At 51.4% G+C, this 57671-nt stretch carries 55 protein-coding genes and 1 tRNA gene (2 of these 56 running past the window's edge); 20 read left to right on the top strand and 36 right to left on the bottom strand.

The annotated features are described in order from the left end of the window. Together AACH41_RS03020 and AACH41_RS03015 are read left to right on the top strand one after the other, a co-directional pair. Positions 1-2253, top strand: partial view of an efflux RND transporter permease subunit gene (locus AACH41_RS03020; protein WP_338656661.1) — the 3' portion only. Its footprint begins 876 nt before the window's first position; only the last 2253 of its 3129 coding nucleotides appear in the window; its start codon lies beyond the left edge, outside the window; it ends in the stop codon at positions 2251-2253. Then, entirely contained in the window at positions 2250-3656 is a 1407-nt protein-coding gene (locus AACH41_RS03015) for an efflux transporter outer membrane subunit (RefSeq protein ID WP_338656659.1), read from the top strand. The genes AACH41_RS03020 and AACH41_RS03015 overlap by 4 nt, the downstream gene beginning before the upstream one ends. 30 nt (positions 3657-3686) lie before the next feature. Here the strand turns inward: AACH41_RS03015 and AACH41_RS03010 are convergent, their stop codons facing one another. The 9 genes from AACH41_RS03010 to AACH41_RS02970 are packed head-to-tail and all read right to left on the bottom strand — an operon-like array spanning position 3687 to position 10882. After that, on the bottom strand, positions 3687-4082 hold the full coding sequence (locus AACH41_RS03010) for an EamA family transporter (RefSeq protein ID WP_338656657.1): 396 nt from the start codon (positions 4080-4082) through the stop codon (positions 3687-3689). Next, entirely contained in the window at positions 4057-5208 is a 1152-nt protein-coding gene (locus AACH41_RS03005) for a GNAT family N-acetyltransferase (protein ID WP_338656656.1), read from the bottom strand. The genes AACH41_RS03010 and AACH41_RS03005 overlap by 26 nt, the downstream gene beginning before the upstream one ends. A gap of 2 nt (positions 5209-5210) precedes the next feature. Continuing rightward, positions 5211-6449: a beta-ketoacyl-[acyl-carrier-protein] synthase family protein gene (locus AACH41_RS03000; protein ID WP_338656654.1), complete on the bottom strand. Its 1239-nt coding sequence runs from the start codon at positions 6447-6449 to the stop codon at positions 5211-5213. Further along, on the bottom strand, positions 6449-6703 hold the full coding sequence (locus tag AACH41_RS02995) for a phosphopantetheine-binding protein (protein ID WP_338656652.1): 255 nt from the start codon (positions 6701-6703) through the stop codon (positions 6449-6451). Before AACH41_RS02995 ends, AACH41_RS03000 begins: the two co-directional genes overlap by 1 nt. Before the next feature lie 31 nt (positions 6704-6734). Continuing rightward, positions 6735-7574 (bottom strand): alpha/beta fold hydrolase, encoded by an 840-nt coding sequence (locus AACH41_RS02990; RefSeq protein ID WP_194749367.1) that lies wholly within the window; start codon positions 7572-7574, stop codon positions 6735-6737. Next, the gene (locus AACH41_RS02985) at positions 7571-7939 is read right to left on the bottom strand and encodes an EamA family transporter (RefSeq protein ID WP_194749366.1); all 369 of its coding nucleotides are present in this window, start codon (positions 7937-7939) and stop codon (positions 7571-7573) included. The genes AACH41_RS02990 and AACH41_RS02985 overlap by 4 nt, the downstream gene beginning before the upstream one ends. Further along, on the bottom strand, positions 7936-8808 hold the full coding sequence (locus tag AACH41_RS02980) for an arginase family protein (protein ID WP_338657570.1): 873 nt from the start codon (positions 8806-8808) through the stop codon (positions 7936-7938). Before AACH41_RS02980 ends, AACH41_RS02985 begins: the two co-directional genes overlap by 4 nt. Before the next feature lie 10 nt (positions 8809-8818). Further along, positions 8819-10192, bottom strand: coding sequence for an aminotransferase class III-fold pyridoxal phosphate-dependent enzyme (locus AACH41_RS02975; RefSeq protein ID WP_338656648.1), 1374 nt, complete (start codon positions 10190-10192; stop codon positions 8819-8821). Between the two features lie 15 nt (positions 10193-10207). After that, positions 10208-10882 (bottom strand): MtnX-like HAD-IB family phosphatase, encoded by a 675-nt coding sequence (locus AACH41_RS02970; protein ID WP_194749363.1) that lies wholly within the window; start codon positions 10880-10882, stop codon positions 10208-10210. A 208-nt stretch (positions 10883-11090) separates the two neighbouring features. On the opposite strand from AACH41_RS02970, the gene AACH41_RS02965 reads away from it, so the two are divergent. After that, a complete protein-coding gene (locus AACH41_RS02965) occupies positions 11091-11762 on the top strand; it encodes a response regulator transcription factor (protein WP_194749362.1) in 672 nt (223 codons plus the stop codon). Then, entirely contained in the window at positions 11759-13204 is a 1446-nt protein-coding gene (locus AACH41_RS02960; protein ID WP_338656645.1) for an ATP-binding protein, read from the top strand. The genes AACH41_RS02965 and AACH41_RS02960 overlap by 4 nt, the downstream gene beginning before the upstream one ends. 122 nt (positions 13205-13326) lie before the next feature. Here the strand turns inward: AACH41_RS02960 and AACH41_RS02955 are convergent, their stop codons facing one another. Further along, complete coding sequence (locus AACH41_RS02955; protein ID WP_338656643.1) at positions 13327-13833, bottom strand: hypothetical protein; 507 nt, start codon at positions 13831-13833, stop codon at positions 13327-13329. Between the two features lie 252 nt (positions 13834-14085). On the opposite strand from AACH41_RS02955, the gene AACH41_RS02950 reads away from it, so the two are divergent. The 3 genes from AACH41_RS02950 (at position 14086) to AACH41_RS02940 (ending at position 17024) form a co-directional block, all read left to right on the top strand. Beyond that, positions 14086-14259: a DUF1328 domain-containing protein gene (locus AACH41_RS02950; RefSeq protein WP_194749360.1), complete on the top strand. Its 174-nt coding sequence runs from the start codon at positions 14086-14088 to the stop codon at positions 14257-14259. 115 nt (positions 14260-14374) lie between these two features. Continuing rightward, positions 14375-16609 carry a bifunctional (p)ppGpp synthetase/guanosine-3',5'-bis(diphosphate) 3'-pyrophosphohydrolase gene (locus AACH41_RS02945; protein WP_338656641.1) on the top strand — a complete coding sequence of 745 codons (2235 nt, stop codon included), beginning with the start codon at positions 14375-14377 and terminating at the stop codon, positions 16607-16609. Between the two features lie 43 nt (positions 16610-16652). After that, positions 16653-17024, top strand: coding sequence for a DUF202 domain-containing protein (locus tag AACH41_RS02940; protein ID WP_194749358.1), 372 nt, complete (start codon positions 16653-16655; stop codon positions 17022-17024). Between the two features lie 45 nt (positions 17025-17069). Here AACH41_RS02940 and AACH41_RS02935 read toward each other — a convergent pair whose 3' ends face one another. From AACH41_RS02935 to AACH41_RS02895, 9 genes are all read right to left on the bottom strand, one after another. Next, positions 17070-18230: an efflux RND transporter periplasmic adaptor subunit gene (locus AACH41_RS02935; RefSeq protein WP_194749357.1), complete on the bottom strand. Its 1161-nt coding sequence runs from the start codon at positions 18228-18230 to the stop codon at positions 17070-17072. Continuing rightward, a complete protein-coding gene (locus AACH41_RS02930; RefSeq protein WP_338656636.1) occupies positions 18223-21417 on the bottom strand; it encodes an efflux RND transporter permease subunit in 3195 nt (1064 codons plus the stop codon). The genes AACH41_RS02935 and AACH41_RS02930 overlap by 8 nt, the downstream gene beginning before the upstream one ends. After that, complete coding sequence (locus AACH41_RS02925) at positions 21410-22351, bottom strand: DedA family protein/thiosulfate sulfurtransferase GlpE (protein ID WP_338656634.1); 942 nt, start codon at positions 22349-22351, stop codon at positions 21410-21412. Before AACH41_RS02925 ends, AACH41_RS02930 begins: the two co-directional genes overlap by 8 nt. Before the next feature lie 65 nt (positions 22352-22416). Further along, positions 22417-23511 carry a calcium:proton antiporter gene (locus AACH41_RS02920; RefSeq protein WP_194749354.1) on the bottom strand — a complete coding sequence of 365 codons (1095 nt, stop codon included), beginning with the start codon at positions 23509-23511 and terminating at the stop codon, positions 22417-22419. Positions 23512-23583: 72 nt separating this feature from the next. Next, entirely contained in the window at positions 23584-24468 is an 885-nt protein-coding gene (locus tag AACH41_RS02915; RefSeq protein ID WP_338656630.1) for a biotin/lipoyl-binding protein, read from the bottom strand. Positions 24469-24479: 11 nt separating this feature from the next. Beyond that, positions 24480-24692, bottom strand: a complete 213-nt coding sequence (locus AACH41_RS02910; protein WP_275356702.1) for a DUF1656 domain-containing protein — start codon at positions 24690-24692, stop codon at positions 24480-24482. A gap of 12 nt (positions 24693-24704) precedes the next feature. Further along, positions 24705-26876: an FUSC family protein gene (locus tag AACH41_RS02905; RefSeq protein ID WP_338656627.1), complete on the bottom strand. Its 2172-nt coding sequence runs from the start codon at positions 26874-26876 to the stop codon at positions 24705-24707. After that, positions 26854-28341, bottom strand: a complete 1488-nt coding sequence (locus tag AACH41_RS02900) for an efflux transporter outer membrane subunit (RefSeq protein WP_338656626.1) — start codon at positions 28339-28341, stop codon at positions 26854-26856. Before AACH41_RS02900 ends, AACH41_RS02905 begins: the two co-directional genes overlap by 23 nt. Positions 28342-28401: 60 nt before the next feature. Next, a complete protein-coding gene (locus tag AACH41_RS02895) occupies positions 28402-28905 on the bottom strand; it encodes a MarR family transcriptional regulator (protein WP_338656625.1) in 504 nt (167 codons plus the stop codon). A 167-nt stretch (positions 28906-29072) separates the two neighbouring features. Between AACH41_RS02895 and AACH41_RS02890 the strand changes: the two genes are divergently transcribed. Next, positions 29073-29414 carry a FlxA-like family protein gene (locus AACH41_RS02890; protein ID WP_338656623.1) on the top strand — a complete coding sequence of 114 codons (342 nt, stop codon included), beginning with the start codon at positions 29073-29075 and terminating at the stop codon, positions 29412-29414. A gap of 107 nt (positions 29415-29521) precedes the next feature. Here the strand turns inward: AACH41_RS02890 and AACH41_RS02885 are convergent, their stop codons facing one another. Continuing rightward, positions 29522-30565: an NAD(P)-dependent alcohol dehydrogenase gene (locus AACH41_RS02885; RefSeq protein ID WP_338656622.1), complete on the bottom strand. Its 1044-nt coding sequence runs from the start codon at positions 30563-30565 to the stop codon at positions 29522-29524. A 155-nt stretch (positions 30566-30720) separates the two neighbouring features. Then, positions 30721-31686 (bottom strand): AraC family transcriptional regulator, encoded by a 966-nt coding sequence (locus tag AACH41_RS02880; protein ID WP_194749347.1) that lies wholly within the window; start codon positions 31684-31686, stop codon positions 30721-30723. A gap of 184 nt (positions 31687-31870) precedes the next feature. On the opposite strand from AACH41_RS02880, the gene AACH41_RS02875 reads away from it, so the two are divergent. From AACH41_RS02875 to AACH41_RS02855, 5 genes are all read left to right on the top strand, one after another. After that, positions 31871-33808, top strand: coding sequence for an SMP-30/gluconolactonase/LRE family protein (locus tag AACH41_RS02875; RefSeq protein ID WP_338656619.1), 1938 nt, complete (start codon positions 31871-31873; stop codon positions 33806-33808). A 147-nt stretch (positions 33809-33955) separates the two neighbouring features. After that, positions 33956-34243 (top strand): PsiF family protein, encoded by a 288-nt coding sequence (locus tag AACH41_RS02870; RefSeq protein ID WP_194749345.1) that lies wholly within the window; start codon positions 33956-33958, stop codon positions 34241-34243. Positions 34244-34421: 178 nt separating this feature from the next. Next, positions 34422-35294 carry a fatty acid desaturase gene (locus AACH41_RS02865; protein WP_313987010.1) on the top strand — a complete coding sequence of 291 codons (873 nt, stop codon included), beginning with the start codon at positions 34422-34424 and terminating at the stop codon, positions 35292-35294. Next, positions 35295-36158, top strand: a complete 864-nt coding sequence (locus AACH41_RS02860; protein WP_338656614.1) for a fatty acid desaturase — start codon at positions 35295-35297, stop codon at positions 36156-36158. 157 nt (positions 36159-36315) lie between these two features. Continuing rightward, positions 36316-36837: a superoxide dismutase family protein gene (locus tag AACH41_RS02855; RefSeq protein WP_338656612.1), complete on the top strand. Its 522-nt coding sequence runs from the start codon at positions 36316-36318 to the stop codon at positions 36835-36837. 76 nt (positions 36838-36913) lie between these two features. Here the strand turns inward: AACH41_RS02855 and cyoE are convergent, their stop codons facing one another. Genes cyoE through AACH41_RS02835 form a run of 4 tightly spaced genes read right to left on the bottom strand, consistent with a single transcriptional unit; the run spans position 36914 to position 40149 of the window. Continuing rightward, positions 36914-37810 carry a heme o synthase gene (gene cyoE, locus AACH41_RS02850; protein ID WP_194749343.1) on the bottom strand — a complete coding sequence of 299 codons (897 nt, stop codon included), beginning with the start codon at positions 37808-37810 and terminating at the stop codon, positions 36914-36916. A gap of 18 nt (positions 37811-37828) precedes the next feature. Further along, positions 37829-38803: a COX15/CtaA family protein gene (locus AACH41_RS02845; RefSeq protein WP_338656609.1), complete on the bottom strand. Its 975-nt coding sequence runs from the start codon at positions 38801-38803 to the stop codon at positions 37829-37831. Between the two features lie 3 nt (positions 38804-38806). Next, the gene (locus AACH41_RS02840) at positions 38807-39421 is read right to left on the bottom strand and encodes a hypothetical protein (protein ID WP_338656607.1); all 615 of its coding nucleotides are present in this window, start codon (positions 39419-39421) and stop codon (positions 38807-38809) included. 2 nt (positions 39422-39423) lie between these two features. Next, on the bottom strand, positions 39424-40149 hold the full coding sequence (locus AACH41_RS02835) for an SURF1 family protein (protein WP_338656605.1): 726 nt from the start codon (positions 40147-40149) through the stop codon (positions 39424-39426). A 49-nt stretch (positions 40150-40198) separates the two neighbouring features. Between AACH41_RS02835 and AACH41_RS02830 the strand changes: the two genes are divergently transcribed. Further along, on the top strand, positions 40199-40399 hold the full coding sequence (locus tag AACH41_RS02830; protein WP_194749339.1) for a twin transmembrane helix small protein: 201 nt from the start codon (positions 40199-40201) through the stop codon (positions 40397-40399). Between the two features lie 57 nt (positions 40400-40456). Here the strand turns inward: AACH41_RS02830 and AACH41_RS02825 are convergent, their stop codons facing one another. The 5 genes from AACH41_RS02825 to AACH41_RS02805 all read right to left on the bottom strand — a co-directional run bounded on the left by AACH41_RS02825 (position 40457) and on the right by AACH41_RS02805 (position 45427). Next, the gene (locus AACH41_RS02825; RefSeq protein ID WP_338656602.1) at positions 40457-41389 is read right to left on the bottom strand and encodes a cytochrome c oxidase subunit 3; all 933 of its coding nucleotides are present in this window, start codon (positions 41387-41389) and stop codon (positions 40457-40459) included. A gap of 40 nt (positions 41390-41429) precedes the next feature. Beyond that, on the bottom strand, positions 41430-41969 hold the full coding sequence (locus tag AACH41_RS02820; RefSeq protein ID WP_338656600.1) for a cytochrome c oxidase assembly protein: 540 nt from the start codon (positions 41967-41969) through the stop codon (positions 41430-41432). Between the two features lie 186 nt (positions 41970-42155). Beyond that, on the bottom strand, positions 42156-43748 hold the full coding sequence (gene ctaD / locus AACH41_RS02815) for a cytochrome c oxidase subunit I (protein ID WP_194749336.1): 1593 nt from the start codon (positions 43746-43748) through the stop codon (positions 42156-42158). Positions 43749-43778: 30 nt separating this feature from the next. Beyond that, positions 43779-44945, bottom strand: coding sequence for a cytochrome c oxidase subunit II (gene coxB / locus AACH41_RS02810; protein WP_194749335.1), 1167 nt, complete (start codon positions 44943-44945; stop codon positions 43779-43781). A gap of 20 nt (positions 44946-44965) precedes the next feature. Beyond that, a complete protein-coding gene (locus AACH41_RS02805; protein ID WP_338656597.1) occupies positions 44966-45427 on the bottom strand; it encodes a DUF2244 domain-containing protein in 462 nt (153 codons plus the stop codon). A 575-nt stretch (positions 45428-46002) separates the two neighbouring features. On the opposite strand from AACH41_RS02805, the gene AACH41_RS02800 reads away from it, so the two are divergent. Further along, positions 46003-46788, top strand: a complete 786-nt coding sequence (locus AACH41_RS02800; RefSeq protein ID WP_338656596.1) for a DUF2189 domain-containing protein — start codon at positions 46003-46005, stop codon at positions 46786-46788. A 600-nt stretch (positions 46789-47388) separates the two neighbouring features. Here the strand turns inward: AACH41_RS02800 and AACH41_RS02795 are convergent. Next, the gene (locus tag AACH41_RS02795) at positions 47389-47646 is read right to left on the bottom strand and encodes a hypothetical protein (protein ID WP_338656593.1); all 258 of its coding nucleotides are present in this window, start codon (positions 47644-47646) and stop codon (positions 47389-47391) included. Between the two features lie 362 nt (positions 47647-48008). Between AACH41_RS02795 and AACH41_RS02790 the strand changes: the two genes are divergently transcribed. The 3 genes from AACH41_RS02790 to AACH41_RS02780 are packed head-to-tail and all read left to right on the top strand — an operon-like array spanning position 48009 to position 51945. Further along, the gene (locus AACH41_RS02790; protein ID WP_338656591.1) at positions 48009-48668 is read left to right on the top strand and encodes an HIT domain-containing protein; all 660 of its coding nucleotides are present in this window, start codon (positions 48009-48011) and stop codon (positions 48666-48668) included. 21 nt (positions 48669-48689) lie between these two features. Further along, positions 48690-49358 (top strand): hypothetical protein, encoded by a 669-nt coding sequence (locus tag AACH41_RS02785; protein WP_338656589.1) that lies wholly within the window; start codon positions 48690-48692, stop codon positions 49356-49358. Between the two features lie 10 nt (positions 49359-49368). Beyond that, entirely contained in the window at positions 49369-51945 is a 2577-nt protein-coding gene (locus AACH41_RS02780; protein WP_338656587.1) for a nucleoside triphosphate pyrophosphohydrolase, read from the top strand. Between the two features lie 9 nt (positions 51946-51954). Here the strand turns inward: AACH41_RS02780 and AACH41_RS02775 are convergent, their stop codons facing one another. From AACH41_RS02775 to AACH41_RS02765, 3 genes are all read right to left on the bottom strand, one after another. Then, positions 51955-52818 carry a DNA adenine methylase gene (locus AACH41_RS02775; protein WP_338656585.1) on the bottom strand — a complete coding sequence of 288 codons (864 nt, stop codon included), beginning with the start codon at positions 52816-52818 and terminating at the stop codon, positions 51955-51957. Between the two features lie 68 nt (positions 52819-52886). After that, positions 52887-54320: a ParB/Srx family N-terminal domain-containing protein gene (locus AACH41_RS02770; protein ID WP_338656582.1), complete on the bottom strand. Its 1434-nt coding sequence runs from the start codon at positions 54318-54320 to the stop codon at positions 52887-52889. A gap of 152 nt (positions 54321-54472) precedes the next feature. Continuing rightward, a complete protein-coding gene (locus AACH41_RS02765; protein ID WP_338656580.1) occupies positions 54473-55174 on the bottom strand; it encodes a plasmid recombination protein in 702 nt (233 codons plus the stop codon). A gap of 306 nt (positions 55175-55480) precedes the next feature. On the opposite strand from AACH41_RS02765, the gene AACH41_RS02760 reads away from it, so the two are divergent. After that, entirely contained in the window at positions 55481-56041 is a 561-nt protein-coding gene (locus tag AACH41_RS02760; protein WP_338656578.1) for a hypothetical protein, read from the top strand. A 105-nt stretch (positions 56042-56146) separates the two neighbouring features. On the opposite strand, the gene AACH41_RS02755 is transcribed toward AACH41_RS02760, so the two are convergent. Together AACH41_RS02755 and AACH41_RS02750 are read right to left on the bottom strand one after the other, a co-directional pair. Next, positions 56147-57328, bottom strand: a complete 1182-nt coding sequence (locus tag AACH41_RS02755; RefSeq protein ID WP_338656576.1) for an integrase arm-type DNA-binding domain-containing protein — start codon at positions 57326-57328, stop codon at positions 56147-56149. Between the two features lie 165 nt (positions 57329-57493). Then, a tRNA-Leu gene (locus AACH41_RS02750) sits at positions 57494-57578 on the bottom strand. A 54-nt stretch (positions 57579-57632) separates the two neighbouring features. Here AACH41_RS02750 and queA point away from each other — a divergent pair. Further along, positions 57633-57671: the start of a tRNA preQ1(34) S-adenosylmethionine ribosyltransferase-isomerase QueA gene (gene queA, locus AACH41_RS02745; protein ID WP_338656574.1), read on the top strand. 987 nt of this gene lie beyond the right edge of the window; 39 of the gene's 1026 nt are visible here — the first part of the coding sequence; its start codon is at positions 57633-57635; the stop codon falls past the right edge of the window.

The raw sequence follows: 57671 nt of genomic DNA, 5'->3' as shown, positions 1-57671 counted from the left end.
GCCACGGTTGATGGCATCAAGGCCTTGCTGCCCAGGCTGCAGCCCTTGTTGCCCCCTGGCATTGCAATGGAAGTGCTCATAGACCGCAGCACCATCGTCCGCAAATCGTTAGAAGAAGTCGAACACAGCCTGCTGATTTCGATTGGATTGGTGATCGTGGTGACCTTTGTGTTTTTAAAAAGCGGGCGCGCGGCGCTGATTCCCAGCATCGCCATTCCGGTGTCCTTGCTGGGGACGCTGGCCGTGATTTACCTGTGCGGTTTCAGCCTCAATAACCTGACCTTGATGGCGCTTATTATTGCCACCGGCTTTGTGGTGGATGATGCGATTGTCGTGGTCGAAAATACGGCCCGGCACATTGAACATGGCCTGAGCCCCTTGCAGGCGGCGCTGCGGGCAGTGCACGAGGTGTCATTTACCATTATCGCCATGAGTCTGGCACTGATTGCGGCATTTATCCCGCTGCTGTTCATGGACGGTGTGGTCGGGCGCATGTTCCGCGAGTTTTCAATCACGCTGGCCAGTGCGGTCATCATTTCATTGCTGGTGTCGCTGACACTGACACCCGTCCTCTCCTCCAAACTACTGCGGCCGCAGGCATCAAAGCTTGGCGCAAAGGCAGGCGGCGCTGACCATACGAGTCCCGCTCCCGCCACGCAGGACCAGCCCTGGCCTGCGTCGGTGTATCAGCGTGTGCTGCGCTGGAGCCTGGACCACAGGCGCCTGATTCTGCTGCTCTTCACCGTGGCCATCGGCAGCAACCTTTATCTGTATACCCTGGTGCCCAAGGGCTTTTTTCCGCTGCAAGATACCGGCCGCTTGCAAGGCAACTTCGAGGGCGACCAGAATCTGTCGTTTTGGGCCATGCGTGAAAAAGTGGCCCAATTCATGCAGATCATCGCCCGCGACCCCGATATCGATACCTATTATGAATACACGGGTGGCTTTGGCGGCGGGCAATCCAATACCGGCATGCTCAATGCACGGCTGAAACCCCGCGCAGAACGCCAGGCCTCCGCGCAAGAAGTGGTGGATCGCTTGCGTCCGCAACTGGACCGCGTGGCCGGCGCGTCGTTACGGTTGCGACCACAACAGGAATTCAATATCGGCTTGCGTCCGGGCTCGGCAGAATACCAATACACCTTGCTCTCCAGCAGCGTAGACGATTTACGCCAGTTTGCTCCCAAACTCAAAGATGCCATGGCCAAGCTGCCGCAACTGACTGACGTCTCCAGTGATGCACAAGACAAGGGCTTGCAGATTAATCTGGTGGTGGACCGCGATGCGGCCACGCGCCTGGGCATCACCCAGCAGCAGATTGACAGTGCCTTGAATGATGCCTTTGGCCAGCGGCTGGTCTCCACCATTTACGAGCCGCTCAATCAATACTATGTGGTGATGACGGTGGCGGCCCGCTTTGCGCAGGGGCCGGAGTCCTTGCAGAATATCTACCTGACCAGCCTGAAAAACCAGCGCATTCCGCTGGCCAGCTTTGCCCACTGGCAACCGGTGAATACGCCGCTGGCGGTCAATCACCAGGGGCAGTTTGCCGCCGCCACGATCTCGTTTAACCTGGCCCAAGGCTATGCGCTGGATGCCGCCAGCCAGGCCATCGAATCGACCTTTGCCGCGCTGGCGCCGCCAGAGAGCATCCATGGCACCTTTGCCGGTAAAGCCAAAGCGTTTCAGGATTCCATGGATAGCCAGCCGTGGCTGATCCTGACCGCCGTGATCGCGATCTACATCGTGCTGGGCATGCTGTACGAAAGCCTGATCCATCCGCTGACCATCCTCTCCACCCTGCCCTCGGCGGGCATAGGCGCCTTGCTGGCCCTGTTATGGTTTGACAGCGAGTTGACCATTATCGCTATGATAGGCATTGTGCTCCTGGTGGGCATTGTCATGAAAAACGCCATCATCATGATTGATGCGGCGATTCATTTGCGGCGTGAACACGCGCTCTCTGCCGAAGCCGCCGTCACCCAGGCCTGCCTGCAACGCTTGCGGCCCATTTTAATGACCACCCTGGCGGCGGTGCTGGGGGCGGTGCCCTTGTTGCTGGGCGTCGGCGATGGTGCTGAAATCCGTCAGCCGCTGGGCATCTCCATTGTCGGTGGCCTGCTGGTAGGGCAAGTGCTGACGCTGGTCACCACGCCCGTGGTTTATCTGTATCTGGATGATGCGGGGCGTTGGCTCAGCCAGCGTTTCGGCCTCTCGTTAAACTCAAATTCTTTGAAGAATCAAACGGTATGAACATAGTCAAAATGTGGGTGCTGGCCATGGCGGGCCTGATGATACAAGGATGCAGTGTCTGGCAAGACTATGTACGCCCGCGCGTCGAGATACCGGCACAATACAAAGAACCGCCGCCTGCAGGCTGGAAAGTGGCCGAGCCTGGTTCACCAGAACTGTCTGCGGCCTGGTGGGAACGTTACAACGATCCCCAGCTGACTGCCTTACTCACGCAAGCCAATCAAGCCAACTACACCATCCTGATTGCGGAGGCCAATTATCGGCAAGGGCTGGCACTGGCGCGGGCGAGCCACTCGCCGCAATTGCCCGCACTCAACGGGCAGGCAGGCGCCACCCGCGGAGAGACCACCAATACCACTGGCGTGCGCAGTGATTACAGCATTGGCCTCAATGCCAGTTGGGAGATGGACTTGTGGGGCAGGATACGTAACAGCGTGATCGCCGGCGAAACCAATGCCGAAGCCACGGCCGCCGACCTGGCAGCGGCCAAGCTCTCGGTCCAGTCTACGCTGGCACAAACCTATTTTCAGCTCAGGATTCTGGACTCGCAAAAGCTGCTGCTGGATAACACGGCCAAAAGCTTTGATCGCTCACTCAAGCTGACCACCAACCGCTATAACGTGGGCTTGGCCTCGCGCACGGAAATCGCCCAGGCCGAAACGCAATTGCGCAACACCTTGGCGCAGTCGATTGATATCAGCGCCTCGCGCGCGCAACTGGAGCATGCGATTGCAGTACTGATCGGCAAGCCGCCAGCAGAATTGTCCATCCCCGAACAACCATACAAGGACGTGGCCAACTTGTCTCTGCCCGCCGCGAATACAGGCTTGCCAGCCAGCCTGCTGGAACGCAGACCAGATATTGCCGGGGCTGAGCGCAGGGTCGCCTCCGCCAATGCACAGATCGGCGTTGCGCGGGCGGCACTCTTCCCCACGCTGACGCTGGGCGCGACCTTTGGCTATAGTGATAACAGCCTGAGCAATCTGCTTTCGCTGCCTAACCGCCTCTGGTCACTGGGCCCCGCGCTGGCCGGGCCGATTTTTGATAACCAGCTGCGTAGATCGAATACCAATGCCGCCATTGCCCGCTACGATGCCAGTGTCGCCACGTATAAACAAACCGTGATTAATGGCTTGCGCGAAGTTGAGGATAATCTGGCCTTGCTGCGTATTCTGGAGGCGGAGGCAAAAGAACAGGAAACCGCCGTCAAATTTGCACGCGAAGCCGTCACCCAAACCGAGAACCGATACCGTGCCGGCATCAGTGAATACCAATACGTGGTCAACGTGCAGTCCACGCTGTTGAGCGCCGAGCGCAACCTGCTCTCCATCACCGGGCGCAGGCTCAATGCTTCAGTGGCTTTGATGGTGGCCTTAGGCGGAAGCTATATTCAGCCAGACTAACCAATGATTGGGCGCGAGAACAGCCTACTACTAACTCACGCTGGAAATCGTCGCCCCCAGGGTGATCAGGCCAATGCCCATGATTTGCGCCGGGCTCAGATGCTCGGCAAACAAATAAACCGAGACCAGTGGCACGGTGGCATAGGCAATGCCAGAGATCAAATGTGCCTTGGAGAGGTCGGTGCGAGACATGAGCAGCATCCAGCAACAAAATGCCACCAGTAGCAGCATCACCCCACCCACCAGCGCAGGCTGCAGCAACAGTGAGCCGGCAAAGGCAAAAAAACGCTGCCAGCTTTCCAATGAGGCCGCGCCAACCTCCAGCGAGGCCATCTTGAATAACACCTGACTAAACGTATCGCAGAAAATCAGCAGTGAAAATAACCAGACGACACTGGCGTTAGATGTTCTGGTCAAAGTTTTCATAAGCAAGCAATTTGGCCAGACAAGCCAGCGGTTGATTCAGGAAGCGGTTGGTATGTTTAAACAGCAAATAGGTGTCTTCAAGCTCGGCACCCAGTCTTTTCTTCACCTCGTAGGAGGCCTGCCCGCTTTGAAACTGCGTGATGCCATCGCGCAGGCACATCTCGATGTTATAGATCCAGCTTAAGAAGTAAATATTGTGCTCCGCCGCGACAGGCTGGTGCATGCCGATGTATTTGTCCATCAGGGTATGGCCGTTGTGTAGCAGCATGTTAAACGCAATCAGTTTGCCTTCGAGGTAATACAGCACAAAGCGGGTATTTTCTGGCATCAGGCCCGCCACAAACTCAAAAAAGCTGCTGGTCAGTTTTTCAAACTTCAATTCGCTGCGCTCATAGGTTTCGAGATACAGCTGGTAGATTTCGTCCAGATTGGACGGCATGCCCTGCACTTCGCGGATTTCAATTTGCGAGCGTTTTTTGAGCTTTCTGCGCAGGTCTTTGCGCGTGGCATAACTCAGGCTGGCGAAGTAGGCCTCCATCGAGTCAAATGCGATCTGATTGACCGCGACCGGCATGTTTCTGAGCGTGCTGTAGCCCAGCGCATTGAGCGGGGCACCCACTTTTTGCAGGTCACGTGCCAGTACATCTTTAAAGGCAATCACCGAGGCACCGGCTTTGGCGGCAATTTTTTGCAACTGCGCATTGAGGGCCTGCATCATGGCCGGATCAAACGGATAGTCAGGATGCAAGGTCATTTTGCAGGCATCCGTGATTGGCGAACCGACGCAAAGTAATTTGACCCGCATCAGGAAAGGAATACGCTCGCGGACTTTTTGCAGCAAAGGTTTCAGGCGCCCTTGCACCGTGGTATCCAGGTTGTAATCGGTGATAAAAAACGGCGCCAGGCAAACAATGACCTGATTTTTCTTGACCGCCAGGTAACCGGTTTTAAAGCCCTGCACATTGGCGGAGTCAAACGCCAGATGCAAGCGGTAGCCTTCGAGATCATCCTTTAACAGCGTTTTCCAGGTTTCCTCGGGAAACTTGGCGGCACTGTAGCCAATTTCGACGTCAAACACAGGCGTTTCGGCACTGAGGTTGGAATCCATATATAAGGCAGTTTGCATGATTAGATCTTTCTCAAAATAAGGACACCGCTGGTACCACCAAAGGCAAACGAGTTACTCATGACAGTCTCGAGATGCTGAACGGGTTGCGCCTGGTTGGCCACGTAATTCAAATCACATTCCGGGTCCGGGCTGTGCAAATGCATGGTGGGCGGCAAGGTGTTTTGCTGCAAGGCGACAATGCAGGCGACCAACTCGACCGCGGCCGCAGCGCCCATCAAGTGACCATGCATGGATTTGGTGGAGCTGACCGGAATCTGCGCCGCTGCCTCACCGAACACTTGCTTGATCGCACGGGTCTCGGTTACATCGTTGAGCTGGGTGCCGGTACCGTGTGCGTTGATATAGCCAATCTGTGCCGGATTGAGGCCGGCATCTTGCAAGGCTTTTTGCATGGCCAGGGCCTGACCTTCGACCGAAGGCTGGGTCATATGGCTAAAGTCATTCGAGGTGCCAAAACCGACGATTTCCGCCAGAATATGCGCGCCGCGCGCACTGGCATGTTCGTAGGTTTCGAGCACGAACACGGCTGCACCTTCGCCGAGTACCAGGCCCGTTCTATCGGCAGAAAACGGTTTGCAGGAGGCTGCAGCGGCTTGCGGGTCTTCTTTGGCGAGGGTACGCAATGCCTCCCAGGCCTTGATGGTGCCAAAGGTGAGCAAGGCTTCAATGCCGCCGGCCAGCGCCGCTTCACAGCGGCCAAAGGCAATCTGTTTGGCGGCTTCACCAATGGCAATCGCGGCAGAAGAACATGCGGTGGAAATGGTTTGATTAGGGCCAGCGAGCTGGTATTTGGTCGCAATTTGTGAAGCAGCGGCACTGTTCATCGCCATGAGTACTGTAAACGGTTTGAGCCGGTTCAGGCCCTGCTTGAACAAGCGCGCATAGCCTTCTTCCGTGGCGGCGGCGCCGCCCATGCCGGTGCCGATAAAGCAACCAAGCGCGTCTGGACTGAAGGCAGCCAAATCGATACCAGACTGCTGCAAGGCTTGCTCGGCACTGTGCAAGGCAAACTGGCTGACACGGTCGAGCAAGGCCAGTTCCTGGCGGCTGAAATGCTGCTCTGGCTCAAACTGGCACTGGGCAGCAATCCGCGTTTCGAGTTGCTCGGCAAACTCAGCCTTGAGCGCACCAATGCCTGACACCCCATTCAACAGGTTTTTTTGAAAGGTCGTCACATCGTTGCCTAGCGGCGAAACGATGCCCGCCCCCGTGATCACCACCCGGCGCGGCATGCTCATTATGCGCTGGCCTCGGTCTTGAGCAAGTCGTCCAGCATGTGCACCACATCTTCTACGGTGGCAATCTCTTCTGAAGGGTTAGGCACCTTGATGCCATACTGATCTTCAGCCTGGAAGATAATGTCAAAAATATCCAGCGAGTCCAGGCCAAGGTCGACCAGCTTGCTTTGCGGTGTAATCGTCTTCTGGTCTATCTCCAGCTTGCTGGCGATCAGGCCGCTCACGACTTCAAATGTATTCTGTGTATTCTGCATAAGCACTCCTTACTTATCTCACTTCTAGTGATCAGGCGTTAATCACGGACAAACAAAACTCTGCACTGCGTCTGGCGATATCATCCTTGCGCTTGTCCAGTGTCACCACGTGGTAGGTATCGCCGATATAAAAGGTTTCCACATGCTTGCTGGCAATTTCTTTTTCTACCAGATAGGCATTTTTAAGGCTGGCCATGTCATCCTCGGTCGAATGCACAATCAATACCGGGCACGTCACTTGTGGCAACTGCTTGCGCGCTGCGCGGATCAATTTGACACTCTGGTAGATGACGGTCGCCGGGGTCTTGAAATAGCCGATTTTTTCCGAGGTACGGGCATCCTTGTTTTCAAGCACGGCAGCCACCATGGCGCGTGTACGCTCGCACTTGATGCCATAAGGCGCGGTTTCTTCCCACTGCATGACATAGCGCAAGGGCGAATACAGCACCAGGGGCAACAAAAAGCGTTGCTTGAACAGGGGGATATTCCAGCCGTCATATACAAAGGTCGCCGACAACAGCACCACGCCAGCCACTTCTTTGCCGTGTTTGGCAGCCACCAGCAAGGCAATCAGTGCGCCCATGGACAGGCCTGAAACAAACACGCTTTTATAATGTTTGCGCATCTCGAGAAAGACGGTTTCAATCGAGGTAAACCACGCTTGCCAGCGGGTGCGGCTCAGCTCCTGCACCGAGGCGCAATGCCCGGCCAGCACCGGGCACACCACAGACAGGCCTTTGCGGGCGATTTGCTTGCCGTAATGTTTCATTTCTGCAGGCGTGCCGGTCAAACCGTGGACCAGTAATACGGCGTGTTCTGACTGTTGCAGCCAGAAGCCGTTTTCGCCTATCAGTTGTTGCAATGTGTTCATGTGTTGCTCCCTAACAACCCAACGCCGGCCACAATGAGCAAGGCCCCCAGCCAGCGCTTCATGCCAATCTGTTCATTTAACGCCAGTCGTGACACCAGCATGATCAATACAATAGTGATGCTATACATCGGAAAAGCCTGGCTCAGCGAAGAGGCGGACAAATAGGTAATCCAGATCACGTATTCCACCACGTAGACCAGCAAGCCGGCCGGCACATGCCAGCGGGTCAGGCAAGACCGCAACAGTGCCATCGGCGAAGTTTCTACCGTGGTCGCCGGTTGCATGGCACCCAGCTTAAACAAGGTGGTGCCCAGCGTATCCAGCAGGACGGCTGCGACAAATAATGCGCCGGTATGTATCATCATGCGCCCCCCTTCAGGGCATGTACCAAGCGCAGGTTGGCGGCTGCATTGACCCGGGCGGCGGCCAGCACAGCCTCACGCGGATGCACTTTGCGGTCTAAATAAGAGGCGATCCATTTGAGTGGTGAACGGAACCGCACCGGCGAAAAGTCGCCCACCGTATCCGCACCTATCACCTGTTTATGCTGGCTGAGCGCCTGAATCACGGTGGTAACGGTGGTCAGAGGCAGACTCCCCTGCTCCCAGTTGGTCTTGGCGTCTGCCGCTTGCAGGCAGTCTTTATCAATGCTGATATAGACCTGCTCAGTGTCTATGTACGACAGCACCTCTTGAATCCCCGTCGCCAGGTCTTGCGCCAGCTTGCTGTGCAAAAACAGGGGCTGCGGCGCATTCACCTGCACCTTGCGATAGGGCAACAAAATGATTTTTTGCTGCAGAAAGCTTTCTACATCGCCTTTTTTAAACTGATCGTGATCAATATCGCCACTTTCGAGGCCGACGATGATCACGCGCTTGACCTGTGGCAAACGGGCCAGTTGATAGACCCAGGTACCACAGTGATACTGATGCGGTGGCTGCATCCAGTCAGGATGATTGTCAAACAGCACCACCGTCAACGGCGTTTCAAAACGCGCAATCAAGGCCAGTGAGATATGGTGGTAGTCGCCGGAACCAATCAGCGAAAATTGCGGCAGGCTTGTGCGCGGCCGCAACTGGCTGGCCATGGCGGCAAACGCCTTGGCGGAAGCCCACAGGCGCGTCGCCGTTTCATGCTGGCGCATGGCATGCAGCACCGGCTGCACCCCTTGCGCGTTCAGCATGGCCAGCTGCGCCTGAATGCTGCCATCAAAATCGTAAGCGACCACTTCCATCTCAAGCAAGTTACTCTGCTCCGCAACGCTTGAGCAGCATTTCAAACAGCTGGATACCCAGGTCGATTTCTTCCTCGGTAATCATCAGCGAAGGCGCCAGCGTAATCACGTTTTTCTCGTAGCCACCGATATCCAGCACCAAGCCATACTGCTTGTCACCGATCAGCAAATCGCCTTTCAGGCCTTCGTTAAACATGCGGTCAGCCAGGGCACGACTTGCGGTAAAACCGTCGCTCTCGCACAACTCGATTCTGAGCGCCAGGCCCAGACCGCTGACATCGCCCACGCACTTCCAGCGCGACTTCAGCTCATGCAAACGTTTGAGGAAATGCGCACCACGTTGACGTACATGCGGCTCAAAATCTGACTCTTGCGTCATTTTCAACACTTCTAGCGCCACGGCAGTGCCGAGCGGATTCGAGGCAAAAGTAGAGTGGGTTGAGCCTGGTGGGAATTTTTCAGGCGAGATCAATTCTTCGCGCGCCCAGATGCCGGACAGCGGATTCAGGCCGTTGGTGATCGCCTTACCAAACACAAAAATATCCGGCACGATGCCAAAGTTTTCCCAGGACCACAATTTACCCGTCCGGTAAACGCCCATCTGAATTTCGTCGGCCACCAGCAACACATTGCGTTTTTTCAGTGAAGCTTGCAGCTTTTGCATATATCCCTCAGGCGGAATAATGTAGCCGCCGGTCCCCTGCATAGGCTCGATATAAAACGCGCCAAATTCACACTGTTTGGATTTTTCATCCCAGAAAGACTGGTATTCGGTTTCAAACAGTTTTTCAAACTCTTTGTGGCAATAGGTATCGCAAGTTTCCACTTTCATGTCATACGGACAACGGAAGCAGTATGGATATGGCACAAAGTGCGCGCGGTCAGAAAAGTTGCCAAACCGGCGGCGGTAACGGTAGCTGGAAGTAATCGCAGAGGCGCCCAATGTACGGCCGTGGTAACCGCCCATAAATGCAAACTGGTGGGTCTTGCCAGTATGGTTACGCACCACTTTCAAGGAGTCTTCAACCGCTTGTGCCCCGCCGACGTTGAAGTGGACGCGGCCTTTGACCCCATATTTTTCTTCCATGTAGCGGCAGATGATTTCTGCCAGCTCGACTTTTTCCTTGTGCAGGTATTGGCTGGCCAGTTGAGGCAAGGTATCAATCTGCTTCTTCAGTACATTGGCAATGCGCTCGTTTTTGTAGCCGAAATTGACGGCGGAATACCACATTTGCCAATCGAGGTATTTCACCCCTTTTTCGTCATACAAAAAGCTGCCATCACAGCCCTCAAACACTTTGGGAGGATCGGCATAGTTCACCGTGTCACCATGTGAACAGTACTGATTGTTCTTATCGAGAATTTCTATAATTTTTTGGTCCATAATGAAATCGCCTCACTAGGCTGTTTGGTGGGTAAGGGTGGTTGAAATCTGACATTCGGGCCAGTCTTGCAAGACGGCCACCACATCGTCAAAGGTAGAAAACGGAATAAAAGGAATCTGGTTTTTTTCGCAATGCTTGACCAGTGAGCCTTTGGCAAACACCACATCAGCGCGTTTGGCCAGACAGGCGTCTGACTTGCCATCGCCGATCAACACCACTTTTTCGCCAGGATAGGCGCGCTGGGCCGTGGCAATCGCACATTTGCAATTGCCGTTGCCGCCCGCACAATCAGGCTGACGGTTAGGGAAAGTCATGCGGATGCCTTTGGGTTCAAAGTTCAGGCGATTGGCAAACACCGGTAGCTCAGGAAAGGCAGAATGTTGCATGGAAACCTTGATCGCATGATCCAGGCCATCGCTGGCAATCACCACACGCGCAAACTGGCGGGCAAAGCTATGAAACTGGCAAAAGCTACGGTCTAGCTCTATGGTGCGGAAAAAACTTTCGAGGGCAATGTGATCGGCTTCAACCAGCGCCAACTGGTTGCTCATGCAGGTGACGGCATCGATCTCGCCCGCCAGCCACGACTGCTCATACTGCTGCCAACGGTCATCGGCAAACTTCTCCAGCAAGGCATCAATCGTGTCCGACTTTGAAATGGTGCCATCAAAATCCACAATAAATAACATCACCCTCTCCTTATTTTTCGACAACAGCAATCTGGTCAGAACAGCAGGCCCTTGCTGTTGCGCCTACCGGTCAATCTTGGTTACGGCGTCATCATGCAGTCAAATTCTTACGAAACACTTACAGTCATTCAGTGGCCAAATTGATGTAAGCAAGCTGTAAGTAGGCATGAGGCAAGCTAGCAGTCATCTTGAAGCAGGACTCAGATGAATGCGTATTTTGTTGGTTGAGGATGATGTGGTACTCGGTGATGCCGTCGTGCAATCGCTAGTCAATGCAACCTATGCGGTTGACTGGTTCAGAAATGGCAAGGACGGTGTACTGGCGGCACAAGCACAAACCTATGATCTGGTGTTACTGGATTTGGGGTTGCCGTTTTTAACCGGCTTTGAAGTCATTCAGCGCTTGCGCAACAGCAAACAATCCGTCCCTATCATCGTGCTGACAGCGAATGACAACCCGGATGATATCGTCAACGCCTTTGACATGGGCGCGGATGATTACCTGATCAAACCATTCAGACTGCCCGAGCTGGCTGCCAGAATCCGCGCCCAGATCCGGCGCGTGAATGCGCACTACTCCTCCAAGATTACGATAGGTCCGCTGGAACTGGACACCAAGGAGCATAGCGTTCACCTCAAGGGCGAGAAACTCAGTGTGTCGCCACGCGAGTTTTCCTTACTGGAAACCCTGGCCAATAAATGCGGCAAGTTGGTAACCAAAGAGGCGCTGATTGAAAGCCTGTGCAACTGGGAACAGGATATCGGCCAGAATGCGATTGAGGTCTATGTGCACCGCTTGCGCAAAAAACTGGGCGACGGCGAGGTCTGCATTTCCAACGTACGCGGTCTGGGCTATATCATGGAACAAAAAAATCCATGAATCGACTGTTCAAATTGAGCCAGGGCCGCACCCTGCGCAAACAGTTATTTTTGTGGGTGACCATCCCCATGTTTATCCTGGTGCCGCTGGACACCACCATTTTGTACAAGGTGGGGAGCCACTTTATTGAGCAATCGTTTGATGAGATGCTGGAGGATATTGCCAATGACGTGATCGCCATGATCAGCGAATCCGGCAAGAGCCCGGAAAATTTCAGAATGAGCACGGAATCACAAACAGTGCTGTTTTCTGACAAGGATGATAAAACCTATTTTGCGATTTACGACGCGCAAGGCCATTATTTAAGTGGCGACCCGACACTGCCCTTTAACCACAAGGACAGCTTGAATCATCGTCATTTAAGCTATGCCAGAGCGCATGGCGAGGTCGTGCGATTGCTTAATCAGAAAAGCACGATCGTCGATCATCAGAACCAGCCGCTCATGTACTCTGTGTTGATTGCCGAAACCGTGCACAAACGTAATGACTTGCGCAGCCGGATTCTCTTTGCCATCGTCCTGCCACAGTTGCTCCTGCTGCTGGTCTGCAGTGTCATGCTGTTAGCCGGGGTGACCAAGGGTCTACGGCCACTGCACGAGCTCAACGAAGAGATCGCCAAACGCTCCAGCACGCAACTGGACCCGGTCATGCTCAACAACGTACCCGAAGAGGCCATGGTGTTGATCAACTCGATCAACCTGCTCATGGGAAGGCTCAATAACGCCATCCTGGCGCAGAACCAGTTTATTGCCGATGCCGCCCATCAATTGCGTACCCCATTGGCGGGCATACAGGCGCAACTGGAGCTGGCATTGCGCCATGAGCAGGCCAAGGACCAGTCTCAACACCAGCTGGGCATGATTAGCGAAAGCGTGAGCAAGCTCACACATATCGTCAACCAGTTGTTGCGGCTGTCAAATAACCAGCCTGAAGCCGCCAACGTGATTGCGCTCAAACCGGTCAATCTGCTGGCCCTGGCCCAAGATGCCTGCGTGGAAGTGATTCATTTTGCACTGAAAAAAAATATAGACCTGGGGCTGGAATCCAGTGGTGCTGGCCCTTTGCCAGACTTCACTATCCATGCCGACAAGCAACGCCTGAAGATTCTGCTGGTCAACCTGCTGGACAATGCGGTTCGCTACACGCCGGAAGGGGGCAAGGTGACGCTGTCTGTGATTGCCCAGGAAAAATGGACGGAAATCCAGGTGGAAGACAACGGTATCGGCATCCCGGAAGAAGAGCATGCCATGGTGTTTGAACGCTTTCACCGCGTGCTCAACCATTCACAGGAAGGCAGTGGCTTGGGCTTGTCCATCGTCAAGGAGATTGTGGCGCTGCATAGTGCCAGCATCACCGTTAGCGCTGGCGCACAGGGCATAGGCACGTTGATGAGGGTGCGGTTTCAACGGCCAGACGCTGGCGGCCCGACCAAGCTGAGCTAAGGCATTACGTACTTCGCTAGGTCTGATGCACTATGCTGGGAACAGTATGGGCTGAAAGCGAGCGGTTGCTGGCCATCCAACCCACCCTGGCATCATGCTCCATCTTGATAGGGAGAACGATCTTACGATTTGATTTTACGTGCTGGCCGACTCGGCGGATTCAGCGTGGCATATAAATTAATCAGGCTGCGTTGCTGACCATCAGAACACAGCTGAAAATGAATCAGGTACTGCTTGCCGACGCGGATAAACTGGTGGGCGGCCTGAATCTCTTCTAGCGTCAATACCGGGTTTTCACCGACATTGGTGGCCACATCCAGCGCATTGCCTTGCCAGTCAAACTTGATTTTCTCAGGCGTCATGCCACTTTCACTATAGGCCACGGTTTTGATTCTGGCCATGGTGACTTGCTGCTGGCAGTCAGGCGACACTTCATCCAGATTCACCAGCGCAATGACGGCAGGCTTGCTTGTGGATTTGCTACCGTGCTTATCCTCAGTCACCGTCATGGCACTGATCACTTTGGCACTATCGCTGGAAGCCAGTGCAAAAGAGACCGGCCACCAAAGACTAAACAGGCAACTTCCTGTGACCAGCCAGGCTGCTCGACACTGTTTGATCCCGCCCATGACTGCGCCCTCCTGCAGGTTAACTCATTTGCACTCCGCCATTCACACTGGCGGACTTGCCTATTTTTGATTTGAAATAATATACGCGCATTTTGACGCTCGCCAAGCACTTTTATACTTGTCAATCACGCATGATCCGACTGCGCGCTGCGTCAGCCTTTTCTGACTGGCAGTCACGACAGAGGCTGATAGTGCGCATGCCAGGCTTTTTTTATCATGAGCATGTATTTAACCAATTGGGAAAGGTCGAACATGCTTTATTACGCACTCTTGTTTCTGGTCATTTCATTTATCGCCGGGCTCTTGGGGTTTAGAGGCGTTGAGTCGGGCGCGGCCACCATCTCCAAGGTATTTTTCTTTATTTTCCTGCTGCTGGCCATCGGCATTGCGCTGGCAACGGTGCTTGGCATTAGTATGATCGCTTAATGCCCATTCAACCCTGGCAGCGGATACCACCTTCCGCTGCGGGTACGCGTCCTGATCCATGCGTCAGGACGCGTTTTATCTTTACGCTGCCTGGGGATAGCGGCGATAATAGGGCATGGTTTCTGGTCACCGCTCTACTCACACGCCCACTGTACTTGATCCACAGGCACTCAGTTTGTGGATGGATTCCTTAGTGCAACGGTTTACGGCTGATGAATTGACACAAATACGGCAGGCGGCTGAGCTGGCAGCGTCGCTCTATGCGCAACACCATGCCATCAACCGTTACCCCCTATTGCAACATGCCTTAGAAACGGCCTCTACCCTCTCGGATATCAACATGGATGCAGACAGCCTGACTGCCTGCATTCTATATGCCGCGCCAGACTTTCTTGATGACTGGTCCGTCCACTTATCTACCCGCTTCAATCCGTGCGTTGTCAGTCTGATAGAGGGTATTTCGCGCATGTCACAGATCCATGCCTTGAGTGAAATGGATGGCTTGCACCATGCGGACGCCAAAGCGGACCACAAACAGAATGACCGCGCGCAACAGTTGGAAGCGCTGCGCAAAATGCTATTGGCCATGGTGCAAGATATCCGGGTCGTGTTGATCAAGCTGGCAGAGCGTACCCAGTTATTACGGCATTTGTCTGGCGCCAGCCCAGAGCAACAAGTGCAGATTGCCCGCGAGAACCAGAGTATCTTTGCCCCGCTGGCCAACCGCCTTGGCGTGTGGCAACTCAAATGGGAGCTCGAAGACTTATCCTTACGCTACCTCGAACCGCAACTGTATAAAGAAGTCGCGAAAATGCTGGACGAACGGCGCGTGGATCGTGAACAGTATATTGCAGAGGTCGTGCAGCAGCTGCAGCATGAACTGACCCAAGCGGGCATCCAGGGGGAAGTGAGCGGGCGGCCAAAACACATCTACAGCATCGTGAAAAAAATGCGTAGCAAGCATCTGCAATTTAACCAGCTCTATGATGTGCGTGCGGTACGCATCATGGTGCAAGATGTGAAAGACTGCTATACCGCACTTGGCCTGGTGCATCACTTGTGGCAACCGATTCCCGGTGAGTTTGATGACTATATTGCCCGCCCCAAAAGCAACAACTACCGGTCACTGCACACCGCTGTCAGCGGCCCTCGTGGCCTTGCAGTGGAGGTGCAGATCCGCACGTTTGAAATGCACCAGCATTCCGAGCTGGGCGTTGCCGCACATTGGCGCTATAAGGAAGGTGGGAAATCGGACGCGAAATTCGACGAAAAAATTGCCTGGTTGCGCCAGATCCTGTCCTGGAAGGATGAGGTCGCTGATCACGGTGATTTGCTGGAGCAATTCAACAATGCGTTATTGCAGGACAAAGTATACGTGTTGACACCACAAGGCAAAGTCATGGACTTGCCCAAAGGCGCCACCCCCATAGACTTTGCTTACGCTTTACACACAGACCTGGGTCATCGTACCCGCGGCGCGAAAATCGACGGACAGATCGTCCCCTTGCATACCAAGCTGGAAAACGGCCAGCGGGTGGAAATCCTGACCGCCAAACATGGCGCCCCCAGCCGAGACTGGCTGAACCCTGCGCTCGGCTTTTTGCAAAGTGCCAGTGCGCGCGCCAAGGTTCGCCACTGGTTTAAATACCAGCATTTTGAAGAAAACGTCGCCCAGGGCCGGGCTAAATTGGACAAAGAGTTACACCGGGCCGGAGCCAGCAGCCTGCCGCTTGAAAAAGTAGCACAAAAACTGCAGTTCCAGAAACTGGAAGATTGCCTGGCAGCGATTGGCCGCGGCGATATCAGCGAACACCAGATTGCCATCACCATTCAGGGGGAATTGACACCGGTTGCGCAAGGCAATGCGCCAGCCATCATCAAGCACCCCAGCGCCTCTCAGGTGAACCATGCGGGCATTATGATTGAAGGCATAGGCAATGTACAAACCACCATGGCCAAATGCTGCAAGCCGGTGTCGCCAGAACCGATAGTCGCGTATCTGACGCGCAACCACAGTGTGACCATCCACCGCCAGGCGTGCTCGTTTATTACGCGGCTCGACCAGACACGCCACAACCGTCTGCTCAATGCGCAATGGGGCAATAAACAATCTGGCGTATACGAAGTGGATATTGTGCTGGAAGCGAATGACCGTCAGGGATTGTTGCGTGACATCAGCGAGCTGTTTGCGCGTGAAAAAATCAATACCACAAAAGCGAACACGCTCAGCCGCAACCATGTGGCGCTCATGCACTTTACGGTGGAACTGGTTGACCTCGACCAGCTAGAGCACTTGCTGGCAAGGCTCAAGCAAGTGCCAGGCGTGATCATGGCCCAGCGACAGACCTAAGCCACGGTGAATGGTGACATCATGAAACAGGAGAATCCAGCACATGTCTTACCTCGATGACCCACGGGTTTATTTTGCGGCAGAACGGACATTGCTGGCCTGGCAACGTTCAGCCATTGCCCTGATGGGGCTGGGGTTTGTGATTGAGCGTTTTGGCTTATTTATGCAGCTCATGGCACAGGGTCAGCCAGTGTCGCCCTCCCAAAGCATGTTATCGCTCTATCTCGGGGTTGGATTTATTCTGCTGGGGGCCTGTACGGCAATCTTGTCTGCCATCCAGTTTCTGCTGTTTTACCAATCACTCAGCACACAGGAAAAACCACGTGGCCACGTTTACTGGCTGCCACCGGCGGTCAACTTGTTCCTGGCGGTCTCTGCGGCAGCATTAAGCGGCTGGTTAGTGTTTACTCGCTAGCCTTTCCAGGCTCGGATAAACTGGATTGGCAGATTTACGCCATCATCATTTTTCCGCTGCGGCCCTCATGGCAATATTGACCTGATCCCCATCGTTGAGACCATCTGGCGGATTCTCTACCACCATATCCGTGCTCGTCAGGCCGGACTGCACTTCCAGTTGCTTACCCAGGTCACGCGCAATGGTAATCGTTTTTAAAGTCACCTTGCGATCTTTACCAACGGTAGCCACCTTGAGGCCATTCTGGTCAAAAATCAGTGCACTGGCAGGAATGCTCAGCCGCGCGACAGCATCATTGAATAGCAGATTGACATTGGCAAAGCCCCCGGGCAAAAAACGGCCCGCCGCATTATCCACCAGTAACTGTACCAGCGTTGTACCAGAGGACGCATTGATGGCACCTGAAGTTGATTGTATCGTGGCCTCGAACGCTTCACCCGCGGCTTCCGGCACGGTAAACCTGGCTTTGTCACCGGTCCGGATCTGACCGACATAATTTTGTGGCACATTGATATAGAGGCGCAACTTGCGTGTGTTGGACACTTCAAATAGCGGCAATACCGTCGCACTGCTACTGCCCGCATTAATCAGCGCGCCAGTGTCGGTATTGCGCGCTGTCACTGAGCCGTCAAACGGCGCCACGATGCGGGCAAAACTTTTGAGGGCGAGCAACCGGTTGACATTGGCTTCGGCCGCCTTCACGATCGCCTGCTTGCTTTGCAAGTCTCCCACTTTTTCATCCACCGCCTGACGGGCAATCGACTGCGTTTTTAGCATCTCCTGCCAGCGCTTGGCCGTGGTTTCTGCCAGTGCCACATTGGCTTGCGCACTGGCGAGATCGGCTTTGGCTTGCAACAATTCCTGATCCAGATCCGGCGTCTCGATCTCGGCCAGCAATTGCCCACTTTTCACCCGCGTGCCGATATCGGCTTTCCAGGATTTTAGATAGCCACTGACGCGCGCATAGATCGGTGCTCGTGCGTAGGCCTCAAATCGCCCTGGCAAGATCAGGCTGCCCCCTTGGTCAGACTGTGCAGGCGTGTGGATACTGACCGTCGGAATCGACTGCTGGTCGGTCCAGGCCTTGACGCTGGCGTCATGGCTGTGACGGCTGCTGATGCCCGCAATCACAATGCCACTGGCGATCAGGGCCAAGATCAGGCCCGCCAGCTTGAGGCCCCGGCTGGCCGTGGGTGGATTACTCATGGATAGGGTCTCCTGAATCACTGACTGGCCCTGAAACACTTGCCTCAGGGGAAGCCTGTCGTTTTTGATGAATCGCACTAAAGACAACGGGTACAAACAGCAGGGTGGCGACGGTGGCAAACAGCAGGCCACCGATCACAGCCCGGCCCAACGGTGCATTCTGCTCGCCGCCCTCGCCCAGGCCCAAAGCCATGGGGGTCATGCCGATGACCATGGCCAGCGCGGTCATGAGTACCGGCCTAAAGCGGACGAAGCCCGCCTCCAGCGCCGCAGCAGTCGCATCTTGCAAGACGGCCAGCCGTTCGCGGGCAAAACTGATCACCAGCACACTATTGGCCGTCGCCACCCCCATACACATGATGGCGCCGGTCAGGGCGGGCACCGACAAAGGCGTGAAGGTCACAAACAGCATCCAGACGATACCGGCCAGCGCCGCTGGTAAAGCTGAAATAATCACAAACGGGTCACTCCAGGATTGCAGGTTGACCACAATCAGCAGGTAAATCAGCACAATGGCGCCCAGCAGCCCAAAGAACAGGCCGGTAAATGCGCTTTGCATGGTCTGCACCTGGCCCAGCATCACCACGCTGGCGGCTTTAGGCACTTGCGCTTGCGTGTCCTCCAGAATCTTGCGGATATCGGCAGCCACCGCCCCCAGGTCGCGATCCTGCGTGCTGGCATGAATCTGCACCATGGGCTGGATATCATATTGGCTGATGACGGCATTGCCGACACTGCGTTTAAATGTTGCCAACCCACCCAATGTCTGCAGCGGCGCATCCGCGCCACCTATCGGCAGGTTGGCCAGCGTGTTGAGGCTATCGAGCTGGTATTGCGGGGTTTGCAGCACAATCGGGTAAGTCACGCCATTGGCAGGGTTCAACCAATAAGTCGGGGAGACTTGCGAACTGCCCGCCAGGTTCACCACCAGGCTATTGGTGACGTCGCGCGTACTGATGCCCAGCTCCTGCGCACGGGTTTTATCGACGGTAATGTCAAAACCGGGACGCCGACGCGACTGCTGGATACGCGCATCGACCACACCGGGCACGGCGCGGATGCGCGCCAGCAACTGGTTGGCATAGACAAAATCTTCGGCCAGCTTGCCGCCGCGAATCTGGATGTCAATCGGGGCTGGTGAGCCAAAATTAAGTATCTGACTGACAATATCCGCTGGCGGGAATGAAAAGGTCGTATCCGGAAACTGCCTGGGCAGCACTTCGCGTAGGGTACGGATGTAATCTGCTGTCGGCGCATGCTCGGGTTTGAGCGCGATCTGGATATCGCCATCATGCGCGCCGGTCAGGCCGGTATTGTTGTAGGTCATGTTGATACTGCTGATCGGCATGCCGATATTATCGACAATGGTGAGGATTTCCTCCGGCGGGATAACCTGTTTGATGGCTGCCTGTATCCGGGCAAAACGGTTGGCGGTGTCTTCAATACGGGTGCCCACCGGTACGCGGGCATGCATGAGGATTTGGCCACTATCCACCGCCGGAAAAAAGTTACGCCCCAGCCCGGGCAATAATAAAAATGACAGCATGACCAGCAACATAAAGCCGATCATAAACAGTCGGCGGTGGGCAATCGCCAAGCTCAGCAAGCCATGATAGCCCTGCCGGAGCTGCTCAAAGCGGGTTTCAAAGTGTTGCTGGAACCTGACCAGCGGATTGCGGCTGGCTGGGCGGTGTTCACCTGCGACATGTGGTTTGAGCAAGTAATTGGCCATGGTCGGGACCAGGGTCCGTGACAAAATAAACGAGCTGACCATGGCAAACATGACGGCTTCGGCCATGGGCACGAATAAAAAGCGCGATACGCCCTCGAGAAAAAACATGGGCACAAACACGATACAAATACACAGCAGCGACACAAATGCAGGCGTCACAATCTGTGCGGCACCATCGAGAATGGACTGCTCGACCGGCTTGCCTTGCTCCAGGTGCCAGTTAATATTTTCAATGGTCACGGTGGCCTCATCGACCAGCAAACCTACTGCCAGGGCGAGGCCGCCCAGGGTCATGATATTGAGCGTCTCGCCTATGGCCGACAGCCCCATCACCGCCCCCAGAATAGACAAGGGGATGGAGGTGGCAATGATCAGTGACGAGCGCCAGCTGCCCAAAAAAAGCAGGATCATGAGGCTAGTGAGCACCGCCGCCAGCACGCCTTCAAACACCACGCCTTCAATCGCCGCGCGCACAAACAGCGACTGATCGTTGATCGGGGTTGCCACCAGCGTCTCAGGTAGGGCCGGCTTGATTTCTTCCAGTTTGGCCTTGATACCATCGACAATATCCAGCGTCGAGATGGCACCGTTTTTGAGTATGGTCATCAGCACCGAACGGTTGCCATCCACATGCACGATATTGGTTTGTGGCGGGTTGCCATCACGTACCTGACCGATATCACGCATGTACACGGTGGCGCCATTGACCACCTTGACCGGGATATTGGACAGCTCGTCAATTTGAGTGACGGCATTATTCAGGTTCAGCGTGTATTCAATGCTGCCAATTTTTTGTGTCCCCACCGGTACGATCATATTGTGCGCAGCCAGCGCATTGGCAATATCCTGTGCCGACAAGCCACGGGCCTGCAACGCGGCCGGATTCAGGTCAATCTGGATCTGCCGGCTTTTGCCGCCATAGGGAAATGGCACGCCCGCACCGGGCACCGTGACCAACCGGATACGCACGGCATTCAGGCCCAGGTCAGCCAGGTTCTGCTCGGTCAGCCCTTTACCAGACAAGGCAATCTGCAAGATGGGCACCGTGGAGGCGTTATAGTTAAGAATCAACGGCGGCGTGGTGCCGGCGGGCATCTGCCGCGTCACTGTTTGCGAAATCGCCGCCACCTGCGCATTGGCGGTGGCGATATTGACGCCCATATGGAAAAAGATTTTGACGATGGCAAACCCATTGTATGAATTGGCCTCGATATGCTCGATATCGTTGACGGTGGTGGTCAGGCTGCGCTGATATAGCGTACTGATGCGGCCCGCCATGTCATCTGGCGGCAAGCCATTGTATTGCCAGGCCACCGCTACCACCGGGATGCGGATATCCGGAAAAATATCCACCGGGCTGCGCAGGGCAGACAAAGTACCAAAAATCAGAATCAGCAGCGCCATCACCACAAAGGTGTAGGGCCGTTTGAGGGCAATCCCTACCACATTAAACATGCGCGTCCTTTGCTGCGGTGATGGCAAAACCGGCATCCCGCCAGGCATCAATGCCGCCGCTTAACGGGCGAATATTGCGATAGCCACGACGAATCAGTTTTTTTGCCACTTTGGCTGCGGTGACCTCATTCGGGCAGGAGCAGTACAAAATGACGGGCGCATCTTCATCAATATCCAGCGTCAATTGGTCCACATCTTCCAGCGTGACAAACTGTGCCCCCGGAATCCAGCCGTCTTCTATCAAGTGCGGGGCACGCGTATCCAGAATCATCGGCGCCGCATCACTGGCGATCAGTGTATGCAACTCTTGGACACTGATACGCGCCATGCGCAGGCTTTTGAGAAAGCGTTGCCGGTCCCACCATTTGACCGCGATAAACGCGGTTAACAGCAGTAAAACCAGCCCGGTGCCCCATTTACCCATTTCGACCAGCGTCAGCATCAGCTCGTCAATGGCAGAACTGAACAGATTGCCCAACCACAATGCGGAGCCCGACCATAGCAGCGCGCCCAGGCCATCCATGAGCGCAAACAGCCAATAAGGCGTGCCGGATGATCCGGCCAGCGCACTCGAAATAGAGGCAAAGCCCGGAATAAACTTGCAGACCAGCAACGCGAGCGGGCCAAATTTCAGGTAGAGCGCCTCGGTTTGTCGCACACAGGTGTCTGGCGACAAGGATATTTTGCATAACTTGCCCATGACGCGCTTGCCATATTTGCGCCCGGCGCGGTACCAGATGGAGTCGGCCAGCAAGGCTGCCACCAGTGCCACCAGCAACATGGCCGCCCAGGAATACTGGCCATTGCCGATCAAGACTCCGGCCAGCAGCAAGGTGGGATAGGCCGGTAAAGGCAAGCCCATCTGCTCCAGAAATACACTGGCAAACACAATCAGCAAGCCATATTGCTGAATCAGCTCAAGCACGACATTCATAACAGTTCTTTTTTAACGGGAAATCACACACAGACCATCACATGCCCATCATCACAAGTCAATCATCACATGCCTAGGGATGCCAGCATGGCAAACGCCATAAACAAGACAAAATGCGTCATGCCTTCAATCGCATTGGTTTCACCATCATGCAGATTAATGGTGGCCACAATCAAAGTCAAAAACGTCATCACCATCTGCGTGGGCGACAAGCCGACAATCAGCTGCCTGTCCTCAATCAGCGCAATCGCTTCAATCACCGGCACCGTCAAAATTACGGTAGACAAGGTAGCCCCTAGCGCAATATTGACCACGGTTTGCATGCGGTCATTAACGGCAGCCTTTAAGGCGGTGAGCACTTCCGGGCTGGCCGCAATAATCGCAACCACGATCGCCGCCACAATCGGCGGCACGCCGCTGCCAGTCAGGCCCGCATCCATATGCAGGCTCATTTCTTCAGACAGAAAGCCGATGGTAACGATGCCGGCCAGGATGTAAAGAATGGAAAATTTGACATTGGTACTGATCACCGGCACAGGCTGGCCCTGTTCCAGCATGGCCTGGTGCTGGTCACGGTAGCTGAAATAATTGCGGTGCCGCCCGGTTTGCATTTTGAGAAACAGGGCATAAAACACACTCATGGTCACGATGGTGAACATGGAATACACGCGCCAGTGCTCAGGCGGCAAAAAAGCGGGCAAGGCCATCGAGATGCCCAGCGCGGTCATGATCATGACAATATAGGTATTGCCCGAGTTGACGTTGTACTCGACCTCGCCGTACTTGATGCCGCCGACAATGGCACACAAGCCGAGAATGCCGTTGATATCCAGCATCACCGCGGAGTAAATCGCATCTCTGGCCAAGGTGGTCGAGGAGGTATGGCTGAGCATCATGACAATAATCACCACTTCGATGATGACAGCGCTGATGGTAAGAATCATGGTGCCATAAGGCTCTTTGAGCCGTTCGGCGACATATTCCACCTGAAACGATAACTGAAAAGCCAGGTTGATAATCAGCAAGACAAACAGGACCGCAATGATGAGCGACTCAGGCTGCCCGAGCGTGATGACTTTGTCGGCTTGCGCCAGCGCCAGATAAGCGAGAATGGAAATGAGCAGGGACCACAGTCCCTGGGGCGGTTTTTCTTTAAGCATGCGCTTAGATTGTCATCAATGAGTTGTCATCTTAACAGAGCCGCGCCCTTCTGTTGCATGTTGCGCAATGCACTAGGGGTTGATGACCACCGAACACGTCATGCCTGCAACCAGCGTCAGGCCTGCCGGAATCTGATCCAGCCGGATACGCACCGGGATGCGTTGTGCCAGCCGCACCCAGTTAAAGGTCGGGTTGACATTGGCCAGCAGGCGCACGTCGGTAGGGTTGTCGCGGTCGGTAATGCCGTGGGCAATGCTTTCCACGTGCCCCTTGAGCGTGGTGTGGCTGCCCAGCAACTGCACGTCGGCTGCGTCACCCGGCTTGATCATGCTCAGTTTGTGTTCCTCAAAATATCCATAGACCCAGAACGAGTGCTGGTCGATGACTGCCAGCTTGGCCGCCCCGACCTGGGCAAAATCGCCGGGCCGAACCAGCAGGTTCGACACCCAGCCATCCACGGGGGAGCGCACCACGGTACGTTCCAGGTCCAGCTTGATTTTCTCGACCTGGGCGAGCGCGCCCTCATATTCTGCTTTGGCCGCCAACGCCCCCAAATCGGTATCTTCACGGTTCTCGCGAGAAATGACTTCATCATCCAGATGGGCCCGGCGTAAGGCTTGTTGCTGCTTCATCTCCCATAGCGATTTGCGCTGCTGGGCCACGGCCTTGGCTTCGGCCAGGGCATGCGCATAATGCAGGGGGTCTATGCGGAATAGCACATCGCCTTGATGCACATACTGGTTATCGTGCACTGGCACCGTCGTCACCAGCCCGGCCACATCCGGGGCAATATTCACCACATCGGCGCGCACGCGGCCATCCCGTGTCCATGGGTAGTCGGTATAACGCACCCACAACGTGTAAGCCAACCAGCCAGCCGCCACGGCAATGCCTAGCGTGATCCCTGCGCGTAGCACGCCTGTGGTGACTTTCATCCAGATACGTTGCGTTTGCATGTGTCTCCCTTTCAATACACCATTAAGCCAAACAGCGAAAACAAGCCAAAAAACAGCGCCACCCGAAACAGCGCCGGGTACCAGAGCCGCTCGTAAATCGCCCATGCGGCCAGCCATTGATCTAGCTGCCAGACCACCACGGCGGCGAGCAAAAAGGCGACGAACAACGTCGGCACATGTGCATCCAGAAATGTCAGTTCACGCGGAATCCATGCATGCCACATGTGTCGTCTCCTTCATAAGGACCTAGGGCTGAGCGCAGGCATTTCGGTGTCGATCACCAGCCGGACAAAATGTAACTGCGTTACCAGCTTTTGCACTTGCGTCGGCGACAAGCTCTGCGCATATTCACCGCCTTGCAACCAGACCAAAAAGTGATCCAGCCATTGCAAGACCTGTTGCTGATGTTTGCGGCTGGGCTGTTTGTAGTCGTGTGCGACCAGCAACAGTGTATGTTGCACTAATCGCTGCGGCTGCGCAGGCAACGCCACCGCCGCCGTGCGCAAGGCCAGTACGGCATGGCCCATCTCCAGCGCCGCACACAATGCCTCTGCGACGTGGACGCTGTCTGCCGCTTGTGGTCTATGCAGGTCGCCCGAGCGCTGGATCAGGTCGCGTGCCCGCATTTCAAACGCCGCCGCGGTCATGGTGGTATTCAGGCAAGCCTCCACCACTAGCCCGCGCAATTGCGCCAGCAAGCGGCGCCTGGCCCAGGGGCTGGCGGCATAGTCAGTCAGGCTGAACAGGATGGCGGACACCGCCAGCGCAATCATGAGTGCAATCGAATCATTGAAATATCTGACCGGCAGATCACCCAGCGCCTGGTTAAAGCCAACCATTAAAAAGTAGGCAATGCCCAGCCCAGCCCCGACAAGTGCGGTGGCAGGCCGGGCAATGAGCCAGGCCGTCAGCAAAATGGCCGGGGCAATCACGATGCACAACATGACGTAGTCGTGTGCCGCCGTCAGCCAGAACACATTGCTCAGGTAAACCAGCACAATGCCCAGTACCACGCCAAGCGTAAACTGGCGCAAGGTAGCCATCGGCGTCGGGCTGCCCGCAAACAAGGTGCTGGTAATCACCCCCAGGGTCATGGCCAGGATGCCGGAAGGCCAGTCTATGGTCATCCAGAGCACGGCCAGCACCAGCAAGGTGAGTGCGCCACGTGTCGCGGCAATTGCCACCGGCAACCAGTCAATATGCATTTGCAACTGCGCGGCTGCAAACTCGCGGCTGGCCACTTGCCGCTTGCGCGGATTGGCCACCAGCAACACATAGGTGTCCAGATAAGCGGCCAATTCGGCGGCCAGACGTTGCAACAACGCTGCCCCACTCTCGAATGTCAGCAGCTGTCCCTCAGGCAGAATCGACAAGGCCTGCCTCTGCCGCTGAAACGCGGTAGCAAACGCTTGCTGATACGCAGCAACGGCCTGTTGCAATTGCGTCAGCTCTGGCGCACTTATGGCGGGTTGTCCTTTACTCAACACCGCCGTCGCCAGGGGTTGCATCAACTCCTGCAAAGCCTCGGCATCATGCTTGCATCCACTGCGCTGCAGCCGCTGTTGCAGGCGCTGAAAGACGATGTAGGTGGTTGAAACCGCCATAAACTGCAGATTAAGCTGGTTAATCGTGGTGCTATGCACGCGCGCATCATCGGTTTCAAATTGCGCCGAAGCCCGGAAAGACTCCAGTTGATACAGGTCTTGCATAAACTTGAGCACGGGCTGATTCAGGCCAGCAGCTTCGCCCTGCCCAAGCAACAGACTGAAATCACGGAACTTGCCACGCACCACGGCCTGAATGGTTTCCCACAGGCGCTGCGGCAGCACCAGCTCGCTCACCAGGCTGGCACTAAGCAAGCCCACCCCGATTTCTGACATGCGCGTTGAGGCAATTTGAAAGGTGTGCCAGGGCGTCAGCGTGGCTGGCAAGCCGACAATACACAGTGTGTAACCGGCCAGCACAAAGCCATAAGATTGAAAGTTGCGGTAAACCAGCGATCCCGCCGTGCACAAGCCTATCCAAAGCGCAGCCGCGATAAAAAACGGGAACCGGTCCTGCGCAAAACTGGCTACCAGTAGCAATGAAAACAGGATACCAATGCCCGTGCCGATCAACCGGTAGTAACTCTTGGTGATTACCATGCCCGAGCGAAAATGCATGACGATCACCACCGTCAAGAGCGCCGTCGCCGGCTGGTCCATTTCCATTTTCAAAGCCAGCCATAAGGCCAGCCAAGAGGCGAGCAAATACTTGAACAAATATCCGATGAGCGGGAAATCCTGCCGGTACCAGTCTAGTCCGGCCTGTTGCGCACAGATGGCCAGCCACCGCCCCCCGTGGCCAAGTATTGCAATGCCAGCCGCCAGCGCGTGCCAACCTTGCCTAAGGGCGTGCCTGCGTTGCATGCGCCTCCTCCATCACGCCGCCACCCAAGGCCAGCATCAGTGCCGCATACGCCTCCAGGCGCGCGGCCTCCTGTTCGACCAGCACGTTTTTTTGCTGCAAGACCAGCAGATTGGTTTGCAGGCTCTCGACCCGGTTACTGAGTCCGGCGCGGTAGTTTTTCAGCGCCAGCCGATGGGTCTGCTCGCTCTTGTCCAGGGCTTGCCGGGTATTTGTCATTTCAGCCTCTACCGTTTGCATGACCGACAACTGGCTGGAGATGCGCTCAAGTGCCTTCAGCAGCGTGGCGTTGTAGTCCTCCACTGCCATGTCATATAAGGCCGTTTCGGCGGACAGATTGGCGCGTCGACGGCCGCCATCAAACAGCGGCAATGTCATGGCTGGGCCCAGATTACCCACCAGACCGGCACTGGAAAACAGACTCGCAAACGCAAGTCCCTGAAAGCCGACATAGCCCAGCAAATTGATATTCGGGTAAAACGCGGCTTTGGCACTCTGTATATGCTTCTGTGCCGCCTCCACCCGCCATCTGGCCGCTACCATATCCGGGCGACGGCCAACCAGGTTAGCGGGCAAGTGGTCAGGCAGGCCAACGCTGGCGGACAAATGCAAGGTCGGGCGGGTAATGCTTTCGCCCGCGCCAGGCCCCTCGCCGCTTAGTGCCGCCATCTGGTTTTTGAGCAAGGTCAGGTGCAAGTCTATCAATACCAGTTTGTTCTGCGCCGCTGGTAGCCTCGCCTCCAGACGACTCAGGGCGAGTTGGGTATTGAGTCCGGCCGCCAGGGCCTTTTGGGCAATAGCAATCTCGTGACGCAAATCGTCCAGCTCGTCTTGTGCCAGGTCGCGCCATTGATATTCGGCCGCAAGCTGGATCTCACTTTTGACTATCGCCGCCGTGAGCTCAATCTTGACCTGCTGCATTTCGGCGTCCGCCACCCGCGTTTCATCCAGTGCCGCCAGCCACGCCGATTTCTGCTGTTTCCACAGGTCCAGGTTGTAGGTCATGTCTACGGTCGCCTGGTTGTTCCAGTTAAAGCGACCTGCCCACGGCTTGGGGATAAAGCTCAACTCGGTAAACCGCTCGCGTGAAGAGCTGACTTTACCGCCAAGGTTGGGCAAGGTGGCGGCATGGGCCTGCTCGGCCATAGCGGTGGTTACGGCTATTCGTGCCGTCGCTTTTTTGAGGTCAGGATGGTCATGCAGACTTTTCTCAATCAGACGGTTGAGCTGTGCATCCCCATAGACATACCACCAGTGCTCGGTGGGCCACGCCATGACAGGCGCCTCCGAAATGGTTTTACCCAGCGCTAACTGATCCTGTAGCAGTGGCTGCGACACGGGCGCAATGCCTTGACTGCTGAGACATCCATTGAGCAACAGCGCCAAGAGCCAGACCGCACTGCGCGCAACCGGCCAGAGCTGACGCGGCGACAAAACAGTCAGTGTTGAGGTGAAAGGCAGAGACATAAAGTATGGCTATTAATAGTACGGCATCAAACTAAATAATTAAAAAAATGATGCCGCCGTTTATTTAATCAAATCGACGCGGCTGGCCAATGTCGCCAAATCCGCAATCAGGGTGTCTCTTTGTGCCTTGGCCAGGACGTTCATAAACTGGGTGACGCATTGCACATAGTCCGGCATGACTTCATCGAGTTTTTGTTGCCCAGCCACCGACAACCGGATCAGGAATTTGCGCCTGTCGCTGGTATCCATAAAGCGCGACACCAGGCCCTCACGCTCCAGCCCGTCAATGAAACCCGTCATGGTGGCCTTGGTCACGCCAGCTTTGTCGGCCAGTTCTGAAGGCGAAGAAGTCAGGTCATCCTGCCGCATCAGCAACACCAGTACCCACCAGCGTCCTTGCAGCAAGCCATGCCTGGCCAATAACGCATCCAGCGCCGTCGAAATATCCGACGCGGCGCGCAAAATACTGACAAAGTCAGAAATCGCTGTAATGTCTGTGCCAGGATAGCGGGTCACAAACTTTTCCAGGCTTTTGGAGGTGGGTAACTCTTTGAGCAGCAACATAGTACGGATCAGTATAGTATGGTGTCAAACAAATTGCAAGCTCGTCTATTCCAGGTGAATGCAGCTCAACAATAAAAGTGTGATTGCGCAGATTTTGAGGTCCCCGCCTCAAGTCTGCCCTGCTGCTGTCGTAATTAAATTGTAGACAATACTTTTATGAGCATGCCATGTCCATTTCTATTTCGATGTCCGCTGTGAGCACTCAAATGACCAGTACAGCCAGCACGAGCGGCAGCAGCCAGTCGGCCATAGAAGCACTGCAGAAAAAGCTGACCTCTCTGCAAAAAGACCTGAAGGAAGTGATTAATACGCAATCGAAAGAAGGGCAGGCCAAAGCCAAGCTCATCCAATTGCAAATCGAGGCGACGCAAGCACAACTGGACCAACTTATCCGGCAAAAACAGGAAACGGCAGAAAAGCAGAAGCAGACAGAAGGCTCGTCAACGTTCAACCAGAACAATCAGGCGCCTGCCAAGCAGAAACTCTCAATGATAGACGAATATGTTTAAACTGTTTTCGGCCCTCAGCTTTGGTGGTCGGGCCTGGCATTACCTATAAAAAAGCCCTGTTCATTTCAACAGGGCTTTTTTATCGCCAGACGGCAAGTACTCACCGCTTAAGCTTTCATGGAATTGATATCAATCACAAAACGATATTTCACATCACTCTTGAGCATGCGCTCGTAAGCATCATTGATATAGTTGGCATCGATCATCTCGACATCGCTGACGATGTTATGTTTGCCACAGAAATCCAGCATTTCCTGGGTTTCGGCAATGCCGCCTATCAGTGACCCGGCGACATGACGGCGTTGCGTGATCAGGTTGGCGCCATGGACGTCAACCGGGTCCAGCGGACCGACCAGCACGATGGTTTTATCCCGCTTGAGCAGGCCAATGTAAGGGTTCAGGTCATGGGCAACCGGCACCGTGTCAATAATCAAATCAAAACTGGAAGCATGCTTGGCCAGGTCTTCGGCTTGTGTGGAGATCAGCACCTCATGCGCCCCCAGCTTGGTCGCATCAGCCGCCTTGCTGGCCGAAGTGGTGATCATCACCACATGCGCGCCCATCGCGGCCGCCAATTTAACCCCCATATGCCCCAAGCCGCCCAGGCCGACAATGCCGACTTTCTGGCCGGGCTGCACCTGCCAGTGTTTCAATGGCGAATACAAGGTAATGCCGGCACAGAGCAAGGGAGCCACGGCTTTGGTATCCAGGTTTTCCGGCACGCTGACCACAAAGTGTTCATCAACGGTAATCCGCTCGGCATAGCCACCAAAGGTCAGGCCGCCATGCTTGGGATCTTTGGCGTTGTAAGTGAATACCGTGTGGTCACAGTATTGCTCTTCGCCTTCATCGCAGGCCTCACAGTGACGGCACGAATCCACCATGCAACCGACCCCCACCAATTGCCCAGGCTTGAACTTGCTCACTTGCGGGCCGACCTGCCGCACGCGGCCGACAATTTCATGTCCTGGCACCATGGGATAAAGTGAACCGCCACCCCATTCATTGCGCGCCTGGTGAATATCCGAATGGCAAATCCCGCAGTACTCGATATCGATGAGCACATCGTTAGGACCGGGCTCCCGGCGGTCTATACTCATAGGGGCAACGGGCGAGGTTGCATTTTGTACGCCGTAGGCTGCAGTTTTCATCGCATCTCCATGTCTTTTTGTTCAACTAAATGTTCCGCGGCCAAAGTCGTCCGCAGTCTGATCAACAGTCTAAACAAGCGTACGTCATCCGGCTTGCCTGCTCTTCTCAAATCGTTGCCTATTCCTCTCGGATGTTTTGACAGGCCGCATAGACGCTATTGCTGAACGGTCACATAAGCATAGTCCCGTTGATTGCCAATAAATTCCCCTGGTGAAGTGATCAAGGCACTACGGACTGCACTCACCTCTTCCATCGGGCTGCGGCCAAACATGCGCTTGAACTCACGGCTAAACTGCGAAGCACTCTCATACCCCACCTTGGTCGCCGCCAGCGTGGCATTCATACCGTCTTGCACCATCAACAACCTGGCTTTGTGCAGCCGTGTTTTTTTCAAATACTGGATAGGTGAAGTGGCCGTGACATCGCGAAAGGCGGCATGAAACGACGGCACACTCATGGCAGAGACCGCCGCCAGAGTGTCCACATTGAGGGCGTTGGCATATTCGGCATGAATCAGGCGCAAGGCTTTGCTGATGCGGCCCAAATTGCTGTGCGTGCTATGCGCGGCCAGGATGGCAGAAGATTGCGCCGAGGTGAGCAGCCGATAATGAATCTCGCGGATAATCGCCTGGCCAAGCACGGCAGCCTCCGTTTTTGATTGCAGGCACTCCAGCAATCGCACCACCGCATTGGAGAGTTGTTTGTCCAACGCAGTAGAAATAATGCCGCTTTTGCCATTCACCTGCATCGGCGTTGTGTGCTCCAGACTCATTAATAACTCTGAGATCACCGATAAGTTGATACGGATAGAAATGGCCAGCAGTGGCTCGTCTGGGGAGGCGATGGTTTCGCTTTCAAACGGCAACGGCACGGACAGAATCAGAAACTGCTGCGGGTTATACTGGTAGACCTCACCGCCGAGGTAACCCACTTTTCTGCCCTGGCAGACGAACACAATACTGGGTTCGTAAAACACTGGGCTGCGTGCAATCGACCGGTTCCAGCGCATGAGTTTGACGCCATCGAGTGCGGTCAGGGTAAATCCCTCTTTTGGTGTCAGTGCCGAGAGCAGAGAAATAGTCCGTTCCTTATCGTGTGCATGCCAGCATTCATTATTCATAATATTCTCGGTTGATTGAATAATCAGGCATTGATATTACTACCAAATAGCAATAAGCAGCCTATCCAAAATAGGAATAGGCAATCATTTCATATTTTTAAACTTTGCAGGGCTTGCGCAAGTGCTTACACTGGCTGAGCTAGGTATATTGGTTTAAATATTTGTAGAGAAGAGGATATCCGTGATGAAAAAAAGATTAATCACCTGCCTGTTGGGCGCCGTGCTCGCGACAGCGGCGAATGCATCCTGGGCAGATATCAATGATGTACGTGCCAATTTAAACAAACTGCATCTGCCGGATGGCTTTCAGATTGATGTGTATGCCGAGGTGCCGGGGGCCCGCCAGATGGCGCTGGGCACCAATGGCAATGTGTATGTCGGTACACGTGGCAACCATGTGTATGCCGTCGTCGATAAAAACAAAGATCACAAGGCTGACCAGGTGGTCAGCATTCTGGACGATCTCAAGGTTGGCAATGGCGTCGCCATGGTGGATGGCCATTTATATGTCGCCGAGCAGCATCGCATCACACGCTATGCCGCCCCAGACTTTGACCTCACGCTGCCGTTTAAGGCCATGCGTGAAGTCGTGTATGAGCAACTGCCGGACAAGGCGCATCACGGTTGGCGCTATCTGGCGGTGGGGCCGGACAACAAGCTATATGTGACCATAGGCGCGCCATGCAATATCTGCGACCCGACAGGTCACGAGGCCTCAATTATCCGCATGAATGCCGATGGCAGTCATGTGGAAACGTTTGCCAAAGGCGTGCGTAACTCGGTCGGCATGGATTTTCAGCCAGACACCCAAACCCTGTTTTTCACTGACAATGGCGTCGATCTGCTCGGACCAGACATCCCGCATGACGAACTTAACGCAGCACCTAAAGCCGGGCTGCACTTTGGCTTTCCCTATTATGCAGGTGGCGATACACGCGATCCCAACTGGAAAAACAAAACGCCGCCCGCTGAGGTGACCAAGCCTGTTGCAGAATTCCAGGCGCACAGCGCCAATCTGGGCTTCAAGTTTTACACAGGCAAGCAATTCCCTGACGAGTATCAGGGCAATGCGGTGATTGCCCAGCATGGCTCGTGGAACCGCAAGGTGCCGGTTGGCTACCAGTTGGTGCGCGTGACTTTTGATGCTCAGCACCAGGTCAAGGAAACCAAGCCATTTATTGATGGCTGGCTCACCGCGGATGGCGAAGTCTGGGGCCGCCCGACGGATGTGTTACAGCTTGCGGATGGTTCGTTGCTGGTCTCGGACGATTACAATGGCGTGATTTACCGGGTGAGCTACACCGGCAAAGCAGATGCGTCAGGCGTGAACGCCAACACCGCCAACACACTGAGCGGATTCGCCATGCCTGAATCCGTTTTTGCCAGCCCGGACGGCACCCTATATGTGTCTGAAATCGGTGAATTTGGTAAAGCGGGCGATGGCAAAATCACGCGCATTGCGGCCGACGGCACGCGTACCGCACTGGCAGAAGGCCTGAATGACCCCAAAGGGCTGGATCTGTTTAACGGCCAACTGTATGTGGCGGATAATGATCGCGTGGTACGGATTGACACCAGCAACGGCAAGCAGACCGTAGTCGCTGCCGCCAGTGCCTTCCCACAAAAACCAGTGTTTCTGAACGATATCGAGATTGATGGCCTAGGCAATGTCTACGTCTCTGACAGTGGCGATGACAACGGCAAGGGCGCGGGGATTTTCAAACTCACGCCTGAGGGTAAGGTCACGCAAGTGCTCAAAGCCAATGCCGGGATCAAACGCCCCAATGGTTTGCTCATGGATGGCCCTAACCGTTTGCTGGTCGCAGACTTTGGCACAGGCAAATTGTTCAGTGTTCAACTGGGTGGCAGCAAGCCGGTAGTGACGCTACTGAACCAGGGCTTTGGCGGCGCAGATGGCCTGATCCGCGACGCCTACGGCATGCTGTATGTGAGTGACTGGGCGGGCGGCAACGTCTGGCAACTCAGTGACCCCAAAGCGACGCCGCAACGCATCATCCAGGGCTATCAGTCGGCAGCCGATATCAGCCTCTCCGCGGATGGCAAATCACTACTGATCCCCGACATGAAAGCCGGCTTGCTCTATCGTCTGCCCATTCATTAAATAGACGTCTCAGCGTCAGGCATAAAAGCCCGGGATCTCCCGGGCTTTTTTTATTCCCCAAGCCATGCGCTCTATGTCAAAATGCAACACACAGGCCCGCCGCTGGCAGCCTCAAACTCGAAAAATTTATTTTGTTTGGAGACGTCGATGAATAAACTGGTGATTGCTATGTTGCTGTCTTGTGTCTGTTTTTCTGTTCAGGCTGGCACGCAACAAGAAAAAATGAAAACCTGTAACGCCGATGCAAAAGCCAAGGCCTTGGCCGGCGATGAACGCAAAGCATTCATGAAACAATGCCTGTCCGCAGAGGGCGCCAGCTCAGGGTTGACCGCGCAACAGGAAAAAATGAAAACCTGTAACGCAGACGCTAAAACCAAAGCGCTCAAAGGCGATGAGCGTAAAGCATTTATGAAATCCTGCCTGTCCGCCAGTTAAGCGGCCACTTACAAAAAAAGCCTGTGTTTTACACAGGCTTTTTTGTTGCTTCTGCGATGCGCTAAACGTCGGCGCATGCCCCTGTTTGGCAAAATTCTGCCGCTGTAAGGCTTAAGTAAGTCATCCGCTGCATGATACGAGATTATTTTATCCGTGGATCATTGCTGAGGTTTGGCCCGTGCGCGTCAAAAAATCTCCTTACCTGTTCGCTTATAGTGCCTGGGATATCATCCCTGTCCTTGCCGGTTGCCTACATTTTCTGTTTTTTGCATGGATGATTTCCAGCTTTCATAGTTTGGCGCTGTGGCAAAAATGCGTGGTGGGACTGATCTATGCCTTTAGTATTTCGTGGAATGTGAATAGTGTTTCCCATAACTTTATTCACAACGCCTACTTCAAATCTGCCCTGCTCAACCGACTGTTCAGCCTGATGGAATCAGTCACCATGGGCTTCTCGCAAACCATGTATGACTATGTCCACCGGCAACATCACATCGGCAACAATGACCGCAAAGGTGCCGATGGCGAGACCATAGACTGGATCTCCATTTATCGTCATGGCGAGCATGGTCAAGCAGAGCATCCACTCAAATACTCGCTGCTGAGTTATTTCCGTGATGATCCCAAACGCATCTACGGTTTGATTAAAAAACATAGCCAGGCATTGGCTTATTTTGCGGTGTTTGAAGTCGTCGTGGTCACCTTGATGATCGTGGGCTTTTTGTTGTGGGATTGGCAATTCGGGCTGTTCTTCGTGTTCTTTTATTACCTGGGCCATTCGCTGACGGCCATGAATGGCTACTATGAGCACGCCGGCGCCAACCCGGACTTGCCAATTGCCTGGGGCGTCAGCTGCTACAACAAACTCTATAACTGGTTGTGGTTAAACAATGGCTATCACGCCGAACATCACTATCGGCCCAAGCATCACTGGACACAGATGCATGCCTTGCACACAGAAATTGCCGAGAAACAAAAACAAGCCGGGGTCAAGGTGATCCCTTGGCCACACCCGATTGGATTTATGATGGAATGGATGAAGGAACAATAAATGGCCGCCAAAAACAAGCCAGGCTTTCTATTTGCCTACTCTTACTGGGATGTGATCCCCGTTGTGTTCGGAATACTGCATTTTGCCTATTTGATTGGCATGTTTCTATGGTTTGACCGCCTGCCCTGGTACGCCAATGTACTACTGGGGCTGGTCTACGCCATCAGCATTTCATGGAATATCAATGGCATCTCGCATAACTTCATCCACAACCCCTACTTCAAGTCTGAGTTCCTGAACCGGATATTCAGCCTGCTGGAGTCTGTGACCATGGTCTTCTCGCAAACCTTTTATGATGCCGTGCATAAACGCCATCATATCGGTAACAGCGACCGGCCGGATGCCAATGGCAACACCATAGACTGGCTCTCAATTTACCGCTATGGCAACAACGGAGAGCCTGAGAATGTCTGGGCGTATACCTTCAAAAGTTATTTCAGGGACGACCCGGCGGAAATCTACCGGGAAATTAAAAAACGTAATCCTGGCCTGGCGCGCTTTGGTGTGTTTGAAATCCTCTGCTCCATCCTGCTGGTGCTGGTCGGCTTTGTGCTGAACTGGAAATTCATGCTGTTTATGGTGCCGTTTTATTATCTTGGCCACTGCCTGTCTTCGCTCAACGGCTGGTATGAGCACTGGCGCGGCAATCCTGAGCTGCCGATTGCCTGGGGAGTCAGCAGCTACAGCAAGCTTTACAACCTGATCTGGTTTAACAATGGCTATCATGCCGAGCACCATTACCGTCCCAAGCACCACTGGACCAAAATGCATGAACTGCATTTGCAAATTGCTGACAAACAGAAAGAGGCCGGCGTGCATGTGATTACCTGGTCGCATGGCCTGGGCTTCTTGCAACCCAAGTAGTCGGATCACCCAGGCATCGTGGCATGGTGCTAGTCATCGTCATGGAAACTTTTGAAGCCTGGTGCCTGCTTTAAGGGTCTATGCCCGACTTTGCGACACCTGCCCTCGCCTGATGACAGCAATCTCTCGCTCAATGATTCATACCAAGGAGTATTTCATGCAAACCCTATCCCGCTTGCTGCTCAGCCTCTCGCCTTTTTTATTGGCCTCCTGCAGTCAAATACCTTTCATGCAGCAGACTTCTGCGCACGCCACGCTAGAAGCCAAATCCGACTCACAGGTCACCGGTGATGTAGACCTGATTCAACAGGGCACGAAAGTACTGTTGATTGCCCGTGTGGCTGGCTTGACGCCCAACTCCATACACGGCTTTCATATTCATGAGAAAGGCGATTGCTCTGCGGCGGATGCTTCGAGTGCAGGCGGGCACTTCAATCCCGATGCACATCCACATGCCTCGCAAGCAACGCCTAGCCATCATTTTGGCGACCTTCCTAACCTGAAAGCAGACAACACGGGCCATGCCATTTACCGCGCAACGCTGGAGAATGCCAGCCTGGCTGAAGGGGCACATGCACTGATTGGACATGCGATGATTCTTCATCGCGATGCCGACGATTATGTGACACAGCCAGCGGGCAATGCGGGACCAAGAATCGCGTGTGGCGTGATTAAATAACGGGCTAAAAGCACAGTGCCGATACGGGAGCTATCCGCATCGGCACTGTGGCTTTGATTTTAAACGCTGTTGTTTTTTAAATGAGGTAATGATCCAGTAACAGCGCGGCAAAAATCAGGCTCAAGTAGAGGATGGAATACTTGAAGGTGGTTTTAGCCAGCGCATCTGAATACTGTCGGTAGAGGCTGACCACATAATACATAAACACTGCATTGAGCAGCACGGCGGACAACAGGTAGAGCCAGCCACTCATGCCGAGCCCGTAAGGCATCAGCGACACCACCACCAGAATCACGGTATACAACACAATATGCAACAGTGTAAACCGCTCGCCATGGGTGACCGGTAACATGGGCATGCCAACTTTGGCGTACTCTTCGCGGCGATACAAGGCCAGCGCCCAAAAGTGCGGAGGCGTCCAGGCAAAAATAATCAAAAACATCACCAGCGACTCTGGCGAGACGGTATTGTTGACTGCTGCCCAACCCAGAATCGGCGGCATGGCGCCAGAAGCGCCGCCAATCACAATATTCATCGGGGTAGCGGGTTTGAGAAACACCGTGTAAATCACCGCATAGCCCACAAACGTGGCTAAGGTCAGCCACATGGTGAGCGGATTTACCCAGTAATAAAGGATGCTCAAGCCCACCCCACCCAGTACGCTGGCGAACAGCAAGGTCTCCATTTGCGATAACTGGCCGGTAGGCAATGGGCGTGCGCGCGTACGAGCCATCATGGCATCAATCTTGTACTCGATCAGGCAATTGAATGCCGCGGCAGCCCCAGATGCGAAAGCAATGCCCACCGTCGCCGCCACCAGCACAGTGACCGGCACCATGCCCGGCGTGGCCATAAACATGCCTATCATGGCGGTAAAGACGATCAGCGCAGTGACGCGCGGTTTACATAAGGCATAAAAGTGCCGCAAGCCCATTTTTGCAGCGGCCATGTGTGTGATCCATGCTGTTTGCATCGCATACTCCCCCTTGTTTTAATCTAATGAATGCTTCAATCTGGCATTAATGGCGACCAGGCATATTCCGAGCAGCGCAGCCCCGGCGTTATGCATGACCGCCAGCACTAACGGTAACTGCAAAATCAGGTTGGCAATCCCCAATGCAATCTGACCCAACACGAGCATCAGCAAGCAGGCAGGCAACCAACGCGGCATGGCTGATTGCCACAACAGCTTGACGCTGACCATGAGCCATACAAACACCAGCAGTGCCCCTAGCCGATGCACCCATTGGATGGCCGTTAATGCATTCAGGTGTAGCTGTCCGCCGTCCCGGCTTTCACCCAACGCCCGTGTCAAATGAAACGCCTCGCCCACATCCATGTCTGGCCACCAGGCACCATGGCAAGTGGGAAAGTCCGTACAGGCCAAGGCCGCATAATTACTGCTGGTCCAACCCCCAAGTAGCACCTGCAGTATCCAGACCAGCAAAGCCAGTTGCAACCAGCGCAATTGCCACGGCCTGATCGCGATGCGCTGGCTGACAACATGCCGGCATGCGATCCAGCTTAAGACAGCCAAGGTCGTCATGCCGCCCAGCAAATGTAAAGTCACTATCATGGGTTTCAGCAACAAAGTCACCGTCCACATACCTAGCAACGCTTGCAACACAATCAAGCCGATCAATCCCACCGAGAGCTGCCATGGGGTGTGCAAGAATTGCCTTTGCCTGTAAGCCAATACACCAAGCAGCAATACCAACAGGCCCAAGCTGCCAGCCAGATAGCGATGTGCCATTTCCTTCCAGGCTTTGGCATGTTGCAGTGGTTTATCCGGATAGGCCTGTTGCGCAGACGCGATCGCCGCCTCACTTTGCGGCACGGTGAGCGCACCATAACAACCCGGCCAGTCTGGGCAGCCCAAGCCGGCATCAGAGAGCCGGACATAAGCCCCTAGCACCACCACACAAAAGGCCACCATCGCCGCCAGCACACTTAAGCGTTTAAACATCGACTATCCAGCCCAAGAAGCTTTTAACAATTTGACCAAGTCCTTGCGTATCCACTTGGCTTCCATCTCTGGCCCGTACTGCATCATGATATTGCCGAGCGGATCAATAAAATACACGCGGTGGGCATCCAGCGTATTCTGTCCACCACCGCTTAATAGCCCACCCAATTCTGCAACTTGCTGCGTTTCTCCATTAATAATCAGCAAATCAGGATAACGTGCACGGATCGCTGTGGTATCGGCCTGTTGCGTGATGAGCACCCGTTGCACGCGGATCATGTCTTTATACAAGGAGACATAAATCTGCCTGAGGTCGTATAGCCGCTGCATACAAGCGCTGTCGCACTCCCGTGCGATAAACACCATGTTCCATTTGTCTTGCCAGAAGGTGGGCAGCGCTTGCTGCCTGTCGCTGACCCAGTGCGTCGCATGCGCAATCGAGACCGGCGGATGAATGAGCTGACCATGACTTTTACCGCTGGGTCGCCAGTCAAACTTGAACATCGCGACCACGACGAGCAGCGGCACTGTAAAAAATACCGCGAGCAGAAAAAATACCCTGCGGCCTTTGCGCTGCTGGATCGGGTCCAAAACCACCTCTGTCAACTGTTCCTGCATGATCAAGACCGCTTTTCTATCATTTGATAAAGACCAATCATAAAACTCGCCAAGGCAAACCCAAACCACTGATAGGCATAACTCATATGCTTTTCAATTTGCCCGCCAGGCACTTCCCATACTCTAACGAATCCGGCAGGCATTGCTGGATCTAGTTTGAGGATGACATTTGCAAACGAAAAAGGCACATGCTGCCGTAAATAGGAAAAATCGATTACAGGTTGCACCGGCTGCCAGCTTGAGCCCGCTTTATCCAACCGGAATCCGGTTTTGCTTTGTTGCCAGAACATCCCCCGGATGACTTGCTCTGCTTCAGGGGTCTGAATCTCGGGGATTTTTTGATGGTCTGCAAAACCGGGCACCCAACCACGATTCACCCAAATAAGATGCTTCTGGTCATGCAGTAAAAACGGTGTGATGACAGCAAATCCGGCCTGCCCTTGAACCACCTGGTTATCCAGAAAAAAACTGTATTGTGGTAGATAGCGGCCGCCGATCATCACTGTCTGCAAGTGCAGGGCCTCAACATGACTGGGAATATCCAGCGCTTGTGCGCGCAGCTCCACGGCATCGCCATGCGGTTTCAATGCCAGCATAATCGCCTGTTTTTGCTCAGCCTTATGCCACTGCCACAGGCCCAAGCGCAGACAACTCCAGATTGCCACCACCATCACAGCCACCACCATCCAGCGCAGACGAAAAACATAATTTCCCAAGGGTATTTGCATTTTTTTGCTTACAGCCCATAATGTCATCACGTTACCGAGAGATCACATCATGTTAATTAAAATTGCCACCATTTTGATACTGATCGTCATTATTGGCAGCCTGTTTTCTGCCCTGCTTTTTTTACTCAAAGACAAACGCGGATCAGACCGCACGGTTAAAGCACTTACCCTGCGTATTGGTCTGTCTATCTTCCTGTTTCTCGCACTGGTCATCGCCGCACATTTTGGCTACGTGGGCCATACGCTTTAATCCAGAACGATGGAATCACCAGACTAAAAAGGGCGCTGTTTGCGCCCTTTTTAACCGTCAGAGCATGTAAACAAAGATATACAAACCGAGCCAAACCACATCCACAAAGTGCCAATACCAAGCCACGCCTTCAAACCCGAAGTGGTGCTCGGGAGTAAAGTGACCGCGAATGCTGCGCAACCAGATCACAATCAGCATGAGGGTGCCAATGGTAACGTGAAAGCCATGGAAACCGGTTAACATGAAGAAGGTCGCACCATAGGCGCCAGACTTCAGCGTCAGCCCCATTTCTGTATAAGCGTGGTGATACTCGGCTACCTGGCAGCACAAGAAGGTCACCCCCAGTGCAATCGTCAGGAACAGCCCTACAATCAGTTGTTTGCGGTTATTTTTGATCAAGCCCCAGTGTGCCCAGGTAATGGTCGCACCAGAACTCAACAACAACAAGGTATTGATCAGTGGCAGGCCACTCCAAGTCATGGGGTGGAAGGCGGTGCTTGGTTGATAGGTCTCCCCCAGAACCGTTCCGCCAGGCCCCTGTGATGGCCAAGTACTTAAAAAGTCCTTGTAAGGCGTAATGTCTGGCGCGTAAGAAGCCAGATCAGGCACCGACAACACGCGCATATAAAACAATGCTCCGAAGAACGCCGCAAAAAAAGCCACCTCAGAGCAAATGAACACGATCATGCCAATACGGAAAGATTTGTCTTCCCATTTTTTATACTGGCCGGTGACACTTTCAGTGACAACTGTACTTAACCACTTGAACATCATGGCCAGCACAATCGCCAGGCCCAGGTACATCATGTACTTGCCCGGGGTAGCGAGGTAAGACAAGGCCGGATTTTTCATAGACCCATCCAGCCGCGTGTCCGAGCCGGTAACATTAAAGACAAAGCCACTCGCCATCGACAGCAACCCGACTGAAATCAATGCCGGGTAGATACTGCCGTGCGGGACAAAATAGTGATTTTCTGAATGACTAGCCATGCATTAACTCCCTATCCTTTGATCGTGTTACTCATATTATTTATTGCTGACTTGCCGGAAAAAACGAATACGACAAGGTCATTTCTTGTACATCTTTGGGCAGTTCGGCACTGACGAAGAATCGCAGTGGCAATGCCTTCACTTCACCCGGTTTTAACGATTGCCTGACAAAGCAGAAACACTCTATTTTTTTCAAGTGGGCCGATGCTTTGCCTGGGGTCACACTGGGAATGGCCTGCCCGACAACCTCCTCATTGGTAATGTTTTTTGCCTCAAACATGACCGTAGTGACTTGGCCAGGATGCACCACCACACTGCTTTGCTTAGGATAAAAATTCCACCCCAATCCAGGCATCACCGATGACACAAACTGCACGGTGACTTCCCGCTTTAAATCTACAACTGCTTTTGTGGCTGTTTCCGCCGTATTTTTGGTTTTGCCATTGAGCCCGGTCACAGAACAAATGACGTCATACAATGGCACCAAGGCAAAGGCAAACAACAGCGCACCGACGATGATCCACACCAATTTAAAAGCCAATTTTCGATTGGCTTCTACCTGATCTTGTTTTAATGCCATAACTGTTTCAGCAACTGGTTTACTTCCAGATCGTAAACATCGAAATCAGGTACCAGAGAATTGCTACCGCAGCGAGCAGCCATGCAATTTTCCTGTTATTAGACTGCTTGGGATCACTCAAAATACGTCAACCTTAAAACAAAGCCAATCAACCAAAAAAACTGGATTGACTGGCTTTTTTAGCATTTATTTAACCACCGGCTGTTCAGTAAAGCTGTGATATGGCGGAGGAGATGGCAACGTCCACTCCAGGCCTTGCGCCCCTTCCCAGACTCGGTCTGATGCCTTTTTGCCACCTTTGACACAGCTGATAATGATGTAGACAAACAGCAACTGTGACAGACCCAAGGCAAATGCACCGATACTCGAAATCATATTGAATTCGGCAAACTGCAAGGCATAGTCTGGAATCCGGCGCGGCATCCCAGCCAAGCCAACAAAGAACTGAGGGATGAAGGTTACATTGAATGAAATGGCTGTTAACCAGAAATGCAATTTACCCAGTTTTTCGTTGTACATATGGCCTGTCATTTTTGGCAGCCAGTAGTACACGCCCGCCATAATCCCCATGATGCCACCCGCAAACAGGGTGTAATGGAAATGCGCAACCACGAAGTAACTATTGTGATATTGCGCATCGGCAGCAACGTCTGCGAGCACCAGACCAGTGAGACCACCCACGCCAAACAGAATAATCCAACCAACCGTGAACAGCATGGGGGTTTCAAAGCTCATGGAGCCTTTCCACATGGTGCGGATCCAGCAATAGAACAGTACCGCCAACGGTAAGGAAATTGCCATGGTGCTATACATAAAGTACAGCAATGCAGGCACAGGCATACCGGCTGTAAAGAAGTGGTGCGCCCAAACAACGACCGCCAAAGCGCCAATCGCCCATAATGAATAGACTTGCGCTTTATAGCCATACATAGGCTTGCGGCTGAAGGTTTGCAGAATTTGTGGGATAAAGCCCCAGACAGGCAATAGCAGAATATAGACTTCCGGGTGACCAAAGAACCAGAACAAATGCTGGAACATAATCGGGTCACCGCCACCGGCAGCGTCAAAGAAGTGTGTTCCAAAGTGACGGTCCGTCAGCAACATGGTCACTGCGCCGGCCAGTACAGGAATGGTGGCAATCAACAAGAAAGCGGTGATCAGCCAACCCCAGGCAAACATCGGCATTTTCATCAAGGTCATGCCAGGCGCACGCATGTTGTAAATTGTCACAATAATGTTGATTGAACCCAACACTGACGAAATACCCAGCAAGTGCACCGCAAAAATGGCAAAGTCCACACCAATGCCGCCTTGCACGGACAGCGGCGGATAAAAGGTCCAACCGGTGGCCAGTGCGCCATCACCCACGCCAAATAATGCCAGAGTGAAGGGCAATGTCAGCAAGATGGCGGAAGGGGGCAGAATCCAGAAGCCCCAGTTATTCAAACGTGGCAAAGCCATGTCTGGCGCACCGATCTGCAACGGCAACATCCAGTTGGCAAATCCGGTTGCAGCCGGCATCAACGCTGCAAAAATCATGATCAGCGCATGCACACCAATTAACTGATTAAAGAACTCGGGGTTCATCAATTGCAGTCCGGGCTTGAACAACTCGGCACGGATACCAAGAATCATGCTGCCACCGACCAGGAACATAATCAGTGAAAACGTCAGGTACATGGTCCCGATATCTTTGTGGTTTGTCGTCGTCAGCCAACGCATGATCCCGGTTGGGTGATCCTGATGCTCGTCATGATGTGCTACTGAAGTAGTACTCATAGTGCTCTCCTAAATCAATCGCTTAAATATTTATTCACGGGCTGCTTTAACTTGCGCTGGCTGCAACACGGCATCCACTGCCGCCGCGTTACCCAAGGCATTACGCTCATAGGTGATCACCGCTGCAATTTCCGTATCGTTCAAAGTTGCCTTCCAGGCGGGCATCACACCCTTGCCATTCAGCACGCGGTCAAGGTGGCTATCTTTCTGATATTTGCCATCAGAGCCAAAAATAGCGCCCGTCGCAATTTTGCTGCCGGTCAAGGCCGGGAATGCAGGCGGCAAGCCAGCCCCGGTCACCTGATGGCAGACGGCACAGTTTTTCTCGTAAACCACTTTACCCTGCGCCACCAACTCATCCTTGGTCATTTCTTTCACATCATTCGCGGCTTTTTGCTCATCCTGTTTTTTGTTTGCCCACTGCGCAAACTCTTCTTTGGAAACCGCATTCACAACCACCGGCATATAGCCATGCCCCTTGCCACAGAGTTCTTTGCATTGGCCACGGTAGACGCCTGGCTTCTCGACTTGCACCCAGGTTTCACGGATAAACCCAGGCACGGCCACACGTGACGAGCCAAACTGTGGCACCCACCAGTTATGCAACACATCAGAGGCCGTCATCAAAATGCGCACCTTCTCGCCTACAGGCAACACCAGCGGATTATCGACTTCAAGCAGGTAGTGCTCGCCTTTATCTTCCTCGTTATGCATTTGGCCGTTAGTCGTCGCCAGGTTGCTGACGAACTTGATGCCCTTGGCATCGCCATCAAGATACTCATATTGCCAGCGCCACTGTGACCCGGTAATTTTGATCACCATGGTCGATTGGTCTCGCGTGTCTTCCATCATCACCACGCTGTGATAGGCCGGGATACCCATGATGACAAAGTCAATCAACAGCAGGATCGCAAACGGGATCAAGGTCCAGAAAATTTCTACGGCAGTAGAGGGAGGGTTATCGGCGACAGGTTTGTAGCCTTTGCTGTGACGGTGGGTCACAATCGAGTAAATCATGATTGCCAGCACCACCACAAAAATCACGGCAGTAATCAGCATGAATTTATTATGTACGTGGAGGGTATCCAAAGCCATTGGCGTGACTGGCTCCGGAAAATTCCAGGTGTAGTCAGCATGCGCACTTAAAGACAAAAACCATGCAACCGCACCAACCCCGAGTTTCTTCATCCCTTGCATCTAATCGCTCCAAAATCCAGTTATCTAGTTTTTAGAAGTGTTCGTTTGAGATGAGAGGCCAGGGCTTCGCGTTGCGCATCATCCATGGTATCTCGACCAAACTCGACTTCTTGATTATGGGACCCTATCCACAGTGCCGTCTTGCCGTTCTCACCTTCCCTGAGCGTTATACGGGTCCAGTAGCGCTGAAACCGAACGTGTTTTATTTTCCCCAACACACTTTGTTCGATTTCAATATGATCCTCAACGAAAGTGATTTTTTCGTAGTCACCGCTATGACGCAGCACCACCACAAACGCCAGAACCACCAACACCAATTCCAAGCCAGCAAATGGCAACACCATCCAGGCACCGATATGCAAAAAAGCCATGGCAATCAGCCCCGAAAACACGCCCAAACTCAGCAACAACTTCAACACACTTTCCGATGAAGCCGAGGCATTTGGCCTGGTAACGCATTGTGTTTCGCAAATAGATAACATGTTTGCCAACCCAGAATTCAGCTTGTATCAACCAAATTACGTTTAGTTACAAATTTGTTACATGTTGTAAATTAGCACAAGATAATCGCAGTGACAAGACAAAAAATGCCCGGCGCCAATGTCATCAATGTAAATTTATGAATAGCCACGCTTAACAAAAAAACACTCTCACTCGACCAATCTCACAATTGCAATCCCCCTCACAGCCCCTTAAAAACGCGGCAAAGCAATTCAAAACCTTGGTTCTGCCATCAAGATAGTTGTGCTCACCCGCAGCGCAAAATGTCACTTAAAAGCACAATCAAGAAAATATTCCGGTGGGTGTTGTCACATTTTTGTTGTTGCTTAAGCCACCATTCATGATTAAGCTTAACAACTCTCGGAACAGAAATGCACTCCGGGTGACGTGCGCAAAGCCTCAAAACTTGGCGCATTCAAAGCAGTTTTTTGTGTTGATTGATTAGAAATGCCAGTAGCGGGACCGCCGTCCACAATAGTGTATTTTTAGTTTTAAGACCGGCCCCACTGCCAGCAGCAATGAATGATAGCCATCATTTTTGACGGGGGCCAAACACATGGGCATACAGCATATTTCAGCCAACAAAATACACGCTGACGATGAATTTTTAATTCGAAAAGTCCCCATCCACATCATTCCAGACTGGCTACACTCCGGCGTCACAGACATTCATCTCGGTGGCCGTGCCAGCCTGTTTTATGGCATTTTCTTTGCAGCAACAGGCATCCTATTACACACCATCTTCGCTGAAAACTATTGGTTGTTAGCCGGGCTCACTACCGGCTTTTTCCTGCTAGGCCCATTTTTGGCCATGGGGCTATACGACCTCAGCAGACGCATGGAAGTAGGCGAGCCGCCCGCCCTCGCCCCCACGCTCATGGCCTGGCTACCAAACCTCATCAACATCACTCTGTTTACCGTGTTGCTGGTATGTTTGTTTTTAAGCTGGGTGCGGCTATCCATGACCATTTTCTCGCATTACTTTCACGGTGCGCTGCCAACATTTACCGATGTCGTCATCAATGTATTCACTTTCAAACAACCGGTTTTCCTGTTAGTTTACTTTGGCACTGGCGCCTTGTTTGCCGCTGCCATTTTCAGCATCAGCGTCATTGCCATGCCCCTCATGCTAGATAGAAACACCAGCGCCTGGACCGCCGCCATTACCAGCCTGCGCACCTGCGCCCGCAACCCTATCCCCATGCTGCTCTGGGCTTTTTGTATTGTCGTGCTCATTGGATTTGGCCTAGCGACCAACTTTTTAGGTTTAATGCTGACCATGCCCGTGGTTGGGCACGCAAGTTGGCATGTCTATCGGGATTTGATTGAGGTAAAAAATTAATCCGCTCGTTAAAGTCCATATCCAGAGATATAGTCTCTCGTAAAGCAAAAAGGCTTAGATTTTCATCTAAGCCTTTGAAATTCATACTATTTTGAGTCTTTTTGGTACTGCTTGAGAGTACTTCATGGTGCGGGAGCCTGAACCGAATGTTTCAATTAAAACCTTTATTTAATTAGATCCATAATAAATAAAAATAATTGTTACCCCCAAAGTTACCCCAATTTATATAAAGTCACATCCCAACCTTTGAGCCAATTCATTCATCCACAAGTTACTTTTTGAATGACTTAACTTTATCTCTTAATGACGAAGCCTAAGTTGTTTAATTACATTTTTTCAAAACAAGCAGAAAGCTCGCGCGATGAATCAAATCATCTTTTGATGACTTTACAAATAACCAATCCCCCCCCATTATGGGTCAAATAGTAGCGAGATTTTTTATCGATAACTGACCGGTTTGGTCATACACGTTTATAACTGAGCGATCAGGGGGTACTTATGGGCAAGCTTTAGGTCAAACCCATAACCCCCTAGCTATCGCAATTTTTTCAAAAATATTTTTTACTTAAATGTGTTTCTGAAATTATAAAAAATCTGGAACTAACTGTCCCCATTAAAAATATCAAAAAACAACTCTGGTAATGTTTGTAGAGCCACCAATCCCAAGACAGCATCCCAAAAAACAACTTGTAAGGCATCTGCAATACTATTGTTATCTATATTGTGATTTGCTAATTTAAAAGCTCCCCAAAAGAGCAAGCATCCTGCCAAAAAGTCCCAGACTTTTCTTGGAATATGGGATAGCAATGTCAATACAGCCAGAAGTGGAAGTAACAGGACTTTAATTGAAATTCGCATATTGTTCACTCTCCTTATATGGCAGAGTAATTTTATCACGCCAATATGATAACTTTCTACCAAATTGAATTTTAAAAGACAATAAATACTTATAGAGACTAAAAGGCACTTTTTTCGAAAAATTGAAAACAAATGACAGAAGTTAACTCAAAAAAATTACCTCGTCCTGAATTTGAATATTCCGCCAAATCACCCAAGAGTAGGCTTTAAAGCCTTCCACAGCTCCCACAAGTAGAAAACATATGAGGCTTGAACATGTATTGCGCATGTTTAAGCGTTTTCAGTGGTGTATAATTTCTTTGAGGCTAATATGGTTTGTACTGCCTATAACAACCATTTAAGCCACTTACGAAGGAGATCATATGAGTGTGGATAATAGAAAAGATACAGATTGCAGAATTTGTACAATCGTTGCTTCTAAGCCAGCTAAGGCTGTTGATCAAATTCTGGCTGAAAACGATAATTACTTCGCAGTTAGTTCTGTCGGTGGGTTTATTCCAGGATGGACTTTAATTTTTCCTAAAACGCATATTTTAAATCTGTCTAATGATTACTCAAGAAGTGAGTTCTTGAGCTTTGCTGCGAATGTAGCAAACGTAGTCTCAGAAGAATATGGCAGTTGCGTTGCTTTTGAGCACGGCTCAAACTCATACAACTCTGCAACTTCGTGTGGCGTACACCATGCACACATGCATCTTGTACCTTTCTCCGAGAATATCGAATTGCTGGCGTTACAAGAGTCAGAAGATTTACTGTGGAAGCCAGCACAGCTTGATGAAATTCGCTCTTTAGCCAATGGTGGTGAGTATTTGTTTTGCTCTAACTCTTTCGAAGGCTTAGCAACGAAGGGGATTTTCGCAAAATTAAATTCACCTAAGTCTCAGTTCTTTCGTAAGGTACTGGCCAGGGCTACAGGCTTCCTCACCATGTACGATTATAAACAGTACAAATTTAATGAGGTTTCTGAGGACACCACCCAAAAGCTGTTGAAGAAATTCGCCATGGCAGCAGTAGCCGAGTAACTCGTTACCTTTGGGAATTGAATGTCTGAGACGAATAACAATACTTTGCCTGCTAATTCAAATGAGCAGTCAACGGCGAAAGCTCAAGATACAAATGCGCCCGCTACTTCTGGTAACAAGTCCCCCGCTTGGAATGCAGCAGACCCTACTGATGGGCGCACTTATTATGACTATGGAAGCAAGTATCCACCCTGTACTAGAGTTCAGATTTTTTTAGAGGCGACTTACCTAGCCCTGATTCTTGTTGCTGGTTTTTATTTTCTGGTTTGGATATTTGCTGAAGATATAGCCCTATATCATACCGAATTAAAGTTTCAAGACTTGAATATCAAGCTACAACAGATGGCCGCTTTTAGTACATCAGGCCTTATAGGTGGCGCAATGTTTGGATTGAAATATCTCTACCATGTTACAGCTAGAGGCTTATGGCATGAGGATCGCAGGGTATGGAGGATTTTCTCACCATTATTGGCTGCCGCCTTGTCCACAATGATCGGAATCCTGATTGATGGTGGCATAGTCCATATTGCTGATTCAGCCACAAGTGAAAAACAAAATTTATCTACTTCCTTTGTGAGTATTGGATTTATTACTGGGTACTTTGCAGATACCGCTTTAGCTAAATTGCAAGAAATAGCAACTGTACTCTTTGGCTCAAATCTAAAAGCACCTCCAACCCAGCAAAAATAGGGAATTGGTTTTGAGTGATGATCGTAGCTTCTCGCCCTTAAAGTCGACTTTCCTACTCACACAAGATGCACTCGTGGAGTTATCTCCGGATGAGGTCTCATTTGATAATGTGGGGCAAAAGGCTTTCGGGCTATCATGTTTGCCAGATGATTGGGTGCCGCCATTCTGTGTCATCAGTCATGATGCTGCAAAACTGACTCTGTCTTCATCCCATATTTTAGAGTTATTGAAGAGCATCCCCTGGATCAAAAATGGTCCTTTAGACTCTCTTTTGATGGTTCGATCAAGTGCGATTCATGAAACGATTGGTGAGCGTGGACAATTAGTTTCTGAACAAACGACGTTTAGGCAGTTGCAGACGACTTTGGCCAATTGTTTGAAGGCAACTGAGTCTTCTGGCCAAGTGATACATTGGATATTGCAGCCAAAAATTGAGCAAAAAAGTATGGGGCACCTTTCCAATGAGCGGAGAGTTGCGAAGGTTAAACGAGACTGGTTGCTAGAGTTTGAAGTGACCGCCTCGGATGCAGAAAACAGATCCCCAGTTCCGATTGGTATAAGAAATTGGCGGGAAGGTGATTTTGTCGGGCCGGCAGTTTTGGCTTGTGGCACGGCTATTGGGATTGATGGTGTTTTGCGTGAGCCTGCGAAATGGGCGACGGATCAGAAATTACGCATTCATTATGAGTGGATTTGGGATGGTAGTCGCGTCTGGATCGTACAAGCAGACTTCTGTGGACCGGTTGTTGGTATCCCTCCCGAAAGTGTCCTGCCAAAGAAAATACCAAACATTGAAATTGCCAAGCTAAAGTATTTCCGTTTAGCCACTGGACCAGACTTTCAAAATTATCGTAAGCTTGCTAATACACAGCTATATTCCGAACTTGGATATACTCCTCCGCCTTTCTATATTCTAGATGACCGGAGTGTCATAGACAGCTTAATGGCTGGGACTCCTTCTGCAGCCGTAGTAAATGATATAGAGACCCTGATATCACAACGTACATTAGTCATTAGGACGGATGGCATTACAAAGCAAATGCTGCCACGTACTGATGGATTAAGTTCAAGTGAAGCAGTATTGGGCTGGTTCAAGGATGAGTTACCTGAAAAGCTAAAGACAGTTGAAGGCTGGCAAGGTAAATTGGTTTTTATATGCCATCACTTTCTGCCAGCGGTTGCATCAGCCTGGAGTCGTGCAGAACCTGATAAGCGAGTGGTCCGTGTTGAAGCCTTGTGGGGCATTCCAGAGGGTATGTATTGGTACAGCCACGATGCGTATGAGGTAGATACTGCCGAAGTGGATTTAGGAAAAGCCATCGCAAATACCGACAAGTTTAAGTTTGCGGAACGGTTACGCTACAAAGAGTGGTTTGTTGCTCCTGATGATAAAGGGGTGTGGGTTAATCACAAGGCATCTGAGCCCTATGATTGGAAATCAACGATTACCAACAATGAGTGGTTGTCTGACATTGCGGTACTCACAAGGCAGATTGCAAGCCAACTAGGTCATTCTGTGAATGTCATGTGGTTTCTTGGGGTTCATAAAGATACTTCTCAGCATCAGATTTTGCCCTGGTTTCACGAGAAATCAGAATTAAATACCAATACTCTAAGGGTGGCACCTCGTTTCAAAGACCCAAACTCCAAAGGGATTGAAATTCATACACTCAGTGAGTGGACAAAGGTCATTCATTTGCCTGAGAACGAGAAAAGTGCAATTAAGCGCATTTCCGTCTCGCCGCGTGAACCCAACCTCATTCGAAATGACGGATTTTTAAAAGAGTTGGCTACTTTTGCCATAAAAAATGGAGCCGCAGTTGAGTTAATGGGAGGGATACTCTCTCACGTTTTCTACATTTTACAGAGAGAAGGATGTATCGTTGAAATCGTCGATCCTTTTGGTACTAATGAAGAAAGCCTGGTTTTTAAAAAACTAGTACGGGACAAGGTTCCAGAGTCTATTGAGCAAAAAGGTGAAGTTGTCACCCACCTTAAAATTAGTGGGGATCAACTAATTAAAGCGCTTAAATCTAAGCTGCTTGAAGAAGCGCTTGAGGTGATGGATACACAGTCCACTTCTGATACACAAGAAGAGCTGGCCGATGTTTTGGAGGTGATACATGCTATCTCTAAGCATTTGAATATCAGCATGAAGAGTATAGAGGAAACCAGAAAACAGAAGAAACTCAAGCGTGGTGGTTTCGATCAAGGTATTGTCCTTGTTAAGACCTCTGTACCTCCAAGCTTGTCAACCGAGAGCTTCACACAAGAGCAAATCTTGAGCTTATTTACTGATGGCGTTGTTTTTGAGGCTGGTTCAGTGGTCCTTGAGCCTGATATTAAGCTGCATCAAGACGAGCCTGAGTCGCAGGGCATTAAGCAACGGTTGCTTGAGATTGAGTTTCCTGTGAGTCAGGATATGCAGATTAAACGGAGTACGGAGTTTAAGATTCAAGCAAGATTGGAGAAAGAGGTCGTTGAAATCCCCCTCCAAGGTGAGTGGGTGATAAATCGCAAGAAGTCTGACCTAAAAGTGAGGCTGCTGATAACTCCTGCGCCGGTGCAGATTAAATTACCATTTTGATAAGTTATTTCATGCGAGTTTTAAGTTAACTGGATTTCTTACATCAGGAATTACAAGGCTCTCACTGAAAAACATCACCTCGGCACCCTTATATCTATCTTGTGCACTATAGTTAATGCCATATTCAATGGTTGAACTACCTTCATACATTCCTACGATTTCGGGTGCATGGTCATATGAAACAATCCATGGTTGTTTGATGTTTTCCCTGACTAGTCTCGAAATGGCCACATGGTCATCATGCATATAGTGGTTTTGGTATAAACCTTTGCCTTTAACGTAATAAGGCGGGTCTAGGTATACCAGTGTTTCTTGCGGTAGCGTGGGCAATACTTCATTGATCAATTGTTTCGCATCCAAATTGTAAAGGCGGATATTGTGACTATGTAGCGAAATTTTTTCAATTCTGCTGATGAGGTCAGGCTTGTTATACCTTGCGTCTAGTTTCCAGTCTCCCGTTTGATTCTTTCCACCGATCACACCACCCCAAATAATGCCTGAGCGGTTAGTTCTGTTTAAAAAGAAGGTAGAGAATGCGATCTCTAAAGGAGTGTGGTTGGATGGATCGGTGAATATTGCTTTTTGTTTGTGCCACTCACTCATTGTGACATCAGTGTCGTTAATCAGCCTGGATAACCCATCGGGATCGTCCAGCAAGACACGCCAAAAAGTGTACACAAAGTGATTGAGATCATTTAAGTGAATGCATGACACATAGTCATGAAGCAGCAGATTAATCGCAATGCCCGCCCCGCCCGCATAAGGCTCAACGTAGTGACCCTTTAACAAGTCATTTTGCACAAAAACAAGTTTTAAAAAATCGGTTAACTTGCCTTTGCCACCTGGGTATCTAAGTGGCGTACTAAAACGCATAACTCACCTTTTGCTCAATCAAACTTGAAGCATGGTAGCAATTTCGCATAGTCTTGGCCATCACTATTTTATGACCAGCAAGCCCGAACAAATGGGCATAGCTCATCCCAGAATGTGATGATGGTTGAGCTAGAAGGCAGGTGCGATGGTCTGTGTAAATATTTCTGAAGCGTATCGATATTGAAGATACTCACATCGGTTTGAGTTGTTACGGTGTATGCCTTGACCAGGTCTGATTGGCTTTTTGTAATTTTGCTAGTTGTTAACATAGAATCGCAAGCAGCAGAGATATTATCGGCTAGCTTTCTTTTATCCGTCAAACCATTTGCATTTCTGTAATGCAGTTCACTTAGCTCTATCAGTGCTCGCAATAAAAACGCAACAGTTAATGGGCTCATTCGAACATCTTTGATCTGAGAGATTTCGAATAGGACACCTTTAGCTTTCAGATTTGCAGCCAACACCGCCGGAGCTGGGGAGGCTGTGGTAAATAGTTTTTTTCTGTCCCAGGACGGTTTACTTGGCGGTCGGCCTGCTGCTGGTGGAGTGCTGGTAGGACCGGCTCCAGCAGGTAATGTGTTGGTTGCAGGAGTTGTTTGTGTAGGACTCGTCTGCGTAGTAGGGTTAGTTGCCGTTGAAGTGGGCGCTGCAGATGTAGGCGTTGATGCTGGATTTGGACTGCTTGCAGAAGAAGGTGTAGCAGGCAGAGGCCAGCCAGCGTCTGAGCGAACCTTCTTTAGGTACTCCATTGCTTGGTCAGGTGAAAACACATCTTGAACCTTTACCCGACCAGTACCAAAATCGTCAACAACACGACGCGCCATGATGATGGCAACCTGTACTGGTGCAGTCAACACAAGATCATCACCCTGCACCTCAAAGCCGAGGGTTTTAATGTTTTCGGCTGTAAAAAAACGTGTCACTGTTGAAATTGGAAATTCATCATCAACCTCAATCTGATGGTTCTCAGACCATAGCAAATATTGGCCTGCACGTTTGTATTCAGCCGCCAGAGTGTTATTGAGTAAATATATCGTTCTCAAATAAGACGACCAACCTATCTGACCTACCCCATTTAACTGACCGGAGTGGCGTAACACTAACTCTTGCGCAATTGATGCTTGCTTGTCTGAAGACAAGCAGTCAATTTTGCTGGGTATATTGCTGCCATGAATCGCCACAATTTGTGCGATCTTGATGCGCAGAGCCTCGTTAGTGCAAAGTGATGGATTATTAAGAAGTTTGAGTGCGGTAACACGACGATTACCATCTTTAACTACCCATTTTCCAGAAGTGTCTGCAGGCGAAACTAGTATTTGCGCAGTAGAGAGTCCATCTTTGGCGATGCTTTCCATAAGGTTTAGCATCTGATCTTCTTTGCGGAGCACCTTTTCGATGCAGTCGCTTTGGTTGCTACCAGAACGAATACGAGGGTTTTTTTCATCTAAAAAAATATCATCAATGCTGACCATTGACTGTAATGTGAAATCATCTCTTCCCATTCCGCCGCCCCAGTTTTGCGTTACTTGTATTGGTATCTTAATATGTTAGATTTTTTTAAAGTATAGCATCGTGATTTAATCAGGGGCGGCTATTTTTAAGCAATCCTCTTTATGTTGGTCAAACCTAAATGGATCCTGAACAATCTTCGTCATTATCTACTTTCAAACGCACTCTTGCCCCCTAACTCTTTGGGCAGCAAGCTAAAACAGAGCTCTGGGCTCTTTTTTATAAAGAATCTCACTAAGGGCAATAAATCTTTAACCTTAATATCTGCGTTTGAAATATTAGCTAGCAATCGGCCAGACAGTCGTTTTGACTTACTCTCTGGAATAGAATGCAAGTCAAAAAAACGACTCAAAACTACATCTTTGAATCGTTGGCGGCGTTTATTAAATTCAACAGGCCCACCCAATACCTTAGCACCAGCCATTTTGCCATCTCGAACGGGCATAACAATAAAATGTGCGTGTGGATAAGACTCATCCTGATGAATCACAGAAGAGAGAACCGGGCATTGGAAATCATTAATTATAAAGTCGTGGCAAGCTTCAAAGTAAAGCTTACTCTCGAAGTCTGATTTTTTTTGCATGTTTGGCATGCTCACAACGACCTCGACCGCGATGATTTGATTTTTACGAAACCGAATATGAAATTGTCTTTTAAGAAATTTAAAATAAATGAGTGCTAAATCTAGCGTCCTCTCTTCGCCCAGCTGATAGTTTAGTCCTGACAACTTTTGATCAATATTATCTCTTGGCTTAAGCAGTCTAAGATTATGAAGAAGTGCTGTCTTAAGATTATTCATATTCTTAATCTTAGTTACACCAAAGTAAAATTGCGAGTCTTTGTTCATAATCAGTCCTCAAACTTAGAGTCAATATCTGTAAGAAGCTTGTATATATCTTTCTTCCGCCAAACAGTTACTCTCGGACCAAGTAAAGTTCCACGTTGAGGCTGAGGAAACTTACCAGCCTGAACCCCAGCCCACCATCCGGACCGAGAGATTGGTAGGATCCCGTGGGGTTTGGTAATTTGCCTGACGGTAAAAAATTCTAAGTTTTCGTACATAAAATCTCCTTTAAAAAATTCATGAGGAAACTGTACTAAACAAGCAAAAGTATTTCCGTAACTAGGTTATGAATGGAGTTTTAAAAAACTGATGAAAAAAGGTTACAAAACAGACAAGCAGCTAAAGGCTGAAATTCGACAAATCAATGAGTTAACAGACATTAAAAAGAGAATTCACAGGTTAAATCTTTTGATGTTTGATCATGTTATTTTTAAAAAAATGTCTTACCAAGACTTAGCATCACAAATAAAACTCCACACGCAATTTGAAATTAGTGAGGATTTACTTAGACAATACGGCAGTAAAAAACCTCAAAGTAAAACACCTAGTACTTACCGGCTTAAATTAATTGCTGGTGTAGCAAAAAAGATTGACCCTAGCGATAAATTGCTTGAAAGCATTTATCAGTCAATAGAAACATGTGAGGAAGAAGAACTATTTGAAAAAAGTATGAAACAGTCTGACAGCTTACTAAGACCGATATTTGAAAAGTCGATTGAATTTCAAAATAAGTATGAAAGTAAACTTGAGGAAATCATAAGAGTTTTGAGTGACTTTCAACCCGAAAGTGAAATGGTTAAGCTTGTTCGAAAAATTTATGCAATTGAACGTAATAAAAAAACGACCATGGACAGTATAAGTGTCATTTAGATGATTGAAACCGTTCACAAGATATACTTTTGGATAAAAACAATATACTTTCCAACATAAAATTATTGACTGATTAATGCCCGTTTAATCTTTACGACAAGTCAGTCATGACTTTAATTTATCTAAATAGTCAGCCCAGCGCTGCATCATAACTTTGCGGTCTTTTAAAAACTGAGCGCGCTCATAAGCAGTTCCCAGCGGGTTTGCTACTGAGTGTGCAAGTTGTCTTTCGATATGTTTGGGATCTAAACCCAACTCCTGCTCACCTAGTGTCTGTGCCACAGCACGGAAGCCGTGACCAGTGATGTCAGTTTGAGTGTCATATCCTAAGTTACGCAATGCCCCATTGATTGCGTTTTCACTCATTGGCCGCTCATGGGTACGGCCACCTGGAAAAACATACATGCCGTGACCCGAGAATGGGCGCATCTTTTTGATGATATCTATCGCTTGGGTAGAGAGAGGCACAATGTGCTGAGTATTTGTTTTGGTCACGAGATAGCGCCACTCGTTGTTTTCAAAATCGAGCTCAGCCCATTTCATGTGACGCAACTCGCCGATACGCTGAAATAACAAAGGCGCAAGCTTTAAAGCACATTGCACAGTGAGCGTTCCTGTGTAACCGTCAATGCTCCGTAGAACGCCTGCAAAGGCTTTAGGCTCAATTATTGCGGCCATGTTCTTAACTACGGGTGGTGGCAATGCACCTTTGAGATCTGGTGCTGGATTGTAGGAGGCAAGTCCTTTTTGAATGGCATAGCGAAAGACCTGCCCGGCAGTTTGAATAATTCGGTGCGCCGTCTCTAGCTTGCCTTGCTTCTGCAAAATACTAGTAGTTTCTAGGACCATTGGCGCGGTTATGCTTGATACTACCTTCCGACCAATGCTTGGGTAAAGATAAAACTCTAACCAGCGTTTGACGCGTTGCTGGTGACGTTCTGATTTACTTTTATTGTGTAAGGCATGCCATTCATTTGCGATAGCCTCAAAGGTATTCTGAGATGCGAGCTTAGCTTGGGTTTTGGCTTCTCTACGATGGTGGCTTGGATCAGTGTTACCCGCCACAAGCGCACGAGCATCATCACGCTTAGCCCTGGCTTGAGCTAAGGTAACTTCAGGATAAGTCCCTAGTGAGATCGTTTTCTCCTTACCGTCCAGACGATACTTTAAACGCCACCATTTACCCCCATTGGGATTTACGATCAGATAGAGGCCGCGCTCATCATATAGCTTGTATGGCTTTTCTGTTGGTTTTGCGTTCCGTAAAGCTGTGTCTGAGAGAGCCATTTCGGGGTAACTCCTAATCGGGTAAAATTTGTTACCCCTTAAGTTACCCCTATTTAGCCGTGGATGTCAAACGACGACTTTGGACTACTTTGGACACAAAAAAGCCCGTAACTCATTGATTTACGGGCTAAATTGGATTTCTTTGGACTTATTTGTACAACTACGTGGTGCCGGGAGCCGGAATCGAACCGGCACGCCTTGCGGCGCTGGATTTTGAGTCCAGTGCGTCTACCAGTTCCGCCATCCCGGCATGGGATATAATGTAGGACATCAAAGACCGCTATTATAACCATAATTTTCATTTATGAGAACTCTAGATTTCGATTTTTATCTTCCGCCCCAC

The organism is Methylophilus sp. DW102, from assembly GCF_037076555.1.
In the GTDB taxonomy this organism is placed as follows: domain Bacteria; phylum Pseudomonadota; class Gammaproteobacteria; order Burkholderiales; family Methylophilaceae; genus Methylophilus; species Methylophilus glucosoxydans.
The sequence above is the reverse complement of the archived record's forward strand: the minus strand, read 5'-3'. Positions and strand labels throughout refer to the sequence as shown.

What these genes read in the sequence shown, in the direction of transcription:
- AACH41_RS03015 (WP_338656659.1), top strand. Translation starts at nt 2,250, where the DNA reads ATGAACATAGTCAAAATGTGGGTGCTGGCCATGGCGGGCCTGATGATA.
- AACH41_RS03010 (WP_338656657.1), bottom strand. Translation starts at nt 4,082, where the DNA reads ATGAAAACTTTGACCAGAACATCTAACGCCAGTGTCGTCTGGTTATTT.
- AACH41_RS03005 (WP_338656656.1), bottom strand. Translation starts at nt 5,208, where the DNA reads ATGCAAACTGCCTTATATATGGATTCCAACCTCAGTGCCGAAACGCCT.
- AACH41_RS03000 (WP_338656654.1), bottom strand. Translation starts at nt 6,449, where the DNA reads ATGAGCATGCCGCGCCGGGTGGTGATCACGGGGGCGGGCATCGTTTCG.
- AACH41_RS02995 (WP_338656652.1), bottom strand. Translation starts at nt 6,703, where the DNA reads ATGCAGAATACACAGAATACATTTGAAGTCGTGAGCGGCCTGATCGCC.
- AACH41_RS02990 (WP_194749367.1), bottom strand. Translation starts at nt 7,574, where the DNA reads ATGAACACATTGCAACAACTGATAGGCGAAAACGGCTTCTGGCTGCAA.
- AACH41_RS02985 (WP_194749366.1), bottom strand. Translation starts at nt 7,939, where the DNA reads ATGATGATACATACCGGCGCATTATTTGTCGCAGCCGTCCTGCTGGAT.
- AACH41_RS02980 (WP_338657570.1), bottom strand. Translation starts at nt 8,808, where the DNA reads ATGGAAGTGGTCGCTTACGATTTTGATGGCAGCATTCAGGCGCAGCTG.
- AACH41_RS02975 (WP_338656648.1), bottom strand. Translation starts at nt 10,192, where the DNA reads ATGGACCAAAAAATTATAGAAATTCTCGATAAGAACAATCAGTACTGT.
- AACH41_RS02970 (WP_194749363.1), bottom strand. Translation starts at nt 10,882, where the DNA reads ATGTTATTTATTGTGGATTTTGATGGCACCATTTCAAAGTCGGACACG.
- AACH41_RS02965 (WP_194749362.1), top strand. Translation starts at nt 11,091, where the DNA reads ATGCGTATTTTGTTGGTTGAGGATGATGTGGTACTCGGTGATGCCGTC.
- AACH41_RS02960 (WP_338656645.1), top strand. Translation starts at nt 11,759, where the DNA reads ATGAATCGACTGTTCAAATTGAGCCAGGGCCGCACCCTGCGCAAACAG.
- AACH41_RS02955 (WP_338656643.1), bottom strand. Translation starts at nt 13,833, where the DNA reads ATGGGCGGGATCAAACAGTGTCGAGCAGCCTGGCTGGTCACAGGAAGT.
- AACH41_RS02950 (WP_194749360.1), top strand. Translation starts at nt 14,086, where the DNA reads ATGCTTTATTACGCACTCTTGTTTCTGGTCATTTCATTTATCGCCGGG.
- AACH41_RS02945 (WP_338656641.1), top strand. Translation starts at nt 14,375, where the DNA reads ATGGTTTCTGGTCACCGCTCTACTCACACGCCCACTGTACTTGATCCA.
- AACH41_RS02940 (WP_194749358.1), top strand. Translation starts at nt 16,653, where the DNA reads ATGTCTTACCTCGATGACCCACGGGTTTATTTTGCGGCAGAACGGACA.
- AACH41_RS02935 (WP_194749357.1), bottom strand. Translation starts at nt 18,230, where the DNA reads ATGAGTAATCCACCCACGGCCAGCCGGGGCCTCAAGCTGGCGGGCCTG.
- AACH41_RS02930 (WP_338656636.1), bottom strand. Translation starts at nt 21,417, where the DNA reads ATGTTTAATGTGGTAGGGATTGCCCTCAAACGGCCCTACACCTTTGTG.
- AACH41_RS02925 (WP_338656634.1), bottom strand. Translation starts at nt 22,351, where the DNA reads ATGAATGTCGTGCTTGAGCTGATTCAGCAATATGGCTTGCTGATTGTG.
- AACH41_RS02920 (WP_194749354.1), bottom strand. Translation starts at nt 23,511, where the DNA reads ATGCTTAAAGAAAAACCGCCCCAGGGACTGTGGTCCCTGCTCATTTCC.
- AACH41_RS02915 (WP_338656630.1), bottom strand. Translation starts at nt 24,468, where the DNA reads ATGCAAACGCAACGTATCTGGATGAAAGTCACCACAGGCGTGCTACGC.
- AACH41_RS02910 (WP_275356702.1), bottom strand. Translation starts at nt 24,692, where the DNA reads ATGTGGCATGCATGGATTCCGCGTGAACTGACATTTCTGGATGCACAT.
- AACH41_RS02905 (WP_338656627.1), bottom strand. Translation starts at nt 26,876, where the DNA reads ATGCAACGCAGGCACGCCCTTAGGCAAGGTTGGCACGCGCTGGCGGCT.
- AACH41_RS02900 (WP_338656626.1), bottom strand. Translation starts at nt 28,341, where the DNA reads ATGTCTCTGCCTTTCACCTCAACACTGACTGTTTTGTCGCCGCGTCAG.
- AACH41_RS02895 (WP_338656625.1), bottom strand. Translation starts at nt 28,905, where the DNA reads ATGTTGCTGCTCAAAGAGTTACCCACCTCCAAAAGCCTGGAAAAGTTT.
- AACH41_RS02890 (WP_338656623.1), top strand. Translation starts at nt 29,073, where the DNA reads ATGTCCATTTCTATTTCGATGTCCGCTGTGAGCACTCAAATGACCAGT.
- AACH41_RS02885 (WP_338656622.1), bottom strand. Translation starts at nt 30,565, where the DNA reads ATGAAAACTGCAGCCTACGGCGTACAAAATGCAACCTCGCCCGTTGCC.
- AACH41_RS02880 (WP_194749347.1), bottom strand. Translation starts at nt 31,686, where the DNA reads ATGAATAATGAATGCTGGCATGCACACGATAAGGAACGGACTATTTCT.
- AACH41_RS02875 (WP_338656619.1), top strand. Translation starts at nt 31,871, where the DNA reads ATGAAAAAAAGATTAATCACCTGCCTGTTGGGCGCCGTGCTCGCGACA.
- AACH41_RS02870 (WP_194749345.1), top strand. Translation starts at nt 33,956, where the DNA reads ATGAATAAACTGGTGATTGCTATGTTGCTGTCTTGTGTCTGTTTTTCT.
- AACH41_RS02860 (WP_338656614.1), top strand. Translation starts at nt 35,295, where the DNA reads ATGGCCGCCAAAAACAAGCCAGGCTTTCTATTTGCCTACTCTTACTGG.
- AACH41_RS02855 (WP_338656612.1), top strand. Translation starts at nt 36,316, where the DNA reads ATGCAAACCCTATCCCGCTTGCTGCTCAGCCTCTCGCCTTTTTTATTG.
- cyoE (WP_194749343.1), bottom strand. Translation starts at nt 37,810, where the DNA reads ATGCAAACAGCATGGATCACACACATGGCCGCTGCAAAAATGGGCTTG.
- AACH41_RS02845 (WP_338656609.1), bottom strand. Translation starts at nt 38,803, where the DNA reads ATGTTTAAACGCTTAAGTGTGCTGGCGGCGATGGTGGCCTTTTGTGTG.
- AACH41_RS02840 (WP_338656607.1), bottom strand. Translation starts at nt 39,421, where the DNA reads ATGCAGGAACAGTTGACAGAGGTGGTTTTGGACCCGATCCAGCAGCGC.
- AACH41_RS02835 (WP_338656605.1), bottom strand. Translation starts at nt 40,149, where the DNA reads ATGCAAATACCCTTGGGAAATTATGTTTTTCGTCTGCGCTGGATGGTG.
- AACH41_RS02830 (WP_194749339.1), top strand. Translation starts at nt 40,199, where the DNA reads ATGTTAATTAAAATTGCCACCATTTTGATACTGATCGTCATTATTGGC.
- AACH41_RS02825 (WP_338656602.1), bottom strand. Translation starts at nt 41,389, where the DNA reads ATGGCTAGTCATTCAGAAAATCACTATTTTGTCCCGCACGGCAGTATC.
- AACH41_RS02820 (WP_338656600.1), bottom strand. Translation starts at nt 41,969, where the DNA reads ATGGCATTAAAACAAGATCAGGTAGAAGCCAATCGAAAATTGGCTTTT.
- ctaD (WP_194749336.1), bottom strand. Translation starts at nt 43,748, where the DNA reads ATGAGTACTACTTCAGTAGCACATCATGACGAGCATCAGGATCACCCA.
- coxB (WP_194749335.1), bottom strand. Translation starts at nt 44,945, where the DNA reads ATGCAAGGGATGAAGAAACTCGGGGTTGGTGCGGTTGCATGGTTTTTG.
- AACH41_RS02805 (WP_338656597.1), bottom strand. Translation starts at nt 45,427, where the DNA reads ATGTTATCTATTTGCGAAACACAATGCGTTACCAGGCCAAATGCCTCG.
- AACH41_RS02800 (WP_338656596.1), top strand. Translation starts at nt 46,003, where the DNA reads ATGGGCATACAGCATATTTCAGCCAACAAAATACACGCTGACGATGAA.
- AACH41_RS02795 (WP_338656593.1), bottom strand. Translation starts at nt 47,646, where the DNA reads ATGCGAATTTCAATTAAAGTCCTGTTACTTCCACTTCTGGCTGTATTG.
- AACH41_RS02790 (WP_338656591.1), top strand. Translation starts at nt 48,009, where the DNA reads ATGAGTGTGGATAATAGAAAAGATACAGATTGCAGAATTTGTACAATC.
- AACH41_RS02785 (WP_338656589.1), top strand. Translation starts at nt 48,690, where the DNA reads ATGTCTGAGACGAATAACAATACTTTGCCTGCTAATTCAAATGAGCAG.
- AACH41_RS02775 (WP_338656585.1), bottom strand. Translation starts at nt 52,818, where the DNA reads ATGCGTTTTAGTACGCCACTTAGATACCCAGGTGGCAAAGGCAAGTTA.
- AACH41_RS02770 (WP_338656582.1), bottom strand. Translation starts at nt 54,320, where the DNA reads ATGGGAAGAGATGATTTCACATTACAGTCAATGGTCAGCATTGATGAT.
- AACH41_RS02765 (WP_338656580.1), bottom strand. Translation starts at nt 55,174, where the DNA reads ATGAACAAAGACTCGCAATTTTACTTTGGTGTAACTAAGATTAAGAAT.
- AACH41_RS02760 (WP_338656578.1), top strand. Translation starts at nt 55,481, where the DNA reads ATGAAAAAAGGTTACAAAACAGACAAGCAGCTAAAGGCTGAAATTCGA.
- AACH41_RS02755 (WP_338656576.1), bottom strand. Translation starts at nt 57,328, where the DNA reads ATGGCTCTCTCAGACACAGCTTTACGGAACGCAAAACCAACAGAAAAG.